The organism is Streptomyces sp. NPDC026673 (assembly GCF_040638135.1).
Taxonomy (GTDB): Bacteria; Actinomycetota; Actinomycetes; order Streptomycetales; family Streptomycetaceae; genus Actinacidiphila.
Genome location: NZ_JBEZXR010000009.1, coordinates 1 through 50,423, shown reverse-complemented (window position 1 = coordinate 50,423; position 50,423 = coordinate 1). Strand labels below are relative to the sequence as shown.

Sequence of the window (50,423 nt, the reverse complement as noted above, 5' to 3'; positions counted from 1 at the left end):
GGGTCACCAGGCGAAGGCCTCGGGGGCGGGTCCCGGTCCGGCTTCTCGCCCGGCGGGTCACCAGGCGAAGGCCTCGGGGGCGGGTCCCGGTCCGGCTTCTCGCCCGGCGGGTCACCAGGCGAAGGCCTCGGGGGCGGGTCCCGGTCCGGGGAAGATCCCGTCGAGGTCCGCCAGCAGTTCCTCGTCCAGCTCCAGTTCCACCGCGCGCAGCGCCGAGGCGAACTGCCCGGGCGTGCGCGGCCCCACGATCGGCCCGGTGACCCCGGGCCGGGTCAGCAGCCAGGCCAGCGCGACCTCGCCGGGCTCCAGGCCGTGCTTGCCGAGCAGGTCCTCGTACGCCTGCACCTGCGCGCGGACGACCGGGTCCGCCAGGCCCGCGGCCGACCGGCCCACCTTGGTGCGGGCCCCGCCGTCCTCCCGTTCCTTGCGCAGCGCGCCGCCCAGAAGGCCCTGGTGCAGCGGTGACCACGGGATCACGCCGAGCCCGTATTCGCGTGCCGCCGGGAGGACGTCCAGCTCGGCGCTGCGCTCCGCCAGGTTGTACAGGCACTGCTCGCTGACCAGGCCCATCGAACCGCGGTTCGCGGCGGACTCGTTGGCCTGCGCGATCTTGTAGCCGGGGAAGTTGGACGAGGCCGCGTAGAGGATCTTGCCCTGGCGGACCAGCACGTCGACCGCCTGCCAGATCTCGTCGAACGGGGTGCGCCGGTCGACGTGGTGGAACTGGTACACGTCGATGTGGTCCGTGCCGAGCCGCCGCAGGCTGGCCTCGACGGCCCTGCGGATGTTGAGGGCGCTGAGCCGGTCGTGGTTCGGCCACGACTCCTCGTTCCACGCCTTCCCGTCCGCCGACATGTTCCCGTAGACCTTCGTGGCCAGGATTGTTTTGTCGCGACGGCCCCCGCCCCGCGCGAACCACGAGCCGATGACCTTCTCCGTCAGGCCCTTGTCCTCGGCCGTGCCGTAGATGTCCGCGGTGTCGAGGAAGTTGACCCCCGCGTCGAGCGCGGCGTCCATGATGGCGTGACTGGTGGCCTCGTCCGTCTGTCCGCCGAAGTTCATCGTTCCCAGGATGATGCGGCTGACCTTGAGGCCGGTGCGGCCGAGTTGTGTGTACCTCATGGGGTACCAGCGAAGCTCTTCGAGTGAACTCACGGCAAGTGCGGGGCCGTTGTCGTGTGCGGGTTCGTTGCGCCTGCGGCGGGCTGTCTCCCGCCCGCCCGCCCGATTGCCCGGCGCGGTCAGGCACCGCCTCGCGCGTGTGTGGGTGGGCCGGGTGCGGGGCCTCCGGGGCTGGGCATTCTGGACGCATATTTACGTGCGTGGCGGGTACCTTCTTTCGTCGTCCCGGGTGCCGCACACAAATACGCCCAGTGTCCAGAACGCCCACCCCTCCGACCCCGCCCCCTCCGTTTCGCTACGCGCCTGATCCCCGGAGGGTGGCGAAGAAGCGGTCCGGGGTCACCGCAAGCACCCAACTCACCCCCACCGGGTCAGGCGTCCCACGGGAGGCGCCTCCCAGCGGTAGCTGGGAAGGGCGGGGTGAGGAAGCGGTTCGGGGTTGCGGCGGGTGCCCAACCGAACCCCCCTCCGGCCGTCGTGCGCCCACACGACCGGAGGGGGTGTGGCGGGGTGCGCCCGGAAACGACGAGCGGCGGACCCGGCGCGGAATGATGTGGGGGTAAACCGCGAGCGTTGGTGGGGGTACCCCCGGCCGGAGGCTGGGGGAGTGCGCCGGCGCGGCACCGACCCCAGACGAACATTGCGCAGGCCCGCACCGACCGCGCCGGATGGGGGTCCCCCCGGCCGGAGGCTGGGGGAGGGAGGGAGGGCGGGGAACCCCCCACATCAACCACAGCGGCGCCGCACATGACAACCGCCCCCGCGCGTTCACGCGCCCCTGGGCAGGCGCACCGTGAAGCACGCACCGCCCTCGGGCGACCCGCCCGCGGCCGTGATGGTGCCGCCGAGGAGGGTCGTGAGGCGGTGGGCGATCGCGAGGCCGAGACCGGTGCCGACGGGGCGGACGCCCCGGTAGCGGGTGGCGAGGGCGGCGCGGTGGAAGACGACCGCGAGGTCGTCGTCGGTGAGGCCCGGGCCTCCGTCGCGCACCTCGAACACGGCCTCCGCGCCCTCGGCGCGCAGCGCCAGCACGAGTGGACGGCCGGCCGGGGTGACGCGCAGCGCGTTCTCGGCGAGGCCGTCGAGCAGTTGGCGGACCCGGAAGGGGTCCGTGTCGGCGAACAGGGGGCCGCCGGGGCGCTCCAGGCGGAAGTCGACGTCGTGGCGGGCGCAGCGGCCGGCCCAGACGACTCCCGCGTCCTCGAGGAGGGCGTCGAGGTCGGTCCGCGTGGCGTCGAGCCGGAAGTCGTCGGCCTCCAGGCGGGCGAGGTCCAGCAGGTCGCGTACGAAGCCGTCGAGGCGGCGCGTCTCGGCGAGGAGGGTGCGGCCGGCGCCGGGGAGTTCGCCCGGGCCGACCACGCCGTCGGCGAGCGCCTCGGCGTAGCCGCGCACGGCGGTCAGCGGGGTGCGGATCTCGTGCGAGACGGAGAGCAGGAACTCGCGCTGCCGGTTCTCGCTGCGGGCGAGGGCCGTGTCGAGGGCGGTGAGCGCCGCGGCGAGCTCGGCGACCTCGGCCGGGCCGTCCTCGGGCAGGGTGAGCCCGCGTTCACCGGCGGCTAGGCGGTGGGCGGTGCGGGCCGCCGTGGTCAGCGGCCGGGCCAGCCGCCGGGCCAGCAGGGCGCCGGCGAGGGCGGAGCCCGCCAGGCCGACGACGAGGGGCGCGGCCAGGCCGCCGCGGATGCGCGCGGCGGCCTCGTCCACCGCGGTGAAGGGCTTGGTCAGCACCACCGCGCCGCCGTCGCGGGAGGGGTGGCCCTCCACCAGTACGCGGCGCCCGTCGAGGGTGGCCGTCGCGGAGGCGGCGTCCCCGCCGCGCAGCGCGGCGATCACCGCTGTGGTGACGGCGGGCGCCGCCGGACCGGCCGTCGTACCGTCCGGGGCCACCACCGCGAGTTCGACGCCGTTCGACCCCGCCAGCCGCTGCTCCCGCTCCAGCAGCAGCGACGACAGCGCCGGTGTGCGGCTGAGCACATCGGCCTGCCGCGCGAGCCGGTCGCGCTCCTGCGTCTCGGCGGTCGTCCGGACGGTGTGCCAGGCGGCCAGCCCGGCCAGCAGCACGGCGACGGCCGCCACGGCGGTGGTGAGCAGCACGAGGTTCCCGGCGAGCGACCCGCGTCCGCGGCCCGTGCGTTCCGTCGGCCGGGTCATCGCGGGCCCTCCCGGCTGCTCACGCGGGGAGGGGGCGGGGCGGAGCGGCGCTGTAGCCGACCCCGCGGATCGTGCGGATCAGGGCCGGATCGCCGAGCTTGGAGCGCAGTTGGGAGACGTAGACGTCGACCACGCGGCCCTCGCGGAAGTCCGGCCGGCCCCAGACGCGGGCGAGCAACTGGTCGCGGGAGAAGACCTGGCCGGGACGGCTCATCAGGCAGGCCAGCAGGTTGAACTCCGTGGTGGTCAGGTCGAGCGGCACGCCGTCCCGGTGGACGGTGCGGCGCACCGGGTCCAGGGCCACCGGGCCCAGTGTGCGCGGCCGCCCGCCGCGCGGCGGGCCGTCCACGCGGCGCAGGACGGTCTTGACGCGGGCGACCAGCTCGCGGGGTGAGAAGGGCTTGGTGACGTAGTCGTCCGCGCCGAGTTCCAGGCCCAGGATCCGGTCGGCCTCCTCGTCGCGCGCCGTGACCAGGAGCACCGGCGTCCAGTCGCCCTCCTCGCGCAGCGCGCGGCAGAACGCCGTGCCGTCGATCCCGGGCAGCCCGATGTCGAGCACGATCGCCACCGGACGCAGCCGGCGTGCCGCGGCGAGCCCGGAGAGCCCGTCGGCCTCCACGTGGACGCCGAAGCCCTCCCGGGCCAGGTAGAGCCGCTGGAGGTCGGCGATGTGCCGTTCGTCCTCGACGACCAGGACGAGGCCGCGTTCTTCCGCCATGGCCCCGATGCTAACCACCCCCTTCGCACCGGCCTTGCGGACGACGGGGATCCTGACACTCCCCGAACATTCCGCCAACGCGGCCCTTGCGTTCGTCGGCCAGTATGCGGACGGTGCCCGGCGGACCGGCCGGGCGGAGGGAGGACACCGTCTTGGCTTTCCCACAGACCGGCGCGGAGCCCGCGCTGCTCGGCGTCGCCCTGGCGGCGGGCGCGGTCGCGGTGGCGGCCGTCGTGGCGCTCCTGCGGCGGACCCGTGCGCCGCGCCCCGCGGCACCGGAGCCCGGCCTGCTGTACCGGGCCGGACGCGGCTGCGCCCGGCACCCGTGGCGGGTGATCACCGCCTGGCTGCTGGTGCTGCTGGCCGCGGTCGCTGCCGACCGGGCCTGGGGCGGTACGTACGAGGACGATTTCGCGCTGCCCGGCACCGCCGCGCAGACCGGCGCCGACCTCCTCGACGCCCACGGCGCCCCGGGCGCGCGCGGCACCGCCTCGCAGATCGTGCTGCGGGCACGGCACGGTGTGCTGGCCGACCACCGGGAGTCGGTGGCCGCGGCGGTCGCCCGGGTCGGGGAACTGCCGCACGTGCTCTCCGCGGCCGATCCGCTGGCCACCCCCGGCGCGGTGTCCGCCGACGGTGCCATCGGCTACATCACCGTCCGCTTCGACGCGAACCCGGCCACCCTCGACCACTCCTACGTCGGCGACGTCGACACGGCGACCTCGGCCCTGCGCGCCGACGCGGTCACCGTGGAGTACGGCGGCCCGCTGGGCCTGCTGGCCCGCCCCAAGGCCGCGGACCGGGCCTCGGAGGCGATCGGACTGGGCACCGCGGTGGCCGTGCTGCTGCTGGGCTTCGGCAGCCTCGCGGCGGCCGGACTGCCGCTGCTCACCGCGGTCCTGGGGCTGGGCGCCGGGATGGCCGTGCTCGGGCTGCTCGCGGCGGCCTGGTCCTTCGGTGCCGCCGCGCCGACGCTGGCGACGATGATGGGCCTGGGCGTGGGCCTGGACTACGCGCTCTTCCTCACCACGCGCCACCGCGGGCTGCTGCACACCGTCGACGACCCCGCGGAGGCCGCCGGCCGCACGCTGGCCACCAGCGGCCGGGCCGTGATCGTGGCGGCCGTGACGGTCGCCATGGCCCTGGCGGGCCTGTACGCCTCGGGGGTCGTCTTCATCGGCACGCTCGGCGCCGCGGCCGGCGTCACGGTGGCGGTCGCCGCCGCGGCCTCGCTGACCCTCACCCCCGCGCTGCTGGGGCTGCTCGGCCGCCGCATCGACCGCTGGTACGTCCGCCCGCCGGTCGACGAGCCCGCGCCGGGCGGCACCGACGTCTGGCACCGCTGGGCGCGCACCGTGGGGCGGCACCCCTGGCTCTTCCTCACCGCCGGAGTGCTGGTGCTCGGGGTGCTCACCGTGCCGCTGGCCTCCCTGCGGCTGGGGCACGTCGACGCCGGTGCGGGACCGGTCGGCAACACCGACCGGCGTGCGTACGACCTGCTGTCCGAGGGCTTCGGCCCGGGGACCAACGGCCCGCTCACCGTGGTGGTCGCGCTCGACCGGGACCGCACCGGGACCGGGGCCGACCGGGAACGGCTGGCGGCCCGCCTGCACGACGCCCTCACCGGCGCCGACGACGTCGCCGCCGCGACCATGCCGTCCGCGACGCCCGACGGCGCGCTGCTCGTCGCGACCGTCACCCCGCGCGGCGGGCCCGAGGACCGGTCCACCGCCAATCTCGTCCACCGTCTGCAGGACGACGTGCTGCCCGGCGCCCTGCGGGGCAGCGGCGCCGAGGGACACGTCACCGGGCCGACGGCCGCCCAGCTGGCCTTCCGGGACGTCGTGGTGGACCGGCTGCCGGTGATCGTGGCGGTGGTCGTCGGCGCGGCCTTCCTGCTGCTGCTCGCCGTCTTCCGGAGCCTGCTGGTCGCCGTCAAGGCCGCGGTGCTCAACCTGCTGTCCATCGGCGCCGCGTACGGGGTGGTCGTGGCCGTCTTCCAGTGGGGCTGGGGCGGTTCGTGGCTCGGCGTCGGCGAGAGCGTCCCGGTGGAGTCCTACGTCCCGATGATGATGTTCGCCATCGTCTTCGGGCTGTCCATGGACTACGAGGTCTTCCTGCTCTCCCGGATCCGCGAGTCCTGGCTGGCGACCGGCGACGGCCAGGGGAGCGTGGCGACCGGGCTGGCCGCCACCGCGCGGGTCATCTCCTGCGCCGCGATCGTCATGACCAGCGTCTTCCTCGCGTTCCTCCTCTCGTCCAACGTGGTCGTCAAGATGCTGGCGCTGGGGCTCGGGGTCAGCGTCGTCATCGACGCCACGATCGTCCGGCTGCTCCTCGTCCCCGCGACGATGTACCTGTTCGGCCGGGCCAACTGGTGGATCCCGGCCTGGCTGGACCGGCTGCTGCCGCGCCTGGACCCGGAGGGCGGCGGCCACGGGGCGGCGGGTTCCGCCCCGGTCCGTGCCGAGGCCGCCGGGAGGACGCGATGAGGGCCGGCGGGCGCCGGGCCCGGACCTTGCTCGGGGGCGCCGTCGCGACGGCGGTCCTGGCCTGCGGCGCCGGTGAGCTGACCGCCCGGCACGTCATCGACCAGCGCGTCGCGGCCGCGGCGGGCCGCGTCCTCGGCGTCGCCCCGGACCGGGTGGCGGTCGACACCGGGGGCGGGCCCGCGCTGCTCGCCCTCGCCCACCGCCGCCTCGACCGCGTCGAGCTGAGCGGCGACGACGTCACCGTGGGGCGGCTGACCGGCGCCTCGGTGCGCGTCCGGATGGACGGCCTGCGGTTCGGGGCCGAGCCGGCCGTCTCCGCCACGCACGCCGACGTCCGCGTCCCGGCCGGGTCGGCGGCGGCCGGCTCCGGGGACACCCGGGACGACGGGGACGGCGGGCTGCCCGTCAGCGCCGTCGTCCCCGACCCGGCCACCGGCACGCTGCGGCTCGAACTCGGCGGCGGCATCGGCCGGGTGACCGTACGGCCGGTCCTCCGCGACGGCCGTGTGGCGCTCACCGTCACCGGCGCGGAGTTCCTCGGCCGGGACGCCGCGCCGGCGGTCGCCGACCGGATCGAGCGGCGGCTGGCCGAGCGGGCGCCGCGGGGGCGCTACCCCCTCGCGCTGCGGGCGACCTCGGTCGAGGTCACCTCCGGCGGCCTGCACGTCACCCTGGACGGGGGCCGCGCCGCGCTGCCCCGGCGGGCGGCTCAGGCCGCCTGACCGTCGACCACGCCCTTGGCGAAGTCGGCGCGCAGCCGGGAGAGTTCGTCGTCCGGCACCGCGCGCGCCCAGGCGTCGGGGAGCCCGCGGACGGTGTGGTCCCTGGAGCTCGCGGCACTGTAGGTGGCCGTGCAGGTGAGCGAGACGGTGCCGGAGGGCTTCATCTTCTTGTGGAAGGCGCAGGTCTTGACCTTGCGGCCGTCGAGGGTGATGTCGATGCTGATCTCCGCGTGGACGGGGGCGTCGGCGGTCTCCTCGCCGTTCGGGTCGTCGTAGACGGAGTTCTGGATGGTGAAGCGGGCGGTACAACTGCTGTTGCCGCAGGGGGAGAAACGGGCCTTGCCCGTGGTGCTGAAGCTGACCGCGGGGTCGACGGCCGACTTCAGGGCGGTGAGGTCCCGGCCGTAGGCGTCGGTGAAGGTCCTGCGGTCGGCACCGGCCAGGGCGGTCACCGTGGTGTCCAAGCCGTCGGGGAGGGGCAGCGGCCCGGAGGCGCCGGGGGAGTCGCCGGCGGCGAGGCGGAGCAGGGTGCGGGGGGCGGAGTCGCTGATCCAGAACCGGCCGCTCGCCGTGGTCAGCAGTTTGGCGGGCCGTCCGGCGACCCTGGTGGACGAGATCGTGTCCGGGCGGCCGCGGCCGGCGGCGTCGCGGAGCAGGGCCGAGACGTTGGCCGGGTCCAGCGGGGTCGTCAGGTCGTCGATCTCGGGCAGGTCGCCGGAGGAGTCCAGCCAGCGGTCGTCGATCCGGTCGAGGAGGTCGCCCGTGTAGCCGCGGTCCTTCCAGTAGGCCCGGTCGGCCTTGGCGAGGCGGTGGTCGTCGGTGGTGAGCAGCCGTACGGTGGCCCCCTCGTCCCGGAGCGAGCCGCGGCCCCAGCCGCCGGGGGTGGTCTGCAGGTCGAAGGGCGTTTCGGCCCCGCTGTCGAGGGCGAAGTCACCACGGTAGGAGACGACCTGGGCGCCGTCCAAGGTGTCCGCAGCCTCCCGCAGCATGTTCTCGGCCTCCGCGGCCGGGTCCTTGCTCGCGGTCGCCGACCGGGCCCTGCCGTCCCCGGAGGCGTCGCCGCTCCAGGGCGCCCATATGAGGAGCCCGGCGACCAGCGCCGCGGTGGTGAGTCCGGCCGCGGCCAGCAAGGGGCCTCGCCGCCGGGGCGGCGGCGTGGGGAAGCCGGACTGCGGCGGATACCAGGGGGACCCGTGGTGGGCCTGCGGCGGGCCGTACGGCGGCGCCGGCGCCCCGTACGGCGGTGGCGGCGGTGGCGGCGGTCCGAAACCGCCGCCGCCCGTGCCGCCGCCCGTCCCGTGACCGGGGCCCCAACCGCCGCCGCCCCACGGTGTTCCGTCCGTCATATCCGCTTCTCCCCGCCTTGTGCGGTCACTCGTGCCCTCACCGATGTCCCCGTCAGGACGCTTCGCGTCCAGGCGCGACCTTCTCATCCGCCCCGGGTCCCCGCCCCGGCCTTCCGCAAATCCGCGGCGGCGGCCTCCCGTCACGGCTCCGCACGGCTTCGTACGGTCCCGCCGCCGCGGTCCCCTTCCGGGCGGGACGCGAGGACAAGCATGGTTCCCTCCCGGCCCGGGCGCGAACTCCACCCCGGGCGTGCCCGGTTCCGGGCCCGTGCCGGGCCGCCCGGCAGGCCGCCGGCGCGGTGCGCCGAAACGGCCCGGCCGGCGCGGCACGCCGCGTCACCGAGGGGGTGCGGGGGCTTTCTCATACGGCTCTCATCCGCGGCTCACACTCTCATCAGGGCCGGTTTCTAGCGTCGCGGCAGCGGGAGCGAGGCACTGTCACTGCCCTCCCTGCCGCTTCCCGTTTTCCTGACTCGGCGAGGAATCGCATGTTCTTCACGTATCTCCGGCGCGAACTCCGACGCCGCAGAAAAGCGGCGCTCGTCATCGCGATGGGCCTCGCACTGGGCATCGCCCTGGTGATCACCGTCAGCTCGGTGTCGGCCGGCATGACGCAGGCCCAGGGCAAAGTGCTGGAGTCGCTGTACGGCCTGGGCACCGACATGACCGTCACCAAGGCCGCCGACCCGGACTCGGGCTCGGCCGAACGGCCGCGCTTCCAGTTCGACGCGCGCGGCGACGACAAGGAGCAGAGCAGCGACCGGGTCATGGTGCAGGGCTTCCAGTCGCTGAAGTCCTCGGTCGTCGACCAGGTCTCCGGCCAGAGCGGGGTCAAGGACGCGGTCGGCGGGCTCAGCCTGGTCGTCATCAAGGTCAACGGGCAGTTCCAGCGCGGCGAGTTCCAGCAGGCGCCGGGCGGCGGCAATCGGCAGCGGGGCGGCGGCGGCCAGCCGCAGGGCTCGGTGCGGGGCGGCGGCGCCAACTTCGACATCAACAACTTCACCGTCTACGGCACGGACGTCGGCCACCTCGGCCTCGGCCCGCTGACCTCGTCGAAGATCACCTCGGGGAAGACCTTCACCAGCGCCCAGGGCAACGCCAAGGTGGCCGTGCTCGACAGCGCCTACGCGAAGCAGAAGAAGCTGACCGTCGGCAAGACGCTGACGATCTCCGGCACCAAGTTCGAGATCATCGGCATCGCGACCGCCGACAGCGGCTCGTCCTCCGCCAACGTCTACATCCCGCTGAAGCAGGCCCAGACGCTGGCGGACGCGAAGGACAAGGTCACCACGGTCTACGTCCAGGCCGCGGACTCGCAGAGGATCGACTCCGTCAAGGCGGCGATCCAGAAGAACATCTCGGGCACGACGGTCACCACCTCCTCCGACCTGGCCTCCACGGTCTCCGGTTCGCTGTCCACCGCCTCCGACCTCGCCACCAACGTGGGCAAGTGGCTGTCGATCGCCGTGCTGATCGCGGCCTTCCTCGTCGCGGGACTCCTGACCTCCTCCGCCGTCAGCCGCCGGGTGCGCGAGTTCGGCACCCTGAAGGCGCTCGGCTGGAAGAGCGGCCGGGTGACCCGGCAGGTCATGGGCGAGGCCATCGTCAACGGCCTGATCGGCGGCGCACTCGGCATCGCCCTGGGCCTGGGCTGCGCGTACCTCATCACCGCGATCAGCCCCACCCTGGAGGCCACCGTGGGCGGTGGAGGCGGCGGCGGGGGCGGCGGCTTCGGCCCGGGCGGCCCCGCCCGGCGCGCGGCCTCCGAGGCCCTGAAGATCTCGCTCGAGGCGCCGGTGAACGTCAACACCATCGTCCTCGCGGTGGCCCTGGCGGTCGCGGGCGGTCTGATCGCCGGCACCTTCGGCGGCTGGCGGGCCTCCCGGCTGCGCCCCGCCGACGCTCTGCGCCGCGTCGAATAGCCCCCACCCGTTCCCGCCCCCCGAGTCCGGGGGCCGCGTTCCGTACCTTCCCCCGGCGTGGCGCGGCCCCCGCCCTCACCCTTCAGGACCTCAGGAGTCACCTCATGTACAAGCTGAGCGGCGTGACCAAGCGCTACTCGCGCGGCAAGGACGTCGTGGACGCGCTGCGCGGCGTCGACCTGGTCATCGAGGACGGCGACCAGCTCGTCATCCAGGGCCCGACCGGCGGCGGCAAGTCGACGCTGCTGCAGATGCTCGGGGGCCTGGACCGCCCGACGGCGGGCTCGGTGGAGCTGAACGGCGTCGACCTGGCCCGGCTGAGCGAGGCCCGGCTGACCAGGGTCAGGTCGGAGAACATCGGCATCATCTTCCAGAGCTTCAACCTGATCCCGACCCTCACCGCCCAGGAGAACGTCGAGACCGCCCTGGTGCCGCTCGGCGTCAAGGCGTCCGAACGACGCACCCGTGCCGCCGAGGCCCTCGCCTCCGTCGGCCTCGGCGACCGCCTGCACCACCTGCCGGGCGAGCTGTCGGGCGGTCAGCAGCAGCGGGTGGCGATCTCCCGCGCGCTGGTGAAGCGGCCCAAGGTGCTGCTCGCCGACGAGCCCACCGGCGCCCTCGACGAGGGCACCCGCGACGAGATCCTCGGCCTGCTGGAGGGCCTGTGGAAGGAGTACGGCCTCACCTTCGTGATGGTCACGCACGACTCCGCCATCGCCCGTCGTGCGACCAGGGTGGCCACCATCAAGAAGGGCCGGGTCACGATCACCGAGCGGACGCCCGCGGCCTGAGACCGCATCGGCACGGCCCCCGCCACAACGGTGACGGGGGCCGAAGCGGTGCCCGCACGACACAGGCGATCCCCGGGCCCCGCCCGGGGCACCGGGGATCGCCCGGGAGAGGGGGGCCGGTCAGTCGCGCTGCGCGGCGGCCGGGAGCTGTCGCAGGTTCAGGGTGCCCGCGGCAGAGGAACTGCTGGTCTTGAAGGCGTAGTTCAGCATCTTGGTCGCGTCGGTGTAGCGCGCGTCACCGGAGCTGCTGTGGAGCAGGACACCCACGACGGTGCGGCCGTTGCGCGTGGCGGCGAAGATCAGGCAGGGGCCGGCGGAGGTGCCGGTGCCGGTCTTGATGCCGATGGCGCCGCTGTAGGAGCCCAGCAGCTTGTTGGTGTTGTACCAGGTGTACGTCCGGCCGTTGGTGGCCTTCTGGACCGTCTTCTGGCTCTTCACGACGCCGCGGAGCGTGCTGTAGCTCAGCGCCTTGCGGGCCAGGGTGGCCGCGTCGCGGGGCGTGGTGTAGTTGTTGCCGGCCGCGGATATGCCGTCGAACGAGTCGTACTTGGTGTTCGTCATGCCCAGCTTGGCGGCGTTGCTGTTCATCTTCTTGATGAACGACTTGGTGCGCGCCGAGACGGTGGTGCCCGTGCCGTAGGTGTCGGCCAGCGCCATGGCGGCGTCGCAGCCCGAGGGCAGCATGAGCGCGTAGAGCAGCTGCTTGACGGTGACCTTGTCCCCGGTCTTCAGGTCGGCGGTGCTGGCGCCGTTGCGGGTGACGTAGGTCCGGTAGTCCTTCTTGATGGTGACCTTTTTGTCGAGGTCGAGGTTCGCCGTGCCGAGGACCGTGACGGCCGTCATCACCTTGGTGGTGCTGGCCATCTGCCGCTTGGTGTCCGCGCCCTTGCTCCACAGCTTCTTGTTGGCCGTGTTGTCCAGGAGGTAGGCGCCCTTGGCGGTCACCGTGGGCGGCGCGGGGGCTGCGTAGGCCGGAGCGGCCAGCGGGGCCGCGACGACGAAGGCGCCGGACGCCAGGAACGCGGCCCCGAGCCGGTGAGTCCTCGTGATGCCGAGTCTCAACGAAACTCCATGGGTTGGTGGGATGGGATCAGGTCCACATCCTGACATCCGTGCGACGAACACCTGAGCGGTGGGGGCGGCTTTGTGACGCGACGCGTACAAACAGCGGGGGACCCGCCCGGAACGGAGGATTTCGTTCCGGGCGGGTCGCCCTGATTGCCTGCTTTTCGCCCTACTTGGCGAGGTATGCGTTGTAGATCACCTGGGAGAGCGTGTTGCCCTTCTTGTCACCGACCAGGGCCTTGAAGGAGACGCCCTTGCCCGCCTTGGGGTTCTTCAGCGTCACCTTGCCGCTCTTGACGATCAGCTTCGACCAGTGGGCCCCGCCGTCGGTGGAGACGTACACCTTCAGCGACTTCAGGTTGCGGCCCGCGGCCGGGCCCTGGACCGTCACCGGCACCTTGACCGTGGCCTTCGCCTTGGCGGTGCTGGTGGCCGACAGGGAGGGGGTGAAGCGCACCACGGAGACCGGCAGCGCGGCCAGGGCGTCGTCGGCCACGTGCTGGGACGAGAACGTCCAGGACGCGGTGATCCGCGTGCTGACCGCCGCCGGCTTGCTGCGGGTCACCGAGGTGGTCAGCCGGTAGTCGGCCTTGTCGCGCTTGACGGTGAAGAAGGCCCCGTCGTCGAGCGAGACGTCATAGGTCCCGACCATCTTCCCGTCGCGGTAGAGGGTCGTGGCGGCCTTGTCGTAGGACGAGTAGCCACTGTGGCCCTTGCCGTCGGCGAAGAGGGCGAGGGAACCGAAGATCTCGTCACCGGAGCGGTAGAGGCCGGAGTACTTGTCCAGCTTCGGGCCGAAGACGCCGACGTTGAACGTGCGGCTGTAGCTCTTGCCCTTGGTGAAGGTCTTGGCCGAGGCGTCGTAGAACGACTCCGGCCGCTGGCCGGAGGCGTCGGTCTGCATGAAGTCCTGCGCCCAGGTGACGCCCGAGCCGTTGACGTACACGGTCCTGGTGAACGGCAGCTTGGCCAGGAAGCCGCTGGGCGCCACCATCGCCTCGTTCACGAAGGGGATGGTGAAGAGCACGCCCAGCTTGTACTTCGCCGGGGAGCCGGCCGTGGTGGTGATCTTCGCCAGGTCGGCGCTCTTCACGGTCCGGGTGTAGCCCGTGTAGAAGGACTTGGTGCGCCCGTACGCCACCGTGTAGACCTTCGAGCCGTGCTCGAACAGGCCGGAGACGCTTGCCTGGTACTGGGCGGCGGACAGCGCGGGGCCGGAGTGCGCGGTGCGGAAGTCCTTGAGCGTGCCGGTGTTGAAGCTCAGGCCGGTGAAGGTGTCGCCGTACTCCAGGTTGTAGCCGACCGCGAGGTCCGCCTGCTTGGCGGCCCGGTCCGGGAGCGTGAAGGCGAACGGCTTCGCCTTGCTCGCGTCGAGCGTCAGCTCGGTGTCCTTGGTGAGCTTGAGCAGCGGGCGGCTCACCCAGTTCGCGCTCTTGAGCGTCCGGCCGTCGGCGGCGGGCTTCACGATGAGGCTGTCCACGGCGTAGCTGCCCTTGGGCAGGCGCAGCACCGTGCTGCTGCTGTCGCCGGTCACCTCCTCGAACGCGTCGACGTCCAGACCGGCGACGAGCGTGTCGTAGTCCGCCGCCGGACGGCCGTCGCGGTCCAGGTTGGTGATCCGCAGGTCGTACGACTCCGCCTCGCGCACCACACCCGCCGCGGTGCGCACCGACCGCGTGCCGTCGCCGGCCATCACGGCCGCGCTGTAGGCGCCGTCGACGGTGCCGCCGAGGGTGGTGTCCGCGGTCAGCGTCGCCTCGGCGGTACCCCCGGCCGGCACGGTCACCTGCTGCTTGTCGAGGGTGAAGAAGCCCTTCGGGGCCGCGGCGCCCTTCGGGTTCCTGCCGGTGACGGACAGGTCCAAAGTGACGTCCGAGGTACCGGAGTTCCGGTAGGTGATCGTCTTCGACTGCTTGACGTCGTCGGCGTGCGGCCACCGCGCGACGCCGAAGCTCAGCGAGACCGGCTCGGCCACCACGTCCTGGTGGATCGCCCTGGCCAGGTCGATCTGGCCGGAACCCTGCTGGAAGGCGGTGTAGCCGCCGTCCGCCGTGGAACCGACGAGTGCGGCCTTGATCTGCGGGCCCGCCCAGTCCGGGTGCTCCTGGGCGAGGATCGCCGCGGCGCCCGCCACGTGCGGAGTGGCCATCGAGGTGCCGGAGATGGTCAGGTAGCCGCCGTCCGGGGTGTGCGGCACCTCGGGATCGGTGTCGATGACACTGCCCTTGGCCGCGGCCGCGGTGATGTCCACGCCGGGGGCGGTGACATCGGGCTTGACCGCGCCGTCGCCCACGCGCGGGCCGCGCGAGGAGAAGTCGGCCAGCTTGGAGTCCTTGTCGACCGCGCCGACGGTCAGCGCGGCGTCCGCGCTGCCGGGGGAGCCGACCGTCGAGTCGCCGTCGCCCTCGTTGCCCGCGGCGATGACGAACAGCGTGCCGGTGTCCGCGGACAGGCGGTTGACCGCCTCCTCGATGGGGTCGACGCCCGGGGTGTCGCCGCCGCCGAGGCTCAGGTTGGCGACCTTCGCGCCGGACGCGGCGGCCCACTCCAGGCCCGCGATGATGCCGGCGTCGTCGCCGAAGCCGTCGTCGCCCAGCACCTTGCCGCTGATGATGTGCGCGCCCGACGCCACGCCCTTGTAGGCGCCGGCCGACTTCTCGCCCGTGCCGGCGGCGATGGAGGCGACGTGGGTGCCGTGGCCGAAGTGGTCGAGCAGGTTGTCGGCGGTGGAGAAGTTCTTCTCGGCGACGACCCGGCTGGTCAGGTCCGGGTGGCTCTTGTCGACGCCGGTGTCCAGCACCGCGATCGTGACGCCGCTTCCGTCGTAGCCCGCGTCCCAGGCGTCCGGCGCGTGGATCTGCCGGGTGTTCCAGCTCGGTTCGGCCGCGGCCTTCTGGATCGCGTTCAGCCAGACCGTGCGCAGGCCGGACTCGGCGGTCGCGTACGGGGAGCCCGGCGCCTCGTTGGTCAGCGCGGTCCACACACCGCTCGCGGCGGCCACGGGGGCGGTGACGGACTCGCCGCCCAGCGCCTTGAAGGTGTGGGTCACCTCGGTGCCGTTCGCCTGGTGGAGTTCCGCCCTCGCCTCGGGCCTGCCGCCCCGGTAGGTGACGATCAGGCCGAGGCCGCGGCGCTCGGCGGCCTCGCGGTACTCGGCCCGGCTCAGCGTGGTCACGTCGAAGAGCCGGCGGTCGACCCGGCCCTGCGCGATGAGCCGCACCGCGTCCTGCGGCACGACGTAGACGTGCCCGCGCTGCCGGCGTATCTGCACCGGTATGTTCCCGCGCCCCTCGGCGCGCTTGAGGGCGACGGGCCTGCCCTCGGTGTCCACCGCGACCTGGTCACCCGTGATCAGCGTGATCCACGTGCGGTCCCCGGCCGGTGCGGCGGACGCGGAGCCGGTCCGCTCCGTGGTCGGCCGTCCGGCCGCTCCGGCCGGTACGACGGCGCCGGCGGTCAGTGCCGCGGCCACCCCCGTCGCGAGCGCTGTCGCGCGCGCCTTCCTCCATCGTGGGTGCAACGTATCCCCTTGTGTCTGCGTCATGACACGCGGGAGCGCTCATCCCGGGCGCGCGTACGTGATGTTCCCCCACGGCGTTCCCCCGGTGATACCCCCGCCTTGCATACGCAGTATGTACCCCCCGTCACGGGCGGCTCAAGAGTCACACCCCGCACAAACCGTCGAATCCGGCCATGTGTGCCGGGCCCGCGTGCGCGACGGCGTTGAGGGGTCCGCGGGACACGTTGTCGAAGCGCTTCGACGCTTGTCTGGACAGGGATACCCGACCACGATTACCGTCTGAGTCGAAGCGCTTCGACACTTTCGCCGGACGGAGGGCCCGGATGGTCACGCTCGCTGAGGTCGCCCGCCATGCGGGGGTCTCCGCCAGTACCGTCTCCTACGTGCTGAGCGGCAAGCGGTCGATCTCCGACGGCACGCGCAGACGGGTCGAACAGAGCATCCAGGAACTCGGCTACCACCCGCACGCCGGCGCACGCGCGCTGGCCAGCAGCCGTTCGAACATCATCGCCCTCATGGTGCCGCTCCGTACAGACATGTACGTCCCCGTCATGATGGAGATCGCCATGGCCGTCGCCACGACGGCCCGCCAGTTCGGCCACGACGTGCTCCTCCTCACCGGAGAGGAGGGCCCCACCGCGGTCCGCCGGGTCGCGGCCAGCGGACTCGCCGACGCGATGATCCTCATGGACGTCGAGCTGGAGGACGAACGCATCCCGCTGCTGCGGGCCGGGGACCGGCCGGCGGCGCTCATCGGCCTGCCCGCCGACACCACCGGACTCACCTGCGTCGACCTCGACTTCCGGGCCGCCGGGGCGCTGTGCGCCGACCATCTCGCCGACCTCGGCCACCGCTCCGTCGCCGTCGTGGGCGAGGCGGCCGCGGTCTACCAGCGCCACACCGGCTTCGCCGAGCGCACCCTCCAGGGACTCCGCTCCCGCGCCGCCGAGCGCGGCCTACGGCTCATCCACCGCCCCTGTGAGGGCAGTTACGAGTCCACCGCGGGCACCCTCTCCCGCATCTTCGAGGAACGGCCGGACACCACCGCACTCGTCGTCCAGAACGAGTCCGCCATCGGCCCCCTCCTGGTGCTCCTGCGCCAGCAGGGCAGGGCGGTGCCCGAGGACGTCTCCGTCGTCGCGGTCTGCCCCGAACCGGTGGCCGTCCAGGCGTCCCCCCAGCTGACCTCCGTCGCCATCCCCGCACAGCAGATGGGCCGCCACGCCGTGGACCTCGTCCTCGCCAAGCTGAACGGGAGCCCGACGCAGGAGGTCCGGCTGCTCGGGCCCGAACTGACCGTACGCTCGAGCAGCGGCCCGGCGCCGTCCGTCTGACACCCGGCCCGGGCACCCCGCGCGCCGGCGGACGCGGGTTCGGGCGCCGAACCGCCGTGCCGGCAAAGGGTTTTCGTCCCGGGCGAAGCCCTGCCGTGCCACCCTGGCGCCATGGACGAAAGCGGCGTCTGGCTCGATCTGTGCGAACTCCCCGCGACGAGTGCCTCACGTGGCCGGTGCACCTGGCACGGCGACAGTGCCCGTCCCTGCCCCCACAGGCCCGTCGTCGGTGTCCGCGATCGCGGTGGTGCCCGCTGGTCGGCCTGCGCGGCGGCGGCCCGCGCCGTCGCCGCCGATCGCGGCGTCCCGCTGCCGCCCGGGCTCGCCGCCCCGCCCGCGTGCGAGTAGCCCGGGTCCGCGTCAGCCCGCGGTGGCCCGCAGGCCCTGCAGTCCGTCGTAGGCGGCCATCACCAGCTCCAGCCCGCGGTTGTCCTCCGCGGGTTCGCGCATCTGGTTGGGCACGTACGCCACCGTCATACGGGCATCGGGGTCGACCATGACGATCGAGCCGCCCCAGCCGCCCCAGCCGACGTTGTCGCCGAACAGCCCGTAGCCCAGCCCCCAGCGGACGTGCATGCCCAGGCGGCGGTCCTCGCCGCTGAACTGCTCCTCCCGGGCACGGTCGCAGCCCGCCCGCGACAGCAACCGCACCCCGCGCACCGATCCGCCGCAGGCCGGCACCGACTGCACGAGGGCGACCGAGCGGGCGTTGCCGAAACCGCTCGCCGCCGGGATCTGCGCGCGACGCCATGCCACGCTGTTGCCGTCACGCACGCGTACGGCGGTGCCCGTGGCGGGGGAGGCGCCGCCGGGCGCACTCGCGGCGTACTCCTCGTCCCGGGACGGCGGCGGCACGGTGGGCGCCACCCGGTGGTCGTGCTCGGCGGGCAGTCCGATGTGGAAGTCGGCGCCGAGCGGGCCGGCCACCTCCTCCGCGAAGAACGCGCCCACGCTCCGGCCGGTGATCCGGCGTACGACCTCGCCCACGAGATGGCCCTGGGTCAGCGAGTGGTACCCCGCGGCGGTGCCCGGTTCCCATTGCGGGGCCAGCGCCGCCAGACGGGCCGTGGCGGACGGCCAGTCGTACAGCTCGTCGATCGGCCCGTCCCAGTCGGGCAGTCCCGCGGTGTGCGAGAGCAGATGCCGCACCAGCACCTTCTCCTTGCCCGACGCGGCGAACTCCGGCCAGTACCGGGCGACCGGCGCCTCCGGATCCAGGTCGCCGCGGTCGGCCAGGACCAGCGCGCACAGTGCGGTCATCGTCTTGGTGACGGAGTACACACCGGTGATCGTGTCCCGCTGCCAGGGGATCGTGCGGCCGGCGTCGGCGAACCCGCCCCAGACGTCCACCACCGGCTCGCCGTCCACGAAGACCGCGACCGAGCCGCCGACGTCCCCGCCGTCCAGCAATCCGGCCAGCGCGTTTGGCACCGCGGTGAACAGGTCGTCGTACGTGCCCTGGATATCGGCCATGCGCCGTATTAGCGCGCATCGGATCGCCGCGGGCAATCGAATTTCCCCGGCGACGGACGCGGACGCGGCGCAGGGGGATCAGCGCGGCCGGCCGGGTCTCAGGCGGGATCGACGCCGACCGGGCAGGAGACGCCCGTCCCGCCGATGCCGCAGTACCCCGCCGGGTTCTTGTCCAGGTACTGCTGGTGACGGGCTTCCGCCGGGTAGAAGGGGCCCGCGGGGAGGATCGCCGTGGTGATGGCGCCGAGGCCGCGGGCGTTCAGGGCGGACTGGTAGGCCTCGCGGGAGGCGAGGGCGGTGGCGGACTGCTCCGGGGAGTGGGTGTACACCGCGGAGCGGTACTGCGTGCCGATGTCGTTGCCCTGGCGGTGGCCCTGGGTGGGGTCGTGGGCCTCCCAGAAGACCTTCAGCAGTTCTCCGTACGACAGCAGCGCGGGATCGAAGACGACGCGTACGGCCTCGGCGTGACCGGTGAGGCCGCTGCAGACCTCCTCGTACATCGGGTACTCCGTGTGACCGCCCTGGTAGCCGACGAGCGTCGTCCACACGCCGGGCGTCCGCCAGAAGACGCGCTCGGCGCCCCAGAAGCAGCCGAGCGCGAAGTCGGCGACCTCCAGGTCGGCCGGGTAGGGGCCGGTGAGGGGCCGGCCCAGCACGGTGTGGCGGTCCGGCACCGTGTAGACGGGTCCGGGGCGGCCCGGGATCGCCTCCTCGCGGGAGGGCAGCCGCGGGGTCATCGGGTGTGCCCGCGCTCGGAGCTCCACTGCAGCCCGGCGAGCGCCTGGGCCCGGTGCGCGGTGTACGCAGCCGCCGGGTCGGCCTCGTAGGCCCAGGGGGCCGCGCCCGCGTAGCCGTCGACGGCGCGGAACTGCTCGACCGCCTCGGGGAAGCGCTCGGCGCGCAGCAGGAAGGCGGCCAGCAGATGTCGGACCACGGGCAGCACGGCGTCCGACGGGGACGCGTGCTCGGTGGCGTAGAGGGCGCCGCCGATGGCGCGGGAGACGACCTCGCTCTCGTAGAAGCTGCGGACGAGGATGACCTCGGGCAGGTGCGCGAAGACCTGGAAGAGCGGCAACGCCGGCAGCAGGCTGCCCACCGGGGCGGCGGAGGCGGCCCGCTCGGCGAAGTCGCGGGAGGCGTCCTCCGGGAGGCGGGCGAGGGCGGCCAGGTGGGCGCCCATGTGGTGCGGGGCGCGGGAGACGATCTTCTCCCAGGCGGCCTCGAAGTCCCCGCCGCCGGCCAGCTCGACGATGTACGGCACGGGGTCGCCCGGCGCGAGCAGCGCGGCCTCGGCGGCGACGGTGCGGGCCTCCTCCAGGATCATCGGCACGTCCGGGGAACCGGCCGGCTCCCGCCGGGCCCGCTGCACCAGGAACGCCGCGTGGACCGCGGCCCCGCCCGCGTCCTTCGGGTCCTCGACCCGCCAGGTCCGCAGCCATGCCGCGCCCTGCCCGGGGGTCTGCGCCAGTTCCACCGCCGCGGCGCCGGCCAGGGTCTGGACCCGCTGCCAGCGGATCTCGCCCTCCGCCGGGGTGCCCTTGAGGAGTGCGGCGACCGCGCGCCAGTCCTGGGTGCGCTGGGTCGCCGTCAACGCCCGCGTCAGCTCGTCGTCCGGTCCCGGCAGCCGGATGTCGATCTCCTCCCGGGGGACGAATCCGTACCGGGCCGGGTCGACCGCGGCCGCGGCCCGCATGCCGCGGCCCCGCAGCATGCGGGGCACCAGCACGATCGCGGAGATCAGCAGCACGCCGTACAGCACCCACAGGAGTTCCATGATGAGCAAGCCTACGCGGGCCCGCGTGGCACGTCCCGGGCCTCGGGTCGCACTACGCTCGGCGGTATGAGCGAGCAGCAGCACCAGAACTTCGAGACCCTGGCGATCCACGCGGGCCAGCCGGCCGACGCCCAGACCGGGGCCGTGGTCACGCCGATCTACCAGGTCTCCACGTACAAGCAGGACGGGGTCGGCGGCCTGCGCGGCGGCTACGAGTACAGCCGGTCCGCGAACCCCACCCGCACCGCGCTGGAGGAGAACCTCGCGGCGCTGGAGGGCGGTCGCCGGGGCCTGGCGTTCGCGTCCGGCCTCGCCGCGGAGGACTGCCTGCTGCGTACGGTCCTGAAGCCGGGCGACCACGTCGTCATCCCCAACGACGCCTACGGCGGCACCTTCCGGCTCTTCGCGAAGGTCGTCGAGCGCTGGGGCGTGCAGTGGTCGGTCGCCGACACCTCCGACCCGGCGGCGGTCCGCGCCGCGCTGCGGCCCGAGACCAAGGTGATCTGGGTGGAGACCCCCAGCAACCCGCTGCTCGGGATCACCGACATCGCGGCCCTCGCGGACATCGCGCGCGCCGCGGACGCCAGGCTCGTCGTCGACAACACCTTCGCCAGCCCCTACCTGCAGCAGCCGCTGGCGCTCGGCGCGGACGTGGTCGTGCACTCCACCACCAAGTACATGGGCGGCCACTCGGACGTGGTCGGCGGCGCGCTGGTCGCGGCCGACGCCGGGCTCGGCGAGGAACTGGCCTACCACCAGAACGCGATGGGCGCGGTCGCGGGCCCCTTCGACGCCTGGCTGGTCATGCGGGGCATCAAGACCCTCGCGGTGCGCATGGACCGGCACAGCGAGAACGCGGCCCGGGTCGCGGAGCTGCTGTCGCTGCACCCCAAGGTCACCGAGGTCTTCTACCCGGGGCTGCCCGAGCACGCGGGCCACGACGTCGCGGCGAAGCAGATGAAGGCGTTCGGCGGCATGGTGTCCTTCCGCGTCGCGGGCGGCGAGGAGGCGGCGGTCGAGGTCTGCAACCGCGCGCGGCTGTTCACGCTGGGCGAGTCCCTGGGCGGCGTCGAGTCCCTGATCGAGCACCCGGGCCGGATGACGCACGCCTCGGTCGCCGGCTCTGCGCTGGAGGTGCCGGCGGATCTGGTGCGGCTGTCGGTCGGCATCGAGTCGGTGGGGGATCTCCTCGAGGACCTCCGCCAAGCGCTCGGCGCGTAGCGCTTGCCCGGGGTGCGGTTGCTGGTGCCCGGGGTGCCCCTTGCGGCCGGTGGTTGTGTGCGGGTCGTTTGCGCCTGCGGCGGGCTGTCCCCCGCCCTCCCGCCCGATTGCCCGGCGCGGTCAGGTGCCGCGCCGCTGCGTGTGGGGGTGGGCCGGGTGCGGGGCCTCCGGGGCTGGGCATTCTGGACGCATATTTACGTGCGTGGCGGGCACTTGCTTGTGTCGTCCCGGGTGCCGCACACAAATACGCCCAGTGTCCAGAACGCCCACCCCTACGACCCCGCCCCCTCCGTTTCGCTGCGCGCTTGATCGCCGGAGGGGGCATAGGGCGGTCCGGGGTCGCCCCGGTTGTTTAAGCCGACCCCCACCGGGTCGGGCGCCCCATGGGGGCACCGCCCAGCGGTAGCTCGGGGACGGAGGGGTGCGGAGGCGGTTCGGGGTTGCCGCGAGTGCCTTGCAGAACCCTCCTCCGGCCGTCGTGTGCCTGATCGCCGGAGTAAGGGGGGACGGTCCGGGGGCGCCGCGCATGCTTCCGAAACCCCACCGGGTCAGGCGCCTCATGGGGTACCGCCCATCGGTAGCTGGGGGATGCAGGGGGTGCGGAAGCGGTTCGGGGTTGCCGCAGGTGCCTTGCTGACCCCCCACCGGCCGTCGTGCGCCGACACGACCGGAGGGGGTGTGGCGGGGTGCTCCCCCTGGCCGAAGGCTGGGGGAGACGAGCGGCGGACCCGGTGCCGAATGATGTGGGGGTAAACCGCGAGCGTTGGTGGGGGTACCCCCGGCCGGAGGCTGGGGGAGTGCGCCGGCGCGGCACCGACCCCGAGACGGACATGGCGCAGGCCCGCACCGACCGCGCCGGATGGGGGTCCCCCCGGCCGAAGGCTGGGGGAGGGAGGGCGGGCGGGGAAACCGCCCGCCGCAGGCGCAACGAACCCGCACACGACAACGGGCCGCAAGGGGCACCCCGGGCACCGGCAAACCGCACCCCGTTACCAGCCGTCCCCACCCGGCGTCGTCCCCAACGGCTCCGGCGACGGCCACCACAGCGTCGCCAGGACCAGCGCCGTGACGATGCCCACGACGAGCAGCGTCCACAGGACGCCGTGCAGCACGCGGCGGCGGGCCAGGACGCGGCGGCCGCGCTCGGCGGCGCGCGGGGCGAGGTCCACGGGGACGGCCGCGTGGGCTCCGTCGAGCAGGCGGCGGACCTCGTCCTCCTTGCGGTCGTACGGGGTCATGACGCGGCCTCGCGCACCCGGGGCGCCGCCCCGCCCCGTGCGGGCCGGCTGCGCAGGACCGCGGTGGCCCGCAGGCTGATCGCCCGTACCCGCTCCACCGGCATGTCGAGCTGCGCGGCGGCCTGTTCCTCGGCGATGCCCTCGTACAACCGCAGAACGATCACCAGCCGCTCCCGCGCGTTGAGCGGCCCGAGCACCCCGCCGTGCGGGCGGCGCCACCAGGGCCGGTGGGCGAAGCGGCGGACCAGTTCGGCGCGGGTGCGGGCGTACGGGTCCTCGCCGCGCATCCGGAACCAGTCCGCGTAGGTGCGCGACAGGGCGGCGCACAGGAGCTCGGTGGCTTCCCCCCGGTCCCCCGTGAGCAGGATCGCGGCATGCAGCAGCCGCCCTGCCGCGCCCGCCGCGAACGCCTCGAACTCGGCGTCGCGCCGGCGCTCCGCTGCCTCCCGGCGCTCTCCCACAGCGCCATGGGACGGCAGACGGTGACCTCAGGTCAAGAGTTCTGCTCGTCTCCCTGCGTGACGGAGGCGTGGTACTGCGCGAGCGCCGCGTTGAAGCGGCCGAGGAGATCGGTGAAGGCCTCGCGCTCCTGCGGGGTCCAGTCGTCCGTCACGACCTCCATGAGCCGCTGGCGCGAGGTGCGGACCTCCTCCAGGCGCGAGCGCCCGCGCGGGGAGAGGGCGAGCACGACCGCGCGCCCGTCCTCGGGGTGCGAGGTGCGCTTGACGAGACCGCTGTCGACGAGGGGCGCGACCTGCCGCGTGACGGTGGAGGAGTCGATGCCCATGCCCTCCGCGAGCGCCTTCACGCCCATCGGGCCCTCGTTGTCCAGGCGGTGGAGCAGCAGGTACGCGGCCCGGTCCATGGAGTTGCGGGCCTTGCCCACGCCACCGAGGCGCGTCTGTTCCGCGCGGCGGGCGAAGAGCGCCACCTCGTGCTGCAGGCGCTCGAGGAGGTCGGTCGTGATCTCCGAGGGGGGAATGGGCATGGCCGGAAGCTCGCGTTCTGTCGGTCCTGCGAAGGTTGGGAGAAGAGTACGCGGAGAGCGTCACCGCGGGACCCCGCCGCGGAAAACTGCTCGGTCCGTCCGGGCTGAAGCCGCTGCTGCAAGACTGGGGACCATGGAAAGCCCCGCACCACCGGCACGTCGCACACGTCGCGCGGCGGTTGTCGCGCGACCGTCTCCGGTCACCATCGACGATGTGCGCGGCGCGCACAAGATGCTGTCGGGGGTCGCGCGCGTGACGCCCATGGAGGGCAGCCGGTACCTCTCCGGTCTGGTGGGCTCCCCGGTCCATCTGAAGTGCGAGAACCTGCAGCGTACGGGTTCCTTCAAGGTCCGCGGCGCCTATGTGCGGATCGCCGGGCTGCGGCAGGAGGAGCGGGCGGCGGGCGTGGTGGCGGCGAGCGCGGGCAACCACGCGCAGGGTGTGGCGCTGGCCGCGTCGCTGCTCGGGGTGCGCTCCACCGTGTTCATGCCGTCCGGTGCGCCGCTGCCGAAGGTCGCGGCGACCCGCGACTACGGCGCGGAGGTGCGGTTGCACGGGCACGTGGTGGACGAGTCGCTGCGCGCCGCCCGGGAGTACGCGGAGGAGACCGGCGCGGTCTTCATCCACCCGTTCGACCACCCCGACATCATCGCCGGGCAGGGCACGGTCGGCCTGGAGATCCTGGAGCAGTGCCCGGAGGTGCGCACGATCGTCGTGGGGATCGGCGGCGGGGGGCTCGCCGCGGGTGTGGCGCTGGCGGTGAAGGCGGTGCGCCCGCAGGTGCGGGTCGTCGGGGTGCAGGCGGAGGGCGCGGCCGCGTATCCGCCGTCGCTCGCGGCCGGGCGGCCGGTGGCGCTGGACTCGGTGGCCACCATGGCGGACGGCATCAAGGTGGGCTGCCCCGGGGACGTGCCGTTCGGCATCGTCCGGGATCTGGTGGACGAGGTGCGCACGGTCACCGAGGACGAGTTGTCCGGCGCGCTGCTGCTCTGCCTGGAGCGGGCGAAGCTGGTGGTGGAGCCGGCCGGGGCGAGCCCGGTGGCGGCGCTGCTGTCGCGTCCGGAGGACTTCGAGGGGCCGGTCGTCGCGGTGCTGTCGGGCGGCAACGTCGACCCGCTGCTGATGGAGCGCCTCCTGCGGCACGGCATGGCGGCCGCGGGGCGCTACATGTCCTTCCGGCTGCGGCTCACGGACCGGCCGGGGGCGCTGGCGGCGCTTCTGGAGATCCTTTCCGCGAGTGACGCAAACGTGCTGGACATCGCGCACGTCAGAACGGATCCTCGGCTGGGGCTGGCCGAGGCGGAGGTCGAGCTGCATCTGGAGACCCGGGGTCCCGGGCACCGGGCCGCGGTGGCCGAGGCGCTGCGGACGGCGGGGTACGTGCTGCTCTGAGGCCGTTCGGGCCGGATTGTCAGTGGCGTGCGGCATGGTGGATGGCGAGTGTCACCGACGCGTCGTGCCGTGGGAGCGGGAGCGCGGAGAAATCCGCTTGACGCGATATATCGCGTCTGGGATGCTCGCGACACATCGTGGTGTGCCGCCGCACGGCCGCGCACCGAACAGTCCCCATGCACCCCAAGCCCCGAATCGGAGACATCGCATGCCAGGCGCCATCCATGCCGAAGGTCTGGTGAAGACCTTCGGTGACGTACGGGCACTGGACGGAGTGGACCTCGACGTCCCGGAAGGGACCGTCCTCGGCCTCCTCGGCCCCAACGGAGCCGGGAAGACCACCGCCGTGCGCGTCCTGACCACCCTGCTGCAGCCCGACAGCGGCTCGGCCGTCGTGGCCGGCATAGACGTGCTGAAGCACCCCAACGAGGTGCGCCGGCAGATCGGCCTGTCCGGTCAGTTCGCGGCGGTCGACGAGTACCTCACCGGCCGCGAGAACCTGCAGATGGTCGGCCAGCTCTACCAGATGAGCGCCCGGGACGCGAAGGCCCGCGCGGCGGAGCTGCTCGAGCGCTTCAACCTCGCCGAGGCGGCCGACCGCACGGCCAAGACCTACTCCGGCGGCATGCGGCGTCGGCTCGACCTGGCGGCCGCCCTGGTCGTCAGGCCGCCGGTGATGTTCATGGACGAGCCGACCACCGGCCTGGACCCCCGCAACCGCCTCGCGCTGTGGGAGGTCATCCAGGACCTGGTGGCGGGCGGCACGACACTGCTGCTCACCACGCAGTATCTGGAGGAGGCCGACCACCTCGCCCACGACATCTGTGTGATCGACCACGGCAAGGTCATCGCCCGCGGCACGTCCGACGAGCTCAAGGCGCGGACCGGCGGCGAGCGGGTCGAGGTCGTCGTCCACGACCGCGAGCGCCTGGTGACCGCCACCGAGGTGCTGAACGGCTTCGGCAAGGGCGAGGCCGCCGTCGACGACCACACCCGCCGGATCACCGTGCCGGTCACGGGTGGCGCCAAGCTGCTCGCCGAGGTCATCCGCGAGCTCGACACCCGCGGCATCGAGATCGACGACATCGGTCTGCGCCGCCCCACGCTCGACGATGTGTTCATGTCGCTCACCGGCCACGTCGCCGAGGAGAAGGAAGAGGAGTCCCAGTGACCACGGTGACCACACCGGCCACCACCAGCGTGCCGCGTACGGGCAACCCGTTCGTCCAGTCCGTCCGCGACTCGCTGGTCGTCGCCCGGCGCAACCTGATCCGCATGCTGCGCATCCCCGAGGTCGTGATCTTCGGGCTCGTCCAGCCGATCATGTTCGTGGTGCTGTTCAGCTACGTCTTCGGCGGCTCCATGAACGTCGGCGGATCCACCAGCCCCGCGCTCTACCGCGAGTTCCTGATGGCCGGCATCTTCGCCCAGACGGTGACGTTCGCCACCGCCGGGGCCGGCGCGGGCATCGCCGACGACATGCACAAGGGCCTCATCGACCGCTTCCGGTCGCTGCCCATGGCCCGCGGCGCCGTGCTCACCGGCCGCACCCTGGCCGACCTGGTGCAGACCGCCCTCACCGTGGTGGTGCTGGCGATCGTCGCGCTGCTCGTCGGCTGGCGCGTCCACGAGGGCCTGCCCAAGGCGCTCGCGGCGTTCGGCCTGCTGCTCCTGCTCGGCTACGCCTTCTCCTGGATCGGCGCCCTGATCGGCCTGTCCGTCCGCACCCCGGAGGCGGCCACCTCCGGCGGCCTGATCTGGCTGTTCCCGCTGACGTTCATCTCGAACGCCTTCGTGGACTCCAACCAGATGACCCCGTGGCTGCGGCACATCGCGGAGTGGAACCCGTTCAGCGCGACCGTGCTGGCCTGCCGTGAGCTGTTCGGCAACCTTCCGCCCGGCTACCAGACCCCGGACGTGTGGCCCATGCAGCATCCGGTGCTCGCGTCGGTGCTGTGGTCGATCGTCATCATCCTGGTCTTCCGCACCCTCGCGGTGCGCAAGTACCGCTCGGCGACGGTCTGACGTCCGGCGCGCTTGGCGCCCGCCCACGGAACGCGACGAGCCCCCGGCCTTCCGGCCGGGGGCTCGTTCGCGCGAAGGGGCGGCGTCAGCCGCTGTGCGGCTTGGCGTCGAGGATCTTCACCGACGCCTTCTTGCCGTTGGGGAGCTCGTAGGTCGCGTCGTCGCCGACCTTCTTGCCGTTCACACCCGAGCCCAGCGGGGACTGCGGCGAGTAGGTCTCCAGGTCCGACGACACATACTCACGGGAGCCGAGCAGGAACGTCAGGGTGTCGTCCGGGTCGCCGTCGAAGGCGATCGTCACGACCATGCCGGGGGCGACCACGCCGTTGTCCGCCGGGGCCTCGCCCACCTTGGCGTGCTGCAGGAGCTGCGTCAGCTGGCGGATCCGGAGCTCCAGCTTGCCCTGGTCCTCGCGTGCCGCGTGGTAACCGGCGTTCTCCTTGAGATCGCCTTCCTGGCGGGCTTCCTCGATCTTGGCGACGATCTCGGCGCGTGCGGGACCCGACAGGTGCTCCAGCTCGGCCTTGAGCTGGTCGTACGCCTCCTGGGTCAGCCAGGTGACGTTCTCGCTGGTCTGGGTCACAGGTGCTCCTCGTCGTACTCGAACTCGCTTGCTTACAAATGAACGCCCTACCCAGAAAGATGCGTCTTCGCGGGAGGGCGAAACCACGAGCGTAACAATTCGCGCCGACAATCGGCGAGAGGAAAATTATCAAGAAGCCATAAACCCAGGTCAGGCGCCGATTGGCCGGGCAGGTCGGATCACTCGGCGGGCTGGCAGCCGACCAGTTCCGCGGAAGTGCCGCGACTGGTGGTGCGAATGGTGACGACGGTGTCGATGCGACTGCTGTGCTGATTGAGGCGAACATCCTTGCGGCCGACCTCGCCGTGGTCCTCGGCGAGCGAACGCAGGGTGCACACCGCCGGGACCCCCGCGTCCTTGCGCACCTCGATGTGGACCTGGACCTCCTGGTCGGAGGCGACCTGGAACTTGATCACCTCGGCGCTGACCTCGGTGCCGGTGAGCTTGTCCCAGGCGATCCAGCCGATGAAGACCAGCAGGACCACGGCGAGCGCGGCGCCGATGCCCCGCAGTCTGCGGTCCGTGCGCGCGTCGTCGCCGGCACCCCGCCCGTACCGTCCCTCGGGCAGTCCGTCGCGCACCGCGCTCATGAATCAGTCCTCCCGGGGCCCGGGGAATCCCGCCTTGGAATCAAACAGCCCCTCGCTTCGGTCACTATAGAAGCCGCTACTCACGACCCATGACTGAGGATCCGACCTTGACCGAGCAGCTGCGGCTGATGGCCGTGCACGCACACCCCGACGACGAGTCCAGCAAGGGCGCGGCCACGATGGCCCGGTACGTCTCCGAGGGCGTCGACGTCCTGGTCGCCACCTGCACCGGGGGCGAGCGCGGTTCCGTGCTCAACCCCAAGCTGCAGGGCGACAAGTACATCGAGGAGCACATCCACGAGGTCCGCGCCAAGGAGATGGACGAGGCGCGCGAGATCCTCGGCGTCCAGCAGTCCTGGCTCGGCTACGTCGACTCCGGACTTCCCGAGGGCGACCCGCTGCCCCCGCTGCCCGAGGGTTGCTTCGCCCTCCAGGACGTGGACGAGGCCGCGGGCACGCTGGTCAGGCTGATCCGCGAGTTCCGCCCGCACGTGATCATCACGTACGACGAGAACGGCGGGTACCCCCACCCCGACCACATCATGACCCACAAGATCTCGATGGTCGCCTTCGAGGCGGCCGGCGACCCCGAGCGCTACCCCGAGGCCGGCGAGCCGTGGACGCCGCTGAAGCTCTACTACAACCAGGGGTTCAGCCGGCAGCGCACCCTCGCCCTGCACGAGGCGCTGCTCGCCCGCGGGCTGGAGTCGCCCTACGGGGAGTGGCTGGAGCGCTGGCAGACCGCCGACCGGCCGGAGCGCAACATCACCACGCACGTGCCCTGCTCGGACTTCTTCGAGATCCGGGACAAGGCGCTGCTGGCCCACGCGACCCAGATCGACCCCGACGGCGCCTGGTTCCACGTTCCGATGGAGCTGCAGAAGGAGGTCTGGCCCACCGAGGACTACGAGCTCGCGAAGTCCCGGGTGGACACCTCCCTCCCCGAGGACGACCTCTTCGCGGGCATCCGGGAGAATTGAGCGCGTGAACGCGACTCTCGGCACGGCCGCAGCCCAGCTCGTCCCTCTGGCCGTCAAGGACCTGGACCAGAACAAGGTGACGCCCGGCCTCCTCGGCTTCGTCATCTTCGCCCTCATCGGCCTCTCCCTGTGGTGGCTGATGAAGAACATGAACAAGCAGTTCAAGAAGATCGACTTCGAGGAGCAGCAGGAGCAGCCCGGGCAGCCGGGGGAGCCGGGGGAGCAGCTCACGGCCTCCGCCGGCTCCGGCGCCGAGGGCTCCGCCCGCAAGGGCTGAGGCACGCCGCGCACCCCTGCCCCGCGGCGGGGGTGCGGTGCCGCTCAGCCGGGCTCGGCGACGGACACCCGTGTGAAGAGCAGCGGGACGCCCTCGTCGTCGGACCGGGTGTACGAGGTCCGCACCGCGGCCACCCGCACGTCGTGGCCGTGGACGGCGACGTGCTCGCCCACCTCCGGGACGGGGAGCGCGCCGCTGGAGACGATCACGGCGAGGCCGTCCTCGTCGCCGGCGGGGCCGCCCGGCGGGTCCCACACGAAGGTGATCGTGTGCCGCACCGGGCTCTCGTGGTAGATGCTCGACTCGCGCGGCAGCGCCTGCTCCCGGTCGTGGATGGGCTGGAGCGCAGCGGGCAGCCGGTCCATGGTCTCGTCCTCTCGCGGTCGGTCCCCGTCGCGATTGTCGCCCGCGAGGCGCCCTGGAGCCGGTGACACGCTGGGCCGCCCCCTCAGCCCTCCACCGCCCGGTCCACCGGGACGGCCATCACCATCCGCGCACCCCGTGACGGCACCATGCCCAGCCGCCACGCCTCCCAGGGCGTGCCCGGCGCGACACCGCGCTCGAGCAGCAGGGCGTACGCCTCCGCGTACTCCTCCAGATCAGCGTCGCGGCCCTCGTACGCGTCCCCCGTCAGCCGGGAGAGCCGCTCGCGGGCCTCGGCGGCGCCCTCCGGCGAGAGCAGCGGCAGCAGCGTGCACTGCAGGAAGCGCGCCCAGTCCACACCGCGCCGGTCGTTCATGGAGGCGAAGAGCCGCTCCGCCTCCCGGACCAGCTCCAGGGCGGCCGGGACGCGGCCGTTGCCCGCGTCGATGACGGCGAGCTCCACACAGGACCAGCCCTCGCCGTGCGGAACCCCGATGCGGTGGAAGTCGGCGCGGGCGTCCTGCAGGAGCTGGCGGGCGAAGCCGCTGTTGCGCAGATTGCCGGTGAGCGCCGCCCGCTGGTCGCGGGTGACCCGGGCGGAGTGGTGGCGGGCGCAGGCCAGACCGTAGACGTCCCGCATCCGGCTGAACATGGTGCGGGAGCGCTCCAGGGCCCGCAGGGCCGCGTCCAGCTCCCCGCCCTCCTCCAGCGCCTGGCCGAGGTAGTACAGCGACCAGGCCTCGCCGCGGGCGTCCTCGCTGGCGCGGTGGCGCGCGAGCGCCTCGCGCAGCACCCGCTGGGCCGTGCCGGCGTCGCCGCGCAGCAGGCGGGCCCGGCCCAGCTGGGTGGCGGTCCACGCCTCGCCGCGCGGGTCGCGGGTGGCGGTGTAGCACTCGCCCGCGGCGCGCAGCTCCGCCTCACCGCGCTCCGCGTCGCCCAGCCGCAGCAGCAGCTGGCCCAGTTGCAGATGCGCCCAGGCCTCGCCGTGCACGCTCTCGCTCTCCCGGTGCAGCGCCAGGGACTCGGTCAGCAGCTCGCGCGCCTCCGCCAGCCGCCCGGCGTCGCGCAGCACCGCCGCCAGCGCGTGCTGCGTCCAGGCCCGGTCGGCCCGCAGCTCGTCGCCGGCCTGCAGCTCCAGGGCCTCGCGCAGCTTGGTCTCCGCCTCCCGCAGGCTCCCCTGCTGCTGCAGCGTGATGCCCAGGCTGCACAGGGCGCGGGCGGCACCCGCCGGGTGCTGGGCGTCGAAGTACAGGTCGACCACCGACGACAGCGTCGAGCGGGCCTTGTCCAGCTCGCCGAGCTGACGCGCGGCGATGCCGGTGCGCCACTGCACCGAGCGCACCAGGACCGACTGGTCCGCCTCCCGCCGGTGTCCCTGCGCCAGCTCGCTGATCTCGCCGAGCCGGTACAGGTCGCCGCGGAGCAGGCAGTAGTCGCACAGCGCGCCGAGCAGATGCTGCACCACCCGCTGGTCGACGCCGTCGGAGTGCCGCAGCGCCGCGGTGATGAAGCTGGACTCCTCGTCCAGCCAGCGCAGCGCCTGGTCCAGCGAGGGGAAGCCCTGGGGGCCGAACCGGTCGGCGCGGGTCGAGGTCCGGCCGTCGACCAGCCGGATGACCGCGTCCGCCAGCTCGGCGTAGCTGCGGATCAGCCGCTCCTGGGCGGCCGCCCGCTCGGCCGGGTCCTCCTCGTCCAGCAGGCGCGCGTGCGCGAAGCGCCGTACCAGGTCGTGCAGCCGGTAGCGGCTGCCGCGCACATGCTCGATGAGACCCGCCGAGGCCAGCTCGCCCAGCCGCCGTGAAGCCTCCTGCTCCTCCGTTCCCAGCAGGGCCGCGGCCGCCGCCGCGCCGAGGCTCGTCCGCCCGGCGAGCGCCAGCCTCCGCAGCAGCCGGCGTCCCGGCTCGGGCTGGTCGTGGTAGCGCAGTGCCAGCGTCCGGTCGACGGGGCCCACCGGGCCGTACGCCGCCAGGTCGGCCGCCAGCCGCCCGACGCCGCGCTCGGGGAGCGAACTGCCCGCGATCCGCAGCGCCAGCGGCAGCCCGCCGCACAGCCGGCGTACGGTGTCGGCGTCACCGGCGCCGTCCGCGGCCGGGACGGCGCCGGAGGAGAGGGCGGCCAGCAGCTCCCGGGACGCCTCCGCGCCCAGCGGGTCGACCGTCAGGGCGTAGACGCGGGCCGCCGGGATGTCCAGGTCGAGCGGTTCCTCCGAGGTGACCAGGACGAGGCTGTCGGAGCGCTCGGGGACCAGGGCGCCGATCTGCTCGGGCCCGGCGGCGTCGTCGAGGACGATGACCACGGGGACGTCGGTGAGGTGCTTCTGGTACTGGTCGGCCAGGCGCCGCAGATGCTGCTCCTGCGAGGTGCGCTCGCGGAACAGGAGCTGTTCGCGGGGCGCGCCCAGCCGGTTGAGCAGATGCAGCAGCGCGTCCCGGACGGGGAGCGGGCGTTCCCCGGGCGCGGCGCCGCGCAGGTCGACGACGCAGGCCCCGCGGAACTGGTCCTTGAGCTGCTGGGCGGCGCGCAGCGCGAGCGTGGTGCGCCCGGAACCGGCGGGTCCGTGCAGGACGACCACGACGGGCTCCGAGGCGGGGGAGACCCGCGCCTGGTGCACCCACTGGGCCATCTGCCGCAGATGCTCCCGGCGGCCGGTGAACGGCCCCTCTGTGACCGGAAGCTGGGCGAAGGACTGCTCCAGGACGCTGCGACCCCGAGCCGCGGCGCTGCGGTCGGTGCGGCGCTGGGCCGGCACCTTCGCGGAGGCCGGCGCGATCGGCGCGCTGCCGCGCCGGCGTTCCAGGAACGGCCGGACGCCGCGCCGCTCCACGGCCTCCAGCCAGGTCCGCCGCAGCTCCTGCGGACGTCCGGCGCCACCGCCGCCCGTGGTCAGCAGCGCCGTCACGGCGGCCCCGGCGAGGGCGACCACGCCGCCCACGCCCAGCGCCGTGCCCGGCGGAGTGCCCCAGCCGAGGTCCGCCACGCACGCCGCGACGGCGGCGACGGCGGTCACCAGCGCCGGGGTGCCCAGCGACGAGCGGCGGCCCGTGCGTTCCGCCGCCAGCGCGGCGGTGTACGCGGCGTACTCGGCCGCCGCCTCGCCCGCGATCTCGTCCAGCGCCGCCCGTCCCTGCCGCAGCGCCTCCTCCGCCTCCGCGGAGTGCCCGCCCGGCCGTTCGGCGGCGACGGCCCGTTCCAGCAGGCGTAACACCTCGGCCCGGTCGGACGTGCGCAGTTGCGTCTGCCGTTGCGGCGTCTGCTTCGTCACCACTGGCCCCCTCGGTAGCCGCCCGCCCCCAAGTGTCCTGCCGAACGCGCCACATCGCGACACCGCGTACGTTCCAAGACCCGCCGCCGGCCGGGCGCCGGCCGGGCGCCGACCGGGCCGGGCCCGCGGCTTCATGCCGTTTCGCGTCCTTTGCGGCTCCTGCGCCCTGGCGCAAAGGTGACTTGTCCTCTGACCGACAGCGGAAAGTGCTGACCTCCGCCGACGGCGCCGCCACGCTCCCCCCATGAGACAGATGAACAACAGGTGGCGGCCGAGGGTCGGGAGCCCTCGGCCGCAGTATGTGGCGGCCGTCGCCCTCGCGGCGGTGCTGGCGGGGCTGACCGCCACACCCGGCGTCGCCCAGGGCGGCGAGCGGTCCGGCTCGGCCGTGCAGGACAAGGCGGCGGGGTCCACCGGATCCACCCGGCACCATGTCACTCTGATCACGGGCGACCGCGTCACGCTGGAGACGGCCCCGTCGGGCGGGCAGAGCGTCTCGGTCGAACCGGCCGAAGGCCGCGAGCACATCACCTTCGTCAAGCGTCAGAACGGCTCCGACTGGACGGTCATACCCGTCGACGCGCTCCCGCTGATCGCGGCCGACCGCCTCGACAAGGCCCTGTTCAACGTCTCGGCCCTGGCCAAGGGCAAGTACGCCGAGGGGTCGAGGCTGCCGCTCATCGTCCAGTACGCGGGTGACGCCGGCACCGCCGAGCGCCGGCTCACCGCCGCCGGCGCCGACGGGGTCCGCACCATCCCCGGGACCCCCTTCGCGACCCTCGGTCAGGACCGCAAGGACGCCGCGGGGTTCTGGAAGGACATCGCCCCCGCCGAGGCGGGCGCCAGGTCCTTCGGCGCGGGCATCCGCCGGGTCTGGCTCGACGGCCGCTCCACGGTCCGGCTCGACCGGACGGTGCCGCACATCGGGGCGCCCCAGGCCTGGGCGAAGGGCTACAAGGGCGACGGCGTCAAGGTCGCGGTGCTCGACACCGGCTACGACCCGAACCACCCGGACCTCAAGGGTCTCATCGAGGAGTCCGCGAACTTCACCGCCGAGGCGGACACCGACGACCTGCACGGCCACGGCACCCACGTCACCTCGACGGTCGCCGGTTCCGGCGCGGCCTCCGACGGCCGGTTCAAGGGTGTCGCGCCCGGTGCGCGGATCCTGTCGGGCAAGGTCTGCGACTCGCGCGGCTCCTGCGACAACTCCGACATCCTCGAAGGCATGGCCTGGGCCGCCGAGCGCGGGGCCAAGGTGATCAGCCTCAGCCTGGGCGACACCGACACCCCGGAGACCGACGCCCTCGAGGCCATGGTCGAGACCGTCACCCGCGACCACGGCGTCCTGGTCGTGGCCGCGGCCGGCAACAGCGGTCCCGGCAAGGTCGGTTCCCCCGCCTCCGCCGACCGCGCGCTGGCCGTCGGCGCCACCGACCTCGACGACGAACTCGCCCCCTTCAGCTCGATCGGCCCGCGGGTGGGCGACTTCGGCCTCAAGCCCGACCTCGTCGCCCCCGGTGTCGGCGTCGTCGCCGCCCGCGCGGGCGGGACGACCGCCGAGGACGGCTACACCGCGATGGACGGCACCTCGATGGCGACCCCGCACGTCGCCGGTGCCGCCGCCATCCTCTTCCAGCAGCACCCCGACTGGACGCCCGAGCAGGTCAAGCGGCAGCTGATGCAGTCGACGGCGGCCGGCAAGGAGCGCGGCGCGTACTTCCAGGGCGCGGGCCGGGTCGACGTCGCCCGCGCGGTCGGCCAGCAGGTCACCGCCGAGACCACCGGACTGGACTACGGGCAGATCCGCTGGTCCGACGGCCCGCGGCCGCCGGTGAAGAAGACGATCACCTATCGCAACCCGGGCAGCGCGCCGGTCACTCTCGGCCTGTCCCTCAACGTCTCCCACGGCGCGGGCAAGCCCGCGCCGGAGGGTCTGTTCCGCCTCGGCGCCGACAAGGTCACCGTGCCCGCGCACGGCACCGCGGACGTGACCGTCACCGCGACCCCGGAGACCGCCACGACGTACGCGGCCTACAGCGGCGTGGTCATCGCGGCCACCGCCGACCAGGCCGTCTCGGTGCGCGTTCCGGTCGGCATGGACGTCGAGCAGCCCTCGCACAGCCTCCGCATCAGCGTGAAGGACCGGGCGGGCAAGGCCCCCGCCCACGCCTACCTGACCGTCAGCTCGGCCGACGGCGAGGCCCGTGAGGTGGAGCTGCACGGCACGTCCGGCACCGAGCTGCGGGTACCGCGCGACGGCAGGACCTACTCCGTGAACGGCTTCCTCTTCGACGCCGAGTACACCGAGGCCACCGTGGTCGGCGCCCCGAAGATCGTGATGAGCACCGACCGGGACGTCGCCATCGACGCCCGGAAGGCGAAGCCCGTGAACGTCTCGGCCCCGAGCCGCGCGGCCCGCATCAAGTACGCCGAGATCGGCACCATCGGCCTGGACGGGGACCTGTTCTCCGTCCCCGTGAACGACGCGGTCGGCGGCGACCGCATCGAGAACGTGTACGCCGTCCCGACGGCGACGGCCAAGGACTCGGCGTTCACCTACCTGGTCAGCACCATCTGGGTCGATCCCGCGGGCACCGACGGGAACCCCTCCTCGGTCTACTACCTCACCCGGCCGGTGCGCGGGGCGATCCCCGCCGATCCCGGCTACCGCCCCCGCACGTCGCAGCTGGCCACGGTGAACTCCACCCTCGCCGCCACCGGGCCGGACACCACCGCTTACCGCAGCGTGTGGCTGAGCCTCGGCAAGTTCCGCTGGGTCCACGGGATGGACGGACTCCCGCTCCCGAACCGGCGGGTCGACTACTTCTCGCCCTCCGAGGACCTGCGCTGGCAGAGCGTGTTCGAGCAGAACTTCTTCACCGATCCCGACGCCCACGGGCAGAGCTTCCTCAGCCGCCTGCACAGCTACAAGGCCGGAAGCTTCGAGGAGCGCTGGAACCAGGGCGTCCAGGGTTCGGGCTTCGCCCCCGAGGGGATGAACACCTTCCGCGAGGGCGACACCATGCTGTTCGCGATCCAGGACGCCGCCAACGGTAACCTCGACGTGGTGGCCGGCACGACGACCAGCAGCAGGCCCACGTGGGAGCTGCGACGCAACGGTGAAGTCGTCTCGACGACCCGGGGTTACGCCACGGTGCCGGCCGACACCACCCCCGCCGAGTACGTCGCGACGTTCGAGCAGGAGCGCGACCTGGCCCCCGGCTCCATCTCCACGACCCTGCGGTCCGAGTGGCGGTTCCGGTCGCAGACCACGGCGACCCGTCAGGCGCTGCCGCTGTCCGCGGTGCTCATGTCGCCCCGGCTGGACGAGTGGAACCGGGCCAAGGCCGGATGCCGGTTCGACATCCCGACCCTGATCCAGCGTCCGGTCGGCGCGGCCGAGTCGCCCATCCGCACCTTCACCGCCGAGGTCTCCTACGACGAGGGCAGGACCTGGCACTCGGCCAAGGTCAAGGGCTCCGGGATGCAGCGCACGGTGACCGTGGACCACCCGCGCCGCTCCTCGGGCGGTTCGGTCAGCCTCCGCACCTACGTCAAGGACGCGGCGGGCAACTCCTTCAAGCAGACCGTGATCAAGGCCTACCTGCTCAAGTAGCCGGTGCCCGCGGTGCCGGGCCCGCCGGATCCGTCCGGCGGGCCCGTCCGTCTTCCCGCCTCCGCCGGCCCTTCGCGCCGCCGCCGTCTCCGGCGTCTCAGAGCCAGTTGCGGCGGGCCGCGTGCCAGCCCAGCTGCATGCGGGTGGCGACGCCCGCGAGGCTCATCAGGCCCTGGATGCGCCGCTGGACGGTGCGTTTGCTCACGCGCAGTTGACCGGCGATGGCCTCGTCGGTCATCCCGGCCACCATCAGCGAGAGCAGGTGCTGGTCCTCCGCGACCGGGGCCGCCGGATCCTCGGGGCCCGCCCCGCCGATCTGCCCCTCCTCCGTCACCCGGAGCGGAGCGCCGACCTCCCAGTAGTGCTGGAACAGGTCGATGAGCGCCTCCAGCAGACTGCTCTCCCGCACCACCGCCGTCTTGAGCTCCCGGGGACCGGCGGGCGTGCCGGTGGGGGAGAGCGGAAGGAGGGCCAGCGAACGGTCGGCCACCGCCATCCGCAGCGGCAGCCGGGGTACCGCGCGGGCGACCTCGCCGGCCCGCACTCCCTTGACCACGTTGTCGACCGCGCCGGGATCGTCGAAGTAGGCCTGCTCGTACAGGACGCGGTAGGGCACGCCCCGGCCCAGCGCGTCGTACTCCTCCTGGTTGCTGCCCGCGGGCATGGCGACATACCGGGCCTTGCAGAACCACAGCATCTCGTGGCGGGCGCCGTCCTGGAGCTGCCGCAGGCGCTGCCGCAGCGCGGCCGCGCCGCTGATGATCTCGATCGCCTCACCGGCTCCCCAGGAGCGCGCGCTGCGGCGGTAGGTCTCCACCAGACCGAGCACGACCGCCCGGTCCTGCTCCAGGGCCTCGGCATGGCGCTGGAGCCGCGGCACGAGGGCGACCTCCGGCGGTATCACCGCGAACGAGCCGGGACTCTCCTCCACCGCGTACGCCAGTCCCTTGGCCTCCAGCGCGAGCAGCAGACGCCGGACCGCCCGGGGGTCGAGGTCCGTACGCCCGCAGAGCGCCTCGGCGGATGCCGACTCGGCGACGAGCAGCAGCCGGTACACCTCGGCCTCGGCGGCCGTGAGACCCACCGTCTCCAGCATGTTGCCTCTCCCCTCACCGTCCGGCGGTCGATTCCACCAGGCACGACGTGCCGCCGACAACGTCCGTTGCCATGGGCAACCTGCGGGCGCCGTGACGGGGCGGGTCGGCGCGGGGTGCCGGGCCCGCCGGGGACGCGCGGCGGCGGGGCGCGATATGTGAGGCTGGGGGCATGGCCAATCGACTGAGCGGTTCCACGTCCCCGTACCTGCTGCAGCACGCCGAGAACCCCGTGCACTGGTGGCCGTGGGGCGAGGAGGCCTTCGCGGAGGCGCGGGAGCGCGGGGTGCCGGTGCTGCTCAGCGTGGGGTACAGCAGCTGCCACTGGTGCCATGTCATGGCCGGGGAGTCCTTCGAGGACGAGGCGACCGCGGCGTACCTCAACGAGCACTTCGTCTCGGTGAAGGTGGACCGCGAGGAACGGCCGGACGTCGACGCCGTCTACATGGAGGCCGTGCAGGCGGCGACCGGCCGGGGCGGCTGGCCGATGACGGTCTTCCTGACGCCCGCGGGCGAGCCGTTCTACTTCGGCACCTACTTCCCGCCCGCCCCGCGGCACGGCATGCCCTCGTTCCGCCAGGTGCTGGAGGGCGTCGAGGCGGCCTGGCGCGAGCGGCGCGACGAGGTCGGGGCGGTCGCCGCGAGCATCGTGAAGGACCTGGGCGGACGGTCGTTGGACCTCGGCGGGACAGCCGTCCCGGGGGAGGAGCAGCTCGCGGCGGCGCTGCTGGGACTGACCCGGGACTACGACCCGTCCTACGGGGGATTCGGCGGGGCGCCCAAGTTCCCGCCGTCCATGGCCCTGGAGTTCCTGCTGCGGCACCACGCCCGCACCGGTTCCGAGGGCGCGCTCCAGATGGCCGCCGACACCTGCGAGGCGATGGCCCGCGGCGGCATCTACGACCAGCTCGGCGGGGGCTTCGCGCGCTACTCCGTGGACCGGAAGTGGGTGGTGCCGCACTTCGAGAAGATGCTTTACGACAACGCCCTGCTCTGCCGGCTCTACGCCCATCTGTGGCGCGCCACCGGCTCCGACCTGGCCCGCCGGGTGGCCCTGGAGACCGCCGACTTCCTCGTCCGCGAGCTGCGCACCCACGAGGGCGGCTTCGCCTCCGCACTCGACGCCGACAGCGACAAGCCGGACGGCGGCCACGGCGAGGGGGCCTTCTACGTCTGGACCCCGGCGGAGCTGGAGGACGTGCTCGGCAAGGCGGACGCGGCCCTGGCCGCTGAGTACTTCGGGGTGACCGAGGACGGCACCTTCGAGGAGGGCGCCTCCGTGCTCCAACTCCCCGCCGACGGAGGGCTGGTGGACGCGGAGCGGATCGCCTCGGTGCGCGAGCGGCTGTTCGCCGCCCGGGAGGGGCGGCCCCGCCCCGGCCGGGACGACAAGGTCGTCGCCGCCTGGAACGGTCTGGCGATCGCCGCGCTGGCCGAGACCGGCGCGTACTTCGAGCGGCCCGATCTCGTCGCGGCCGCCGTGGAGGCCGCGGACCTGCTGGTGCGGGTCCACATGGACGAGCACGGCCGGCTCGCCCGGACCTCGCGGGACGGAGCGGTCGGCGGCAACGCCGGCGTGCTGGAGGACTACGCGGACGTCGCGGAGGGCTTCCTCGCGCTCACCGCGGTGACCGGCGAGGGCGTCTGGCTGGACTTCGCGGGGCTGCTGCTCGACTCCGTGCTGCGGCACTTCACCGGGGAGGGCGGCGCGCTCTACGACACCGCGGACGACGCGGAGGCGCTCATCCGCCGGCCGCAGGATCCGACCGACAACGCGGCTCCCTCGGGCTGGACGGCCGCGGCCGGCGCGCTGCTGTCGTACGCCGCGTTCACCGGTTCGGCCCGGCACCGCGAGGCCGCCGAGCAGGCGCTGGGCGTCGTGGGCGCGCTGGCGGGCCGGGTGCCGCGGTTCATCGGCTGGGGCCTGGCGGTCGCCGAGGCGGCGCTCGACGGGCCCCGCGAGGTCGCCGTGGTGGGCCCGGCCGGCGACGCGGCGACAGTCGCGCTGCACCGCACCGCGCTGCTGGGCACCGCCCCGGGCGCGGTGGTCGCCGCGGGCGAACCCGGCACCGGCGAGTACGCCCTCCTGGCCGACCGCCCGCTGCTCGACGGCCGCCCGGCGGCCTATGTCTGCCGCCACTTCGTGTGCGCGGCGCCGACCGCCGACCCGGAGGCGCTCGGGGAGCAACTCGGCGCGCGCTGAGGTCCTGGCGCTTGCCGCGGTGTGAACGGGTGCCGTTGCGGGGCCGGTTCGCGTTCCGGCGGCGAGTCGCGTCCTGTTGTGGTGGTGCGCCGCCGCGCGGCGCCCGGTGGGTGGTGCGCCTGGGGCCCCGCCTGGATCGGCCGTGTGCGCGGCGCCGACCGTCGATCCGGAGGCGCTCGGGGAGCAACTCGGCGCGCGCTGAGGTCCCGGCGTCTGCCGCGGTGTGAACGGGTGCCGTTGCGGGGCCGGTTCGCGTCCCGGGGGCGAGTCGCGTCCTGTTGTGGTGGTGCGCCGCCGCGCGGCGCCCGGTGGGTGGTGTGTCTCGGGCCCCGCCTGGATCGGCCGTGTGCGCGGCGCCGACCGCCGATCCGGAGGCGCTCGGGGAGCAGGTTCGCGTGCTGGCGGCGAGTCGCGTCCTGTTCTGGTGGTGCGGCGCCGCGCGGCGCCCGGTGGGTGGGGTGCCTGGGGCCCCGCCTGGATCGGCCGCTGTGGCGCCAGACCGGGTGCGGGCGGCCGCGGCGCCGGTGGCCCGGGTCGCCGCGGACGGCGAGGGGTCCCGCGGGTGGTGTGGGCGATCCGCCGTGCGATCGACTCCGGCCCGATCCGCCGTCCGCGCTCCGTCCCCGGGGATTTCCCGGGCGACCGGCACCGACTCCGGCGCCCGCCCGGCGAGTTCACCGCGGCCGGGCCGCCGCCTCCCCGGCTGCCCCGGCCGTGCGGACCCGGGGGGATCTCCGCCTCATGGCGCACCGTGATCGGGGGGCTCCCATCGGCGGCCGGGGGCTAGGTCCCCGACGGGACCTGACCGCAGAGGTTGGCGGCGAGCAGTTCCAGCGAGCGGTCCAGGACGGCGGAGAGGTCCTCGGCGCCGTCGGAGTCGAGCCACTGGAAGATCGCCTCGGACCACGCCCCGATCAGCGCGCCGACGACGACCCGGATCTCGAAGTCGTCGTCGGGGCGGCCGAGACGCTCGGCCGTGACGGAGGCCAGCAGCCGGCTGGACTCCTGGATGTTCTCGCCCATGCGGGCGCGGACGGCCGGCACCGACCGCACCAGCCGCAGCCGCTGCCGCATCTCCTCGTACTCGGCTTCGTCGGCGAGCATCTCCCGCAGCGGCCCCAGCAGCGCGTGGCGCAGGGACGTGACGATGGGCTCCCGCACCGGGCGGGCGCGCAGCGCGGCCACCATCACGGGGTCGTACTCGTCGGTGAGGACGATGTCCTCCTTGGTGGGGAAGTAGCGGAAGACCGTACTGGCCGAGACCTCGGCCGCGTCCGCGATCTGCTCGACGGTGGTGCCGTCGTAGCCCTGCGCCTGGAAGAGCCGGTAGGCCGCGCGGCGGATGGCCCGCCGGGTCCGGATCTTCTTGCGCTCGCGGAGGCCGGGTCTGATCGGTGCGGTCACGCCCGTCATTGTCCTGCATCGGCGGGGGACGGGGCCATCCGAGGGGCGCCGGGGACCTCCTTCGCGGCGCGTGCGTCGGGCAGGAAGAGCGCGGTCAGCACGGCCGCCGCCAGCGAGGCCGCGGCGCAGACGAGGAGCGCCACGTCCATGCCGTGGACGTACGCCGCGTCGGCGGAGGCGGCCAGTGCCGGGTCGCCCAGCGCGGCGGCGACCGCGTGCGCGGCGCCCACGGACCCCGCGGCGGTGTCGGCGGCGGCCGCCGGCAGGCCCGTGGTGTCGAGGCGGGCGGTGTACGCGCCGGCGAGCACGCCGCCCAGGACCGCGACGCCGATGGCACCGCCGGTCTGCCGCAGGGTCATCAGCAGCCCGGAGCCGCTGCCCGCACGCTCCCTCGGCAGTGCGCCCAGCGCGGCGTCCATGGCCGGGATCATCGCGAAACCGAAGGCGAAGCCGGTGACGGACAGCCACAGCGCGGTCGTGCCGTAGCCGTCGTGGACGCCGGTGCGGCTGCCGAGTGCCGCCGCCGCGGTGAGCAGGAGCAGCCCCGCCGTCACCACCGGACGCGGCCCGAAGCGGGCGACCAGCGGCGCGCTGCCCCGGGCGGCGACGAGCAGGCCGCCCATCAGCGGCAGCAGCCGTACGCCGGTGCCCAGGGCGTCGTTGCCGAGCACGGCCTGCAGATACTGCGGGAGGACGAAGAGCAGCCCGGTGAGGATGAAGGTCACCAGTGTCGCGGCGACCGCGTTCCACAGGAAGTTCCGCCGCCGCAGCAGGCCGAGGTCGAGCATGGGCCGCTCCAGCCGGCGTTCACGGAGCACCAGCCCGGTCAGCAGCGCGACGGACGCGAACAGCGTCGGCAGCACGAGCGGGTCGCCCCAGCCCCGGCGGGGTGCCTCGATGATGCCGAAGACCAGGGCGCCGAGCCCGGCCACCGCGAGGACGGTGCTCGGCGGGTCGACGCGGGGCGTGGCGGGGTCGCTGGTCTCGGGCAGCAGGAACAGGCAGGCGGCGATGCCGAGGACGACCAGCGGGACGTTCACCACGAAGATCGAGCCCCACCAGAAGTGGTCGAGCAGGGTGCCGCCGATGATCGGCCCGAGCGGCATGCCGAGCGCCATGGCGGCGGTGACCGCGCCGACCGCCTTGGACCGCTCCTCGGGCCCGAACAGCGAGGGCAGGACGGACAGGGCGAGCGGCATGACGAACGCGGCGCCCAGACCCATCACCGTACGGGCGGCGACGACCGGCCCCGGACTGCCCACCAGGGCGCCGAGCACCGAGCCGGCGAGGAAGACGCCGAGCCCGGCGACGAGCATCCGGCGCCGTCCCCAGCGGTCGCCCAGCAGGCCCGCGGGGAGCATCGAGGCGGCGAAGACCACCGTGTAGCCGTCGACGATCCACTGCTGGTCGCCGGTGTCCGCGCCCAGCTCGGCGGCCATGGTCGGCAGCGCCACGTTGAGGATCGTCATGTCGAACCCGAGCACGAGCATGCTCGCGACCAGGGCGCCGAGGGCCCACCAGCGCCGGGGGTCGGGCGTCGCCGTCATGGACGTCTCCTTGGGCAGCACGGACAGCAGTCGAAAGTCACCGCCAAATGACAGTGACTCTCAAAAAAGAGTAGCCGTCGATCCGGGCATGCGAAAGCCCCGCGGACCGCCGTCGCGGTCCGCGGGGCCGAGGCCCGTTCGGAGGGGGCTACGCGTGGTTGTAGGCCACCAGTGAGATGCCGACGTAGTGGACGATGAACGCGGCGAGCGTGAACGAGTGGAAGACCTCGTGGAAGCCGAAGAACCGGGGTGAGGGGTTGGGGCGCTTGGTCCCGTAGATCACCGCGCCGATGCTGTACAGCAGCCCGCCGACGACGATCAGGACGAGTACGGCCATGCCGCCGTGCCGCAGGAAGTCGGGCAGGAAGAAGACCGCCGCCCAGCCGAGCGCGATGTAGCAGGGGGTGTAGAGCCAGCGCGGCGCGCCGACCCACAGGACCCGGAAGGCGATGCCCGCCAGCGCCCCCGCCCACACCAGCCAGAGCAGGACCTCCTGCTTGCCGTCGGGCAGCAGGAGGAGGGTGAACGGGGTGTACGTGCCCGCGATGATCAGGAAGATGTTCGCGTGGTCCAGCCGGCGCAGCACCGCCGAGGCGCGCGGCCCCCAGTTCCCGCGGTGGTAGAGCGCGCTCGTGCCGAACAGCGCGCACGCGGTCAGGGTGAACACGGCGCAGGCGATACGCCCGCGGGTGCTCTCGGCGAAGGCGGTCAGGGCCACCCCCGCGACCAGGACGGCCGGGAACATCCCGGCATGCAGCCACCCCCTCAGCTTGGGCTTGAGTGGGGCGGCGGCGGACGCGATGTCTTCAAGGGAGGGCGGCACAACGGGAGTCTCGTCCACGGAGTCCATGAGGTCAATGCTACCTACGGTTCCGTAGGTTACCGAATCGTAGTTTTCGGTGTCGCCCGGCGTTGGGAGTGGCGATGCTCACCCCACGCGCCCTGGACAGATCGCGTTTCCTGTCCTGATACTCATATGAGTGCGGACGGCACCGGATGAGCACCCACGACAGCAGCATCCGGGTCGCAGCCCCCAAGGGGCCGACAACACACCCTCGGAATCTGACGCCAGGTGAGTGCACACCGGGCGGAACGGAGCGATCGTGGCGCGCGTCAATGCGGCTCCCACCAATCACCAGGACCTGATCGCATGGGTCGGCGAGATCGCCGAACTGACCCAGCCGGACGAGGTCGTGTGGTGCGACGGCTCCGAGGAGGAGTACCAGCGCCTCGCGGACGAGCTCGTCTCCAAAGGCACCTTCAGGAAGCTCGACCCGATCAAGCGCCCCAACTCGTACTACGCCGCCTCCGACCCGACCGACGTCGCTCGTGTCGAAGACCGCACCTTCATCTGCTCCGAGCAGGAGCAGGACGCCGGCCCGACCAACCACTGGAAGGCCCCCGCCGAGATGCGGGAGATCTTCAGCGGTGACAAGGGTCTGTTCCGCGGCGCCATGCGCGGCCGCACCATGTACGTCGTCCCGTTCTGCATGGGCCCGCTCGGCTCGGAGCTGTCCGCGATCGGCGTGGAGATCACCGACTCCGCGTACGTCGCCACCGCCATGCGGACGATGACGCGCATGGGCCAGGACGTGCTCGACGAGCTCGGCGAGGACGGCTTCTTCGTCAAGGCCGTGCACTCCGTCGGCGCCCCGCTGGAGTCCGGCCAGGAGGACGTTCCATGGCCGTGCAACTCCACCAAGTACATCTCGCACTTCCCCGAGACCCGTGAGATCTGGTCCTTCGGCTCCGGCTACGGCGGCAACGCCCTGCTCGGCAAGAAGTGCTACGCCCTGCGCATAGCCTCCGTCATGGCCCGCGACGAGGGCTGGCTGGCCGAGCACATGCTCGTCCTCAAGCTCACCCCGCCGCGGGGCGAGGCCAAGTACGTCGCCGCCGCCTTCCCGAGCGCCTGCGGCAAGACCAACCTCGCCATGCTGGAGCCGACGATCCCCGGCTGGACCGTGGAGACCATCGGCGACGACATCGCCTGGATGCGTTTCGGCGAGGACGGCCGCCTCTACGCGATCAACCCCGAGGCCGGTTTCTTCGGCGTCGCGCCGGGCACCGGCGAGCACACCAACGCCAACGCGATGAAGACCCTGTGGGGCAACTCGGTCTTCACCAACGTCGCCCTCACCGACGACAACGACGTCTGGTGGGAGGGCATGACCGAGGAGCTCCCGGCCCACCTCACGGACTGGAAGGGCAACTCCTGGACGCCGGAGTCCGGGACCCCGGCCGCCCACCCCAACGCCCGCTTCACCGTTCCCGCCGCGCAGTGCCCGACCATCGCGCCGGAGTGGGAGGACCCCAAGGGCGTGCCGATCTCGGCGATCCTCTTCGGCGGCCGCCGCGCCTCGGCCGTGCCGCTGGTGACCGAGTCCTTCGACTGGCAGCACGGTGTCTTCCTCGGCGCCAACGTCGCCTCCGAGAAGACCGCCGCCGCCGAGGGCAAGGTCGGCGAGCTGCGCCGCGACCCCTTCGCCATGCTGCCGTTCTGCGGTTACAACATGGGCGACTACTTCGGCCACTGGGTCGGACTCGGCAAGGGGCACGACGCGGCGAAGCTGCCGAAGATCTACTACGTGAACTGGTTCCGCAAGGACGCGGCCGGCCGGTTCGTGTGGCCGGGCTTCGGCGAGAACAGCCGCGTGCTGAAGTGGATCGTCGAGCGCCTCAACGGCCAGGCCGAGGGTGTCGAGACCCCGATCGGCGTCCTGCCGGCCGAGGGCTCCCTCGACACGACCGGTCTGGACATCTCCCGGGAGGACCTCGACCTGCTGCTCTCGGTCGACGTCGACACCTGGCGGCACGAGGCCTCGCTCATCCCGTCCCACCTGGAGACCTTCGGCGACCACACGCCGAAGGAGCTGTGGGACGAGTACCGCGCGCTGGTGCAGCGGCTGGGCTGAGGCCCCCTCCGGATCCGGGCGGCCCGACCCTTCCCGCGCGTGCGGCGCGGGCGGGCGGCCCGGTGGTGGGCATGGCCCTGCCGTGGGGACCCCGACCCTGACCCTCGCCCCGCGGGCGGGCCTCGCCGACCCTCACAGCCGAGGGCCGGGACCGGACGCACGAAATCCGGTCCCGGCCCTCGGGCTGTCTCTCAGGCGGCCGCGGTGTGGACCGCGATGTGGCGCTCCGCGAGCGCCGCGGCCTCCGCGTTCTGGCGTGACTCGGCGACCACCAGGGCCCGGCCGGCGAGCGCGCGCGCCCTCCGGTGGAGGGCCGCGACGAGCGCGGCCTCCGTGGACCCGCGTCCGGCGGGAGCCGGGGCGAGCCGCAGCGGGGGATGCCCGTGGTGCAGGCCCGTCACGGCCTCGGCGAGCTGCTCCGCGGCACGGTCGAGCTCCGGGCTGGACTCCAGGGCCCGCAGCTCGTCGGTGACGGTCAGCAGTGCGGCGAGGTGACCGGCGAGCTGGAGGTCCAGCTCCTCGTCACGACTGCGTCGCGGAAGGGTGGGCGCCACCGTCGTATGGACCGATTTGGTGCGGATCGGCTCGTACATGGATGCACTCCTCCTGCAATCAGGAGTACATCCTACCTTGGACTGTGTCCAAGAAGGGAGGCTTTCGAAGTATTGGCCCCGGCTACGGCTGCCCGTAGCCGTCGAGGAAGCGCCCGATCCGGCCCACCGCGTCCGCGAGGTCCTCCTTCGCGGGCAGCGTGACCAGCCGGAAGTGATCCGGTTCCGGCCAGTTGAAACCGGTGCCCTGCACCACCAGGATCCGTTCGGCCCGCAGCAGGTCCAGCACCATCTGCTGGTCGTCCTTGACCTTGTAGACCTTGGGGTCCAGTCGCGGGAACGCGTACAGCGCGCCCTTCGGGCGCACGCAGGTGACCCCGGGGATCTGCGTCAGCAGCTCGTACGCCACGTCCCGCTGCTCGGCCAGCCGGCCGCCCGGCAGCACCAGGTCCTTGATCGACTGGCGGCCGCCCAGGGCGGTGGCCACCGCGTGCTGCGCCGGGACGTTGGCGCACAGGCGCATGTTCGCCAGGATCGTCAGGCCCTCGAGATAGCTGGTCGCGTGCTCCTTCGGGCCGCACACCGCGAGCCAGCCGCTGCGGTAGCCGGCCACCCGGTAGGCCTTCGACAGGCCGTTGAAGGTGAGCGTCAGCAGGTCGGGGGCGATCGCGGCCGTCGGGGTGTGGGTCACCCCGTCGTAGAGGATCTTGTCGTAGATCTCGTCCGAGCAGACGATCAGGTTGTGCCGGCGGGCGATGTCGGTCAGCTCCCGCAGCAGCTCGTCGTCGTAGACCGCGCCCGTCGGGTTGTTCGGGTTGATGATCACCAGGGCCTTGGTGCGATCGGTGATCTTCCGCTCGATGTCGGCGAGGTCCGGGTACCAGTCGGACTGCTCGTCGCAGCGGTAGTGCACGGGGGTGCCGCCCGAGAGCGAGACCGCCGCGGTCCACAGGGGGTAGTCCGGGGCCGGGATCAGCACCTCGTCGCCGTCGTCCAGCAGCGCCTGCATCGCCATCTGGATCAGCTCGGACACGCCGTTGCCGAGGTAGATGTCCTCGACGTCCAGGTCGATGCCCTTGGTCTGGTAGTGCTGCATCACCGCGCGGCGCGCCGGGAGGATGCCCTTGGAGTCGCCGTAGCCGTGCGCGCCGCCGAGGCTGCGCAGCATGTCCTCCAGGATCTCCGGCGGGCACTCGAACCCGAACGCCGCGGGGTTGCCGGTGTTCAGCTTCAGGATGCGGTGACCTGCCGCCTCCAGCCGCATGGCCTCCTCCAGCACCGGGCCGCGGATGTCGTAGCAGACATTGGAGAGCTTCGTGGACTGGATCACCTGCATGTCCGTGAGCTTACGGCCACGTACCGCGGATCGCCCCGTGTTCTTGGCCACGTATGCGCCGAATGATGACGTGCCGCTACCCGCGGCGCCCGCGCTCGTTACGCACCGAACGCCCCGCCAGGACGTCCGTCCGGCGGCCGTCCTCGATGACGAACCGCCCGTCGACGAGCACGTACGGGATGCCCGTGGGAAGTGCCCGGGGCCGCTCGTACGTCGCCCCCGCGGCGACCGTCGCCGGGTCGAACAGCACCAGGTCGGCGCGGTACCCCTCGCGGACCAGACCGCGGTCGGGCAGCCGAAGCCGGGCGGCGGGGCGGCCGGTGAGGTGCGCGACGCACTCCTGCAGGGTGAGCACGCCGAGTTCGCGGACGTAGCGGCCCAGGTAGTGCGGGAAGGTGCCGTAGGCGCGGGGGTGCGGCTTCTCGCCGACGAGCAGGCCGTCACTGCCGCCGGTGTGGACGCGATGCCGCATGATCGTCCGGACGTTCTCCTCGTGGCCGACGTGCTGGAGGATCGTCGTGCCCAGGCGGTCCTCCAGCAGCAGCCGGCGGGCCGTCGCGAAGTCCGCGAGCCGGCGCCCGACATGGCCGGCCAGCGCGGGCTCGCGCACCCCGGAGACCTCGATCGACCGCCACTCCACGGGCACCCCGTGACAGCCGTCCGACCCCTCCACCTCCATCGCGTGCCGGATGCGTTCCGCCTGCGCGTCGTCGCGCAGCCGGGCCAGGGTCGCCTCGGGGCCGCCCTCGGTCGCCCAGCTCGGCAGGGTCGCCGCGAGAGTCGTGGCGCCCGGGAGGTAGGGATACGTGTCGAGGGTGACGTCGGCCCCCGCGGCGAGCGCCTCGTCCAGCAGCGCCAGCAGCGCGGGCGCGCGGCCCGCGTTGACGCCGAAGTTCATCGTGGCGTGCGCGAGGTGCAGGGCGCAGCCCGCCTCCCGTGCCACCGCGATCATCTCCGCATAGGCCTCCAGCGCCCCGGCGCCGTAACTGCGGTGGTGCGGGCAGTAGTAGCCGCCGTGGGCGGCCACGACCCGGCACAGCTCGGTCAGTTCGGCGCCGGAGGCGTACATCCCGGGGGTGTACGTCAGCCCGGACGACATCCCCACGGCCCCCTGTGCCAGGCCCTCGGCGACCAGCTCACGCATGCGGTCCAGCTCCGCCGGGGTCGCCGGGCGGTCCTCCCAGCCGACCGCCAGCATCCGCACGGTGCCCTGCGGGACCAGGTACGCGGCGTTCACGGCGATGCCCCGGTCCAGGCGCTCCAGGTACTCGCCGACGCTGCGCCAGTCGTACTCCAGCCCCTCGGGGTCGCCGTTCCACCCCGCGAGCTGGCTGCGCAACCCGGCGAGCGTGGCGTCGTCCACGGGGGCGTACGACAGCCCGTCCTGGCCCAGCACCTCCAGGGTCACGCCCTGCGCCGCCTTCGCCTCGTGCGCGGGGTCGGTGAGCAGGGCCAGGTCACTGTGGGCGTGCATGTCGATGAAGCCGGGGGAGAGGACGAGCCCCGTCGCGTCGATCGTGCGGCGCGCGGTGCGCGCGGTGCCGATTTCCGTGATGCGGCCGTTCGCGATGTGGACGTCCGCCCTGTACGGGGGGCCTGCGGCGCCGTCCACGATGGTCGCGTTGCGGATGGCGAGGTCCATGCGGGCCGCTCCTTTGTGCGGGTGGGTTTGTGTTGGGGCCGGTGGTTGTGTGCGGGCCGTTTGTGGTTGCGGTTGGGCTTTTTCCCCGCCCGCCCGCCCGATTGCCCGGCGCGGTCAGGTGCCGCGTCGCTGCGTGTGGGGGTGGGCCGGGTGCGGGGCCTCCGGGGCTGGGCATTCTGGACGCATATTTACGTGCGTGGCGGGCACTTTGCCTGGTCGTCCCGGGTGCCGCACACAAATACGCCCAGTGTCCAGAACGCCCACCCCTCCGACCCCGCCCCCTCCGTCTCGTAGCGCGCCTGATCCCCGGAGGGGGGTAAGGGGGCGGTCCGGGGTCACCGCAAGCACCCAACTCACTCCCACCGGGTCAGGCGCCCCAAGGGGGTACCGCCCAGCGGTGGCTGGGGGACGCAGGCGGTGAGGAGGCGGTCCGGGGGCGCCGCGCATGCTTCCTGAACCCGACCGGGTCAGGCGTCCCACGGGAGGCGCCTCCCAGCGGTAGCTGGGGAAGGGCGGGGTGAGGAAGCGGTTCGGGGTTGCGGCCGGTGCCCAACCGAACCCCCCTCCGGCCGTCGTGCGCGTCAACGACCGGAGGGGGTGTGGCGGGGTGCTCCCCCTGGCCGAAGGCTGGGGGAGACGAGCGGCGGACCCGGCGCCGAATGATGTGGGGGTAAACCGCGAGCGTTGGTGGGGGTACCCCCGGCCGGAGGCTGGGGGAGTGCGCCGGCGCGGCACCGACCCCAGGCACACGGTGCGCGGCCCGCA

38 protein-coding genes are annotated in these 50,423 nt (G+C 73.2%); 15 read left to right on the top strand and 23 right to left on the bottom strand.

Features of this window, described 5'->3' with window-relative positions:
• Positions 1–111 precede the first annotated feature (111 nt).
• From AB0F62_RS09890 to AB0F62_RS09880, 3 genes are all read right to left on the bottom strand, one after another.
• A complete protein-coding gene (locus tag AB0F62_RS09890) occupies positions 112–1,122 on the bottom strand; it encodes an aldo/keto reductase (RefSeq protein ID WP_361794644.1) in 1,011 nt (336 codons plus the stop codon).
• A gap of 768 nt (positions 1,123–1,890) precedes the next feature.
• On the bottom strand, positions 1,891–3,270 hold the full coding sequence (locus tag AB0F62_RS09885) for a HAMP domain-containing sensor histidine kinase (protein WP_361794641.1): 1,380 nt from the start codon (positions 3,268–3,270) through the stop codon (positions 1,891–1,893).
• A gap of 19 nt (positions 3,271–3,289) precedes the next feature.
• Positions 3,290–3,988, bottom strand: coding sequence for a response regulator transcription factor (locus AB0F62_RS09880; protein WP_361794638.1), 699 nt, complete (start codon positions 3,986–3,988; stop codon positions 3,290–3,292).
• A 152-nt stretch (positions 3,989–4,140) separates the two neighbouring features.
• Between AB0F62_RS09880 and AB0F62_RS09875 the strand changes: the two genes are divergently transcribed.
• The gene (locus AB0F62_RS09875) at positions 4,141–6,480 is read left to right on the top strand and encodes an MMPL family transporter (RefSeq protein WP_361794635.1); all 2,340 of its coding nucleotides are present in this window, start codon (positions 4,141–4,143) and stop codon (positions 6,478–6,480) included.
• Positions 6,477–7,202, top strand: a complete 726-nt coding sequence (locus tag AB0F62_RS09870) for an LmeA family phospholipid-binding protein (RefSeq protein WP_361794632.1) — start codon at positions 6,477–6,479, stop codon at positions 7,200–7,202. The genes AB0F62_RS09875 and AB0F62_RS09870 overlap by 4 nt, the downstream gene beginning before the upstream one ends.
• Here the strand turns inward: AB0F62_RS09870 and AB0F62_RS09865 are convergent.
• Positions 7,190–8,548, bottom strand: a complete 1,359-nt coding sequence (locus AB0F62_RS09865; protein ID WP_361794629.1) for a hypothetical protein — start codon at positions 8,546–8,548, stop codon at positions 7,190–7,192. The two genes, AB0F62_RS09870 and AB0F62_RS09865, sit on opposite strands and share 13 nt — an antisense overlap.
• A gap of 488 nt (positions 8,549–9,036) precedes the next feature.
• Between AB0F62_RS09865 and AB0F62_RS09860 the strand changes: the two genes are divergently transcribed.
• Positions 9,037–10,470 carry an ABC transporter permease gene (locus tag AB0F62_RS09860; RefSeq protein WP_361794626.1) on the top strand — a complete coding sequence of 478 codons (1,434 nt, stop codon included), beginning with the start codon at positions 9,037–9,039 and terminating at the stop codon, positions 10,468–10,470.
• A 104-nt stretch (positions 10,471–10,574) separates the two neighbouring features.
• Entirely contained in the window at positions 10,575–11,261 is a 687-nt protein-coding gene (locus AB0F62_RS09855; protein WP_361794623.1) for an ABC transporter ATP-binding protein, read from the top strand.
• Positions 11,262–11,381: 120 nt separating this feature from the next.
• Here the strand turns inward: AB0F62_RS09855 and AB0F62_RS09850 are convergent, their stop codons facing one another.
• Together AB0F62_RS09850 and AB0F62_RS09845 are read right to left on the bottom strand one after the other, a co-directional pair.
• On the bottom strand, positions 11,382–12,323 hold the full coding sequence (locus AB0F62_RS09850; RefSeq protein WP_361794620.1) for a serine hydrolase: 942 nt from the start codon (positions 12,321–12,323) through the stop codon (positions 11,382–11,384).
• A gap of 172 nt (positions 12,324–12,495) precedes the next feature.
• Entirely contained in the window at positions 12,496–15,846 is a 3,351-nt protein-coding gene (locus AB0F62_RS09845; protein ID WP_361794618.1) for a S8 family serine peptidase, read from the bottom strand.
• Between the two features lie 323 nt (positions 15,847–16,169).
• Here AB0F62_RS09845 and AB0F62_RS09840 point away from each other — a divergent pair, with 323 nt between their 5' ends.
• Positions 16,170–17,180 carry a LacI family DNA-binding transcriptional regulator gene (locus AB0F62_RS09840; RefSeq protein ID WP_361794615.1) on the top strand — a complete coding sequence of 337 codons (1,011 nt, stop codon included), beginning with the start codon at positions 16,170–16,172 and terminating at the stop codon, positions 17,178–17,180.
• 111 nt (positions 17,181–17,291) lie between these two features.
• Positions 17,292–17,528 carry a hypothetical protein gene (locus tag AB0F62_RS09835; protein WP_361794612.1) on the top strand — a complete coding sequence of 79 codons (237 nt, stop codon included), beginning with the start codon at positions 17,292–17,294 and terminating at the stop codon, positions 17,526–17,528.
• 12 nt (positions 17,529–17,540) lie between these two features.
• Here the strand turns inward: AB0F62_RS09835 and AB0F62_RS09830 are convergent, their stop codons facing one another.
• The 3 genes from AB0F62_RS09830 to AB0F62_RS09820 all read right to left on the bottom strand — a co-directional run bounded on the left by AB0F62_RS09830 (position 17,541) and on the right by AB0F62_RS09820 (position 20,427).
• A complete protein-coding gene (locus AB0F62_RS09830; protein ID WP_361794609.1) occupies positions 17,541–18,653 on the bottom strand; it encodes a serine hydrolase domain-containing protein in 1,113 nt (370 codons plus the stop codon).
• A 98-nt stretch (positions 18,654–18,751) separates the two neighbouring features.
• On the bottom strand, positions 18,752–19,390 hold the full coding sequence (msrA, locus tag AB0F62_RS09825; RefSeq protein ID WP_361794606.1) for a peptide-methionine (S)-S-oxide reductase MsrA: 639 nt from the start codon (positions 19,388–19,390) through the stop codon (positions 18,752–18,754).
• Positions 19,387–20,427: a hypothetical protein gene (locus tag AB0F62_RS09820; RefSeq protein WP_361794603.1), complete on the bottom strand. Its 1,041-nt coding sequence runs from the start codon at positions 20,425–20,427 to the stop codon at positions 19,387–19,389. Before AB0F62_RS09820 ends, msrA begins: the two co-directional genes overlap by 4 nt.
• Before the next feature lie 66 nt (positions 20,428–20,493).
• On the opposite strand from AB0F62_RS09820, the gene AB0F62_RS09815 reads away from it, so the two are divergent.
• Positions 20,494–21,648, top strand: a complete 1,155-nt coding sequence (locus AB0F62_RS09815; protein ID WP_361794601.1) for a cystathionine gamma-synthase — start codon at positions 20,494–20,496, stop codon at positions 21,646–21,648.
• A gap of 989 nt (positions 21,649–22,637) precedes the next feature.
• On the opposite strand, the gene AB0F62_RS09810 is transcribed toward AB0F62_RS09815, so the two are convergent.
• Genes AB0F62_RS09810 through AB0F62_RS09800 form a run of 3 tightly spaced genes read right to left on the bottom strand, consistent with a single transcriptional unit; the run spans position 22,638 to position 23,874 of the window.
• Positions 22,638–22,886: a hypothetical protein gene (locus AB0F62_RS09810; RefSeq protein WP_361794598.1), complete on the bottom strand. Its 249-nt coding sequence runs from the start codon at positions 22,884–22,886 to the stop codon at positions 22,638–22,640.
• A complete protein-coding gene (locus AB0F62_RS09805; protein ID WP_361794595.1) occupies positions 22,883–23,347 on the bottom strand; it encodes a sigma factor-like helix-turn-helix DNA-binding protein in 465 nt (154 codons plus the stop codon). The genes AB0F62_RS09810 and AB0F62_RS09805 overlap by 4 nt, the downstream gene beginning before the upstream one ends.
• A gap of 32 nt (positions 23,348–23,379) precedes the next feature.
• Positions 23,380–23,874, bottom strand: coding sequence for a MarR family transcriptional regulator (locus AB0F62_RS09800; protein WP_361794592.1), 495 nt, complete (start codon positions 23,872–23,874; stop codon positions 23,380–23,382).
• Between the two features lie 133 nt (positions 23,875–24,007).
• Here AB0F62_RS09800 and ilvA point away from each other — a divergent pair, with 133 nt between their 5' ends.
• The 3 genes from ilvA to AB0F62_RS09785 all read left to right on the top strand — a co-directional run bounded on the left by ilvA (position 24,008) and on the right by AB0F62_RS09785 (position 27,292).
• Positions 24,008–25,267, top strand: coding sequence for a threonine ammonia-lyase (gene ilvA / locus AB0F62_RS09795; RefSeq protein ID WP_361794589.1), 1,260 nt, complete (start codon positions 24,008–24,010; stop codon positions 25,265–25,267).
• Between the two features lie 208 nt (positions 25,268–25,475).
• The gene (locus AB0F62_RS09790) at positions 25,476–26,438 is read left to right on the top strand and encodes an ATP-binding cassette domain-containing protein (RefSeq protein ID WP_361794586.1); all 963 of its coding nucleotides are present in this window, start codon (positions 25,476–25,478) and stop codon (positions 26,436–26,438) included.
• Entirely contained in the window at positions 26,435–27,292 is an 858-nt protein-coding gene (locus AB0F62_RS09785) for an ABC transporter permease (RefSeq protein ID WP_361794583.1), read from the top strand. The genes AB0F62_RS09790 and AB0F62_RS09785 overlap by 4 nt, the downstream gene beginning before the upstream one ends.
• 85 nt (positions 27,293–27,377) lie before the next feature.
• Here the strand turns inward: AB0F62_RS09785 and greA are convergent, their stop codons facing one another.
• Both greA and AB0F62_RS09775 read right to left on the bottom strand, forming a co-directional pair.
• Positions 27,378–27,875 carry a transcription elongation factor GreA gene (greA, locus tag AB0F62_RS09780; protein ID WP_361794580.1) on the bottom strand — a complete coding sequence of 166 codons (498 nt, stop codon included), beginning with the start codon at positions 27,873–27,875 and terminating at the stop codon, positions 27,378–27,380.
• A 179-nt stretch (positions 27,876–28,054) separates the two neighbouring features.
• Entirely contained in the window at positions 28,055–28,465 is a 411-nt protein-coding gene (locus tag AB0F62_RS09775; protein WP_361794577.1) for a DUF4307 domain-containing protein, read from the bottom strand.
• Positions 28,466–28,572: 107 nt separating this feature from the next.
• Between AB0F62_RS09775 and mca the strand changes: the two genes are divergently transcribed.
• Together mca and AB0F62_RS09765 are read left to right on the top strand one after the other, a co-directional pair.
• On the top strand, positions 28,573–29,445 hold the full coding sequence (gene mca / locus AB0F62_RS09770; protein WP_361794963.1) for a mycothiol conjugate amidase Mca: 873 nt from the start codon (positions 28,573–28,575) through the stop codon (positions 29,443–29,445).
• Between the two features lie 4 nt (positions 29,446–29,449).
• On the top strand, positions 29,450–29,722 hold the full coding sequence (locus AB0F62_RS09765; RefSeq protein WP_361794574.1) for a hypothetical protein: 273 nt from the start codon (positions 29,450–29,452) through the stop codon (positions 29,720–29,722).
• Positions 29,723–29,766: 44 nt separating this feature from the next.
• Here AB0F62_RS09765 and AB0F62_RS09760 read toward each other — a convergent pair whose 3' ends face one another.
• Together AB0F62_RS09760 and AB0F62_RS09755 are read right to left on the bottom strand one after the other, a co-directional pair.
• Entirely contained in the window at positions 29,767–30,087 is a 321-nt protein-coding gene (locus AB0F62_RS09760; protein ID WP_361794571.1) for a hypothetical protein, read from the bottom strand.
• Between the two features lie 83 nt (positions 30,088–30,170).
• Positions 30,171–33,350, bottom strand: coding sequence for a tetratricopeptide repeat protein (locus AB0F62_RS09755; protein ID WP_361794568.1), 3,180 nt, complete (start codon positions 33,348–33,350; stop codon positions 30,171–30,173).
• 241 nt (positions 33,351–33,591) lie between these two features.
• On the opposite strand from AB0F62_RS09755, the gene AB0F62_RS09750 reads away from it, so the two are divergent.
• On the top strand, positions 33,592–36,966 hold the full coding sequence (locus AB0F62_RS09750) for a S8 family serine peptidase (RefSeq protein ID WP_361794565.1): 3,375 nt from the start codon (positions 33,592–33,594) through the stop codon (positions 36,964–36,966).
• Between the two features lie 97 nt (positions 36,967–37,063).
• On the opposite strand, the gene AB0F62_RS09745 is transcribed toward AB0F62_RS09750, so the two are convergent.
• The gene (locus AB0F62_RS09745; RefSeq protein WP_361794562.1) at positions 37,064–38,062 is read right to left on the bottom strand and encodes a helix-turn-helix domain-containing protein; all 999 of its coding nucleotides are present in this window, start codon (positions 38,060–38,062) and stop codon (positions 37,064–37,066) included.
• A 170-nt stretch (positions 38,063–38,232) separates the two neighbouring features.
• Here AB0F62_RS09745 and AB0F62_RS09740 point away from each other — a divergent pair, with 170 nt between their 5' ends.
• Positions 38,233–40,263: a thioredoxin domain-containing protein gene (locus tag AB0F62_RS09740; RefSeq protein WP_361794559.1), complete on the top strand. Its 2,031-nt coding sequence runs from the start codon at positions 38,233–38,235 to the stop codon at positions 40,261–40,263.
• Positions 40,264–41,046: 783 nt separating this feature from the next.
• Here AB0F62_RS09740 and AB0F62_RS09735 read toward each other — a convergent pair.
• From AB0F62_RS09735 to AB0F62_RS09725, 3 genes are all read right to left on the bottom strand, one after another.
• Positions 41,047–41,667: a TetR family transcriptional regulator gene (locus AB0F62_RS09735; protein ID WP_361794556.1), complete on the bottom strand. Its 621-nt coding sequence runs from the start codon at positions 41,665–41,667 to the stop codon at positions 41,047–41,049.
• A 5-nt stretch (positions 41,668–41,672) separates the two neighbouring features.
• Positions 41,673–43,214 carry an MFS transporter gene (locus tag AB0F62_RS09730; RefSeq protein WP_361794553.1) on the bottom strand — a complete coding sequence of 514 codons (1,542 nt, stop codon included), beginning with the start codon at positions 43,212–43,214 and terminating at the stop codon, positions 41,673–41,675.
• Between the two features lie 148 nt (positions 43,215–43,362).
• On the bottom strand, positions 43,363–44,064 hold the full coding sequence (locus AB0F62_RS09725) for a hemolysin III family protein (RefSeq protein WP_361794550.1): 702 nt from the start codon (positions 44,062–44,064) through the stop codon (positions 43,363–43,365).
• Positions 44,065–44,317: 253 nt separating this feature from the next.
• On the opposite strand from AB0F62_RS09725, the gene AB0F62_RS09720 reads away from it, so the two are divergent.
• Positions 44,318–46,129 carry a phosphoenolpyruvate carboxykinase (GTP) gene (locus tag AB0F62_RS09720; RefSeq protein ID WP_361794547.1) on the top strand — a complete coding sequence of 604 codons (1,812 nt, stop codon included), beginning with the start codon at positions 44,318–44,320 and terminating at the stop codon, positions 46,127–46,129.
• A 191-nt stretch (positions 46,130–46,320) separates the two neighbouring features.
• On the opposite strand, the gene AB0F62_RS09715 is transcribed toward AB0F62_RS09720, so the two are convergent.
• From AB0F62_RS09715 to AB0F62_RS09705, 3 genes are all read right to left on the bottom strand, one after another.
• A complete protein-coding gene (locus tag AB0F62_RS09715; protein WP_361794544.1) occupies positions 46,321–46,722 on the bottom strand; it encodes a hypothetical protein in 402 nt (133 codons plus the stop codon).
• An 82-nt stretch (positions 46,723–46,804) separates the two neighbouring features.
• Positions 46,805–48,016 carry a pyridoxal phosphate-dependent aminotransferase gene (locus AB0F62_RS09710; RefSeq protein ID WP_361794541.1) on the bottom strand — a complete coding sequence of 404 codons (1,212 nt, stop codon included), beginning with the start codon at positions 48,014–48,016 and terminating at the stop codon, positions 46,805–46,807.
• Between the two features lie 76 nt (positions 48,017–48,092).
• Positions 48,093–49,658: a D-aminoacylase gene (locus tag AB0F62_RS09705; protein ID WP_361794539.1), complete on the bottom strand. Its 1,566-nt coding sequence runs from the start codon at positions 49,656–49,658 to the stop codon at positions 48,093–48,095.
• Between the last annotated feature and the right edge of the window lie 765 nt (positions 49,659–50,423).

Bases quoted from the DNA above. Each gene is read 5' to 3' on its own strand.
- AB0F62_RS09890 (WP_361794644.1), bottom strand. From the start codon at position 1,122: ATGAGGTACACACAACTCGGCCGCACCGGCCTCAAGGTCAGCCGCATC.
- AB0F62_RS09885 (WP_361794641.1), bottom strand. From the start codon at position 3,270: ATGACCCGGCCGACGGAACGCACGGGCCGCGGACGCGGGTCGCTCGCC.
- AB0F62_RS09880 (WP_361794638.1), bottom strand. From the start codon at position 3,988: ATGGCGGAAGAACGCGGCCTCGTCCTGGTCGTCGAGGACGAACGGCAC.
- AB0F62_RS09870 (WP_361794632.1), top strand. From the start codon at position 6,477: ATGAGGGCCGGCGGGCGCCGGGCCCGGACCTTGCTCGGGGGCGCCGTC.
- AB0F62_RS09865 (WP_361794629.1), bottom strand. From the start codon at position 8,548: ATGACGGACGGAACACCGTGGGGCGGCGGCGGTTGGGGCCCCGGTCAC.
- AB0F62_RS09860 (WP_361794626.1), top strand. From the start codon at position 9,037: ATGTTCTTCACGTATCTCCGGCGCGAACTCCGACGCCGCAGAAAAGCG.
- AB0F62_RS09855 (WP_361794623.1), top strand. From the start codon at position 10,575: ATGTACAAGCTGAGCGGCGTGACCAAGCGCTACTCGCGCGGCAAGGAC.
- AB0F62_RS09840 (WP_361794615.1), top strand. From the start codon at position 16,170: ATGGTCACGCTCGCTGAGGTCGCCCGCCATGCGGGGGTCTCCGCCAGT.
- AB0F62_RS09835 (WP_361794612.1), top strand. From the start codon at position 17,292: ATGGACGAAAGCGGCGTCTGGCTCGATCTGTGCGAACTCCCCGCGACG.
- AB0F62_RS09830 (WP_361794609.1), bottom strand. From the start codon at position 18,653: ATGGCCGATATCCAGGGCACGTACGACGACCTGTTCACCGCGGTGCCA.
- msrA (WP_361794606.1), bottom strand. From the start codon at position 19,390: ATGACCCCGCGGCTGCCCTCCCGCGAGGAGGCGATCCCGGGCCGCCCC.
- AB0F62_RS09820 (WP_361794603.1), bottom strand. From the start codon at position 20,427: ATGGAACTCCTGTGGGTGCTGTACGGCGTGCTGCTGATCTCCGCGATC.
- AB0F62_RS09815 (WP_361794601.1), top strand. From the start codon at position 20,494: ATGAGCGAGCAGCAGCACCAGAACTTCGAGACCCTGGCGATCCACGCG.
- AB0F62_RS09810 (WP_361794598.1), bottom strand. From the start codon at position 22,886: ATGACCCCGTACGACCGCAAGGAGGACGAGGTCCGCCGCCTGCTCGAC.
- AB0F62_RS09800 (WP_361794592.1), bottom strand. From the start codon at position 23,874: ATGCCCATTCCCCCCTCGGAGATCACGACCGACCTCCTCGAGCGCCTG.
- ilvA (WP_361794589.1), top strand. From the start codon at position 24,008: ATGGAAAGCCCCGCACCACCGGCACGTCGCACACGTCGCGCGGCGGTT.
- AB0F62_RS09790 (WP_361794586.1), top strand. From the start codon at position 25,476: ATGCCAGGCGCCATCCATGCCGAAGGTCTGGTGAAGACCTTCGGTGAC.
- AB0F62_RS09775 (WP_361794577.1), bottom strand. From the start codon at position 28,465: ATGAGCGCGGTGCGCGACGGACTGCCCGAGGGACGGTACGGGCGGGGT.
- AB0F62_RS09760 (WP_361794571.1), bottom strand. From the start codon at position 30,087: ATGGACCGGCTGCCCGCTGCGCTCCAGCCCATCCACGACCGGGAGCAG.
- AB0F62_RS09750 (WP_361794565.1), top strand. From the start codon at position 33,592: ATGAGACAGATGAACAACAGGTGGCGGCCGAGGGTCGGGAGCCCTCGG.
- AB0F62_RS09745 (WP_361794562.1), bottom strand. From the start codon at position 38,062: ATGCTGGAGACGGTGGGTCTCACGGCCGCCGAGGCCGAGGTGTACCGG.
- AB0F62_RS09740 (WP_361794559.1), top strand. From the start codon at position 38,233: ATGGCCAATCGACTGAGCGGTTCCACGTCCCCGTACCTGCTGCAGCAC.
- AB0F62_RS09730 (WP_361794553.1), bottom strand. From the start codon at position 43,214: ATGACGGCGACGCCCGACCCCCGGCGCTGGTGGGCCCTCGGCGCCCTG.
- AB0F62_RS09725 (WP_361794550.1), bottom strand. From the start codon at position 44,064: ATGGACTCCGTGGACGAGACTCCCGTTGTGCCGCCCTCCCTTGAAGAC.
- AB0F62_RS09715 (WP_361794544.1), bottom strand. From the start codon at position 46,722: ATGTACGAGCCGATCCGCACCAAATCGGTCCATACGACGGTGGCGCCC.
- AB0F62_RS09710 (WP_361794541.1), bottom strand. From the start codon at position 48,016: ATGCAGGTGATCCAGTCCACGAAGCTCTCCAATGTCTGCTACGACATC.
- AB0F62_RS09705 (WP_361794539.1), bottom strand. From the start codon at position 49,658: ATGGACCTCGCCATCCGCAACGCGACCATCGTGGACGGCGCCGCAGGC.